The organism is Streptomyces sp. LaBMicrA B280, assembly GCF_049222185.1.
GTDB classification, from domain to species: domain Bacteria; phylum Actinomycetota; class Actinomycetes; order Streptomycetales; family Streptomycetaceae; genus Streptomyces; species Streptomyces murinus.
Genome location: NZ_JBMJCT010000044.1, coordinates 168,228 through 225,898, shown reverse-complemented (window position 1 = coordinate 225,898; position 57,671 = coordinate 168,228). Strand labels below are relative to the sequence as shown.

Below are 57,671 nucleotides of genomic sequence, written 5' to 3'. Positions count from 1 at the left end.
GCCTCGTGCAGCTTGCGGAGGCCGTCCGGGGTGGCGTGCCGGAGGTTGTGCGCCACGGCCGACTTCACGATGGAGGCCACATGGGCGCGGCGGGCGAAGTTCTCCAGCGTGATCTGGTGCCTGCCGTCCTCGCTGCCGAGCACCACGGCGGCGAAGTGGTAGCCGAAGTGGCTGTGGTCCCGCTCGCCGGGCTTGGCGTAGTTGTGCGCTAGGCTCGGCAGGCCGTCCGCGTCGAGGGCGTTGATCGAGTGCACCAGATACGCCTCGCCGACCTTCGCCCAGGCGTGCTCGTTGATGCCGATCTCGCGCGCGGCGGCCGACAGGTTGTCGCGGCGCGGATTGTCCAGCGGGTCGTAACTCAGCGCGCTGCCGTAGGACCTGCCCGGGGTGGGCCCGTCGCTCTCGGCGATGAACCGGTCGTCCCGGCGCACCTGCTGGGCCGCCCACGAGGGATCCAGCGCCTCGGGCCGCTGCCCGTCGGCCACCAGGGTGAGGGACTCGGCGAGGTGGTGGATGCCGGTGACCTCGGTACGGCCCAGGGCGTTGATCGGCGCCTTGGCGAGCCCGGTGCCGTCGGGGCCCCGGAAGACCACGTGCGAGGCGGCGACGTTGCCGGAGACCATCTGGGCGAAGTCCCGGCAGATCTCCTCCTCCGACTTCCCGGACCGGGTGAGGAACTGCGGGGTGACCCGCACCAGTTCGCGACGGCCGCCCTGGCCGTCGCCGACCCGCAGCTTGATCCCGTCGGGTTTCAGCCGCACCAGGCTGCCCGCGAGGGCGAGTCGGTGGTTGGCCGACTCGATCGCCTTCGGGGAGGCGAACACCTGCTGCCCGTAACCGCCTTGGCGGTGCGCCAGCGAGAGGTCGCCCGACACATGGAGCGGTGGATGCTGGCTCACCGGGGTCTGCCGGTGTCCCTGCGTCGGCACGATCAGCCGCGGTACGTCACCGGAGCCCCGGTCGTAGTCGAAGCCGGTCTGCTGCATGGCGGTCGGCTCTTCGAACAGCGTCGTGTCCGGTTCGGCGCCGATCACCTCGTAGTCGCTGGTGGTCAGCGGGCGGGCGCGCAGCCGGTCCAGCAGGTTCGCCGGGGTCAGGGGCGATGTGTGCTCGCCCGGGTGCGGGAGCAGCTTGGCCGCGTAGTCGGGGCCGCCGGGGTCGGGGCCGCCGTGGTCGGGCTCCGGGGTGGCGGAGTCGAACAGGTCCAGCGGGCCGTGCGCACTGCCCAGGTGGAGCGACCAGTCGCCGCTGCCGCCGTTCAGGTCGAGCCGTTCGGTGCCGGTGCGCCAGTCGAGCGTGGGGCGCACCTCGGCGTCGGTCGACCACACCGCCGTACCGGACCGGTCCGCCACCAGCTGCGCGAGCCCCCGGTCCTGCGCGTGCGAGACCAGCAGCAGGATGTCCTGGCCGGGGCCGCGCAGCGGGTCGCGGGCGACGAGCTCGGCGAACTCCGCCGGGCCGGACACCTGGATCGTACGGCCGTCCAGCCGCAAGGACAGGCCGTCCCTCGGCGAGCCGAGGGCGGTGACCACGTACGGCTGCCGCCACGGCGCCGCGTGCTCGGTGGCGGTCCCGTCCGGGCCGGACACCGTGTAGCTCGCCAGGTCCGGCGGTACCGCCCGCGCGCCCGTCCAGTCGCGGCCCGTGACGTGCCCCGAGGCGTCGACCAGCGCGGTGTGGCGGTCGTGGGCGCCGTGCTCGGTGGCCAGGTAGTGCGCGGCGAGCGCGCCGGCGTCCCGCGTCGCCTCGGGTCCGGCGTGCGCGGTGAGGGCCAGCAGATACCGGTAGTCGCCCGCGCTCGGCGCCCCGTCCAGATGGAGCACCTGTTCGGTCAGCAGCTCCAGATGCGGCCGGTGCTCCGTGTCGGACACCGGGTGCGCCAGATCCATCGACCGGAGGGTGAGCAGGGCGTCATGGGCACGGTCGTACGACTCCTGGTCGAGCGTCTCGCCGTACAGCCCGTCCAGCCAGTCGTACTCGCGCCGGCGCTCCAGCGTGTACTCCTGGAGGATCTCCGACCAGTCCCGATCCTCCTCGTCGTCGCGGTGCGCCCCGGAGTTCTCGGACTGCGGCATGCGCGGGTCCTGGGCGGTGTGCTCCTCCTCGGAGCCCCGGTCGGGGTCGGTCACCGGGTCGACCCAGACGTGCCGCCGGGTCACGGGCTCGGCGTCCGTACGGGCCTGCTGCCAGCGCGGGTCCCGCTCCGGCGCGGCGGTGTGCGACTGCTCCCCGCCGGTGTGCACGACGGACTCGGGTACGTCGCCGACGAGCGCCCCGAGCAGCTGGAGGTGGCGGCCGCGCAGCCCGCCCTGGGCGAGGCCGTGCGGCGCGGGCTGGTGGAAGTCGCCGAGCAGGCTGCCCGCCACCTGTGCCCGGCCCGGGCCCTCGCCGTCCTCGCGGTACTCGTCGCGCAGCCCGAGCTGATGGCCCAACTCATGGGCGTAGGCGACCGGTTCGGCGTCCGGCCACCAGGTGCGCTGGTCCATCGGACGGTCGTGGTCCGCGAGGTCGACCACCAAGTGCGGGTCGGAGCCCACGGGCACCCGCTCCACCGTCACATGCAACAGGCTCCCGTCGGGGAGGTGGTGGCCTGGGCGGTTGTAGAACTCCTCGGCGCCCTGTTGGAGTCGGTCCCAGGCGGTGTCCGGATCGTGGCCCGAGCCGTCCCGGAAGGCGACCCGCACGGTCAGATCGGTGACCTTGGCGTCGCCGACGCGGAACGCGCGGGCGTCGAAGGCGGAGCGGACCACGAAGCGGGGGGCGCGGTCGAGGGGGCGGCGCGGGGCGGTGGTCGTGGACGCGGTCGCCGTGGGCGCCTTCGGGGCCTTCGGCGCGGCCTCGTCGGTCAGCGGCGGCTTGGCCTTCGGCGGCGCGGTCGTGGTGTTCTGGTCGGCCGGGTGCGTCGGGACGCGGCTGGCGTCGTAGTGGTTGTGGCCGTTGTAGTACACGTCGACCGTACGGTTGCCGCCCCGCGGCCCGACCGCGCTCAGATGGGCCGTGCCGCCGCCGTCGGTCGACTGGAACGTGCGCAGCCGGATGCCGAGGGTATGGGCGACGAGCCCGGGGAACATCTCGCCCGCGTCGGTGTTCCAGGCGCCGTTGCCCGGCACCCAGTTCTGCACGGCCCGGATCAGCGTCCGGTGTTCGGCGGAGGTGAGCGGCTGGTGCAGCGCGGTGTCCACGACGGCGCCGACCAGGAGGTCGTGATGGTCGACGTAGTCCAGGTCGAGCGGGCCGTTGCGGGTGGTGACGTACGCGAACTGGGCGCGCGGGGCGAGGGCGGTGTCGCCCAGCGTCCAGCGGCCCTGCTCATCGAGTGTCTCGGGCACCTCGGTGGCCGCGAGATCGGCCGCGTCCTGCGGGGAGAGCTGGTGGGGAGGGCTCGTCAACTCCTGGGCGCGGGCGTCGATATAGAGGGTGCGCAGCGCCTGCGGGCTGAGCCAGTCGTGCGCGGCGACATGGTCCACACCGGCGTCGCGCAGCCGCTGCTGCAACTGCTCGAAGGACTCCGTCCGGAGTGTCTCCCGCAGCTGGTTCTCCTGGCTGCGGCGGTACAACTCCGTGACATCGAACGGCAGATCCTGCGGACGGGAGTTCCGCACCCGGTCCAGCACCATCTGGTGCAGATTGCGCGCGGCCCGGCCCAGCGGGCTGTCGGCGCCGACGCTGCCCCGCTGGGTGCGGATCTGGTGGACGACGGCCCCGTGCTGGGCGCGCGCGTGATCGGTCGTACCGCCGTGCAGGGCGCTCGGCCAGTGCTCGGGCGGGGTGCTCGCGAGCACGGAGTACAGCAGGCAGCGGCCGTCACCGGGGACGGGGACACGGGCCTTGGGCGGGGCCTGGGCGGTGTGGTCCTCGTCGGTGTGGTCCAGCTGGGTGTGGTCCTGCTGGGTGTGGTCCTTGGCGGTCTGGTCCTGCTGGGTGTGGTCCTTCGGCGCGGGGGGCTTGAGGGTCTGGGCCGGCTCCTTGGTGGTGGGCCTGGGGGCCCCGGACTTCTCCTGGGCGGGCTTGGTGGACTCGTGCGAGACGGCCGGTTTGTGCGTCTCGGCGGGCTTCTGGGTCCCGGCCGGTTTGTGCGTCGTGCCCTGCTGCTGCTTGGTCTCCTCGGGCGCCTTCACCGGCTTGGTGACGGTGGTCGTGGTCGCGTCCGTGGTCGTCGTGCCGTCCTTGGACGGGGCGGTGACCTTGGACGTGTGGGTGTCCTTGGGCGTCGTGGTGTCCGTGGACGTGGACGTGGACGTGGTCGTGGTCGTGGTCGTGGACGTCGTGGTGGTCGCGTCCTCGGTCTTCTTCGCCGTCCAGTAGTAGACGTGCCCGTCCGTGTGGGCCGTGTTCCCGTACGTGCCGCTCTCGTCGTACTTCTGTGTGCTCACCCGGACCGGCTGGCGCATCAGCACCTGGGCGCCCTTGACCGTGGCCTTGCCCGGCTCGGTGGCGGTCTTGCCGTGCGGCAGGACCGGGGGCGCGAGGGTACGGGTCGGCACGCCCGGGGCGCGGGTCACCGGGGAGCCGCTCTCGAAGGTCTGGTCGCGATCCAGCTTCAGGGCGTTGGTGGGGACCGGGACGACGACGCTCGGGTTCTTGGTGGTCACGGGCACGGCCAGCGGCGTCAGGCTCGCGTTGAGGGCGTTGCTCGCGGTCGTGGCCGACTCGTGCTCGGTGGCGACGGTGATCTCGTCGCTGCCGTTGTCCCGGGTGGAGATCTCCACCGCGTCCCCGGTCGGCTCGAGACGGACCTCGACACCGGTCTTGCCGTCGCTGCCGAGCGGCACCGTGCGATAGCCGCTCGCGGGGTCCTTCAGCTGGTGGAAGACCGTGGGCAGGGTGCCCGAGCCCAGCGCCCGGCGCAGCGAGAACTGCTGCTCCAGCGGCAGGCGTTGCTCGCTGACCAGGGGGTGGGAGGCGTCGAGACGGGGATCGGACACGAAGGAGCCGAGCAGCTTGGTCGCCGCCTCGGGCGTCATGGCCCCGGCCCAGTGGCCGAGCGTGGTCGCGGCGGAGCCCAGGCCCCAGGAGAGGGCCGCACCCGTCTTGCCCAGCATCCCGTCGCCCCACGGCCGGGGCGTGGTGAGCACCGTCTGCGCCTGGTCGTACAGCCCGCTGTGGTTGTCGAAGCCCACCAGGTCATGGGCCGAGTCCAGCGACGCCTGCCAGCGCTCCCGGTCCGCCTTGGGGACGACGGGCCGCATCTCGACGGTGGCGCCGCCGTCCAGGACCTGCTGCTGCGCCTTCGGCGGCTGCTGCTTCTGCTGTTCCCGCTGGTGGGCGGCCGCCTGCTCGGCGGTCTCCGTCAGGGACTTGGGTACGTCGACGTGCACCCGCCAGGTCGGGTCCACGGGGCGCGGCTTGACGAGGTTGACGAAGCGCCCGTACTCGGTACGCCGGGTCACGGTGACCTCGAAGCGCATGCGGTTGCCGAACCGCACCGTGTCGCCGAACTTCGACGTCTTGTGCTCGACCTTGGTGGTGACCCCGGTCTCGGCGCTCTTGCTCCGGGTGCCCTCGGCGCCCCCGGACGGCGCCCAGGCCACGCTGCTCAGGCCGGACTTGTTCTCCTCGGCCTTGACGGCGGCGGCGTCCTCGCCGGGCTTGGGCTTGACCACCGGGGCGTAGGAGATACGGAAGTTGCCGTCGGCGCCCAGCGACCAGTTGTGTCCCGCGCTGCCCTTGACGGTCTCGGTGAGACCGACCTTGCGGGTGGTGTCCCCGGTGGAGTGGTCGCCCTCGTCGGTCCACTTGTCCCGCGGGACGCCCCGCACCAGGACCTCGGTGATCACCCGCTGGGTGCGGGACTCCTGCACGTGGTAGTCGAGGACGCCCCGGCCCACCAGGTCCTCGTAGTTGGCCGAGAGGTTCTCCGGGGAGAAGGTGTCGGCGAACGGCAGCGCGCTCTCGGGCACGTCGGACACCGTGTCGAGGCCGCGGATCTGCCGGTCGATCTCGCCGAGGATCTCGTCGGAGCGGGGGATCTCGGCGGTGGCGCCGCCCAGCAACCCCTTGGCGAGCAGCGGGGCTTGGCGGGTCCCGGTGGTGTCCGGCGCCTTCGAGGCGTCCGCGCCGAGCTGTCGTACGTCGTCGTCGGAGAGCAGCACCAGCACCCGGTGCTTGCTCTGCTGCGGGTCCCCGAGGGTGATGTTGCCCTTGGCGTCGGTGACCCGGCCCTGGACGGTGACGTCGGCGTCGGCCTCGTACAGGTGCCAGGTGCCCTTGTACGCGGCCTTGCGCGAGGTCGTCATCTTCTGCTTGATGTTCTCGCCGCTGTTCTGCCCGGCGCCGCCCTTGCCCTTGAAGCCGCCGCGCACCTGGAGGGAGGCGTCGGGGCTGTCCTTGGACGGGAAGCGGCCGGCGTCGAAGCCCAGGCCCGCCTTGAACGCCCGGGTGTTCTTGTCGGCGACCGCCGTGGACACGCTGGACTTGGTCTCGATCTCCAGCTTGCCCTCACCGGGCAGCGTCTCGCGGAAGCGGAGATTGCTCAGCTCGGTGCGGGTCGACAGCCCGATGGTGTCGCGGTTGCGGCCCGAACCGACCTGCTCGTCACCGCTGTTGGCCCAGCCGCTGTGCGAGGCGGAGACCAGGGACCGCAGATGGTCCTCGTCGGTGAGCCCGTCCAGCGCGTCCTTCAGCTCGGGCACCCGGGCGTACGCCGACGCCGTGCCCTTCTTCTGGAAGGCGCTGGTCAGCGACTGCCGCGCGGTGTCGCGGAAGCCGTCGGAGGCGGTGACACGGCGGATCGCGTGCCGCTGCGGCAGCACCTCCACCTTGGGAATGGAGGCCGGCGGCGGGTTCTTGGCGGTCCCCTCCGGCTCGCGCGCGACCTCGACCCTGAGGTGGCCGTCGGGCTTCACCTGCTTGATGTGCTGCATGTGCGGGGACGGCGCGACCGTGGACAGGTGCGTGGTCGGCTGCTTCGGGTCCTCGACGCCGACCATGACGTGGTACGTCACCGGGTGGCCGTAGGTGTCGGTGTCCGCCTCCAGGGAGAACTGCCGTTTCACCTCGGTCTCGGTGCCCATGGTGAGCCCGTGCGAGGGGTTGTGGGCGGTGATGTCCAGGCTGCCGATGGTGAAGCCCCGGGTCACGTCCGGGTGGTCGAGCGAACTGCGCACGTTTCCGGCGAGGTTGACGACGTGCTTGGTGCTGCGGGTGACGGACTTGTCGGCCCCGGTGGTCCGGGTGGTCACGGCCTTCGTGGTCGACTTCCCGGAGCCCAGGTGGTCGCCCTTGCCGGGCTCGGCCTTGATGAGGATCTCGTGCGTCGTGCCCGAACGCCCCGGCAGGTGGGGGCTCTTGAGGGTGATCCGGTAGCTGCCGTCCAGCAGCTCGGAGCCGCCGCCGCGCAGCCGGGAGGGCGCGAGCTGCTGCCGCAGCGAGCGCAGGTTCTCCCATGCGTCGGGGGTGACACGGGGACCGTTCCCGGTGCGGATCGCCTCCGGGGGCGGCAGCACACCGGGATGGTCCTGGTGCATCTCCCGCACGATGTGGTCCTCCAGCTCCGTCGAGCCGGGGACGTCGAGGATCGTGGTGCGCGGGGCGGCGACCGGGTCGGTGAGCCGGGCGGGCTCCAGCTGCGGATGGTCACCGGTGGTGACCTTGGGCAGCTCGTGCGGGACGGCGCGCAGCACCTCGCCGTTCTGCGGATCGATGGTGAGGACGACGTCGCCGGGCGCGGGCTTCGGCTGCTGCACGGACGGCGGCGGGCTGTGGTCGCCGATCTTCGTGGTGGTGGTGGAGCGCAGCCCGTCGGGCCCCGGCCCGAAGTGGTGCCGGATGAGCTGGACGCGCAGCCGCACGTTCGTGGCGACCAGGTCGGCCTTGCCGGTGTGTTCACGGCTGGACTCGGTGCCGATGGTGTTCTTGCCCTTGACGCCGTGGGCGAGGTTGCTGGAACCGGTGTAGCCGGCCGTGCCGGTCAGCCAGGTGGACTCCTTGCTGCCGTCCGTCGCCTTCCAGACCTCACCCGTGGCACCGCCGCTGAGCCCCAGTGACCAGGAGCTGTTCTCGGTACGGCTCTGGCCGTGCTCGCCCGACGACTTCGAACCGAGCGTCGCCTTGTCGTCCACGGTGTGCAGGGCCCGGGAGTCGTCCGGTTCGACCGTCAGCAGCAGATGGGCCTTGCCGCCGTCGCTCAGGGTCAGCGGCTTCGACAGCAGGCCGGCGCCCGAGGCGTGCTCGAACTCGTTGATGACGTTGGACGGTTGGAAGAAGTCCTCGATGTCCTGGTGCGCGGTGCCGTCGGGGCGCGCCTCGCGTGGCAGTGCCTCGAAGACGGCGTCACGGGCCGTGTCGAGGCCGGTGACGGAGACCGGATGCCCGGAGGCCGGCCGGGCGGCGTGGTTCTTGGCCTGGTCGGATTCCCAGCCCTGCCAGGCATGTGGCCGGTCCTTGTCCAGCTCCTGCGGCCGGGGCACGTCGGCACGGACCTGGCCCTTGATCTCGCCCGTCGCGCCGGGGGCGGTCAGCCGGGTGCCCTCGTGGTCCGTGACCTTCACCTGGTAGGTGAAGTCGGAGGTGTAGCTGTCGGTCTTGCCGGTGAAGGCGAACTGGTTCGCCGTCTGCGCGGAGGACTTGACCGTGGTCTCGCGGCCGTGCGTGGCGCCGCCCAACTTGCCGGACGGCGTGATCAGGACGGACAGCTGGGGGTTGACGGGCCGTACGACGGTCGGCCCGAATTCGAGGCCCGCCTCGGAGGAGGTCATCTCCGTCTTGCGCGGGGCGGTCTCGTGCGTCGACTCCACGGGCACGTCGAAGCCGTCCCCGTCGTTGTCCTTCGCCGCGTCCTTCGTCGGGTCCAGCTGCCAGGCGGAGGCGGTCGCCTTCACCTCGACCTCGTACGGCTTCCCGTCCACCCGCATGGTGAAGCGCCAGCCGCCGTTGACCATCTGCCCGTGCTGCTTGCGGAAGTTGGCGGGATCGAGGGCCGCGTCCAGGCGCTGGGTGACGGAGGTGTCCCCGGAGTGGCCGCCGAGCAGGGTCTCGACCCGGGTACGCACGGCGTTCGGACCCGGGTCCTCGGTGATCTTCTTCCCGGCGAGGCCCTGGACGTGCCGCCCGTCCAGGACGGCGTCCGGCTGCTTCTCCTCGGGCTTGGGCTGCTCCTCAGGCTTGGGCTGCTCCTCGGCCTTCGGCTGCTCCTCGGCCTTCGGCTCCTCCTCGGTCTTGGTCTCCTCCTGGGTCTTGGACTCCTCCTGGGTCTTCGGCTCTTCCTGGGCCTTCGGCTGCTCCTGCGGCTTCTCCGTCCAGGTGAGTTCGGCGTTCTCATGGCCGGGGCGGAAGCGCAGCAACGGCTCGCCGTCCGGGCCGTGATGGGCGCCGACGATCTTGTCGAAGACGGACTTGCTGAAGGGGGAGGGCGGGTCCCAGAACATATGGGCGCCGTGCATCACGGCGATGTCCTTGGCCTGCATCTCCTTGATCAGCGCGTCGTGCTCCTCCAGCGGGATCCGGGTGCCGCCCGGGGTGGAGATGTCGTACAGGTCGTGGTCCCCGGTGATGGGCCGCCGGGTACCGTCCTCCCCCACGCCGTGCACCACGCCGTCGACCACCACGAACTTGTTCTTCTTCGCCAACAGCTGCATCTTGGCGTTCAGTTCGCGGTATTCGGTGGAGCGCTGGTTGTGGCGGGAGAGGATCTGCTCCCAGTCCTTCCCGGGAACGGCGCTCCGCTCCGGCAGCGTGGGCTTGAAGTAGCCGACGAGTCCGATGTTCTTGGGGTCGGCGCCGAGGTGGACGTCCACCTCGCTGATCGTCTTCGCCTTGATGTCCTGCGGTTTGGCCATGGCTCCGGCTTCGAGCCACTTCGGTGCGGTCGGGTTGGTGGGGCGGACGTCGACGACGAGGTTCTTCTCGCGGGCGATCTGCCGGAACCCCTTGAAGTTCTTCTCCGGTATGCCGTAAGTGTGCCGCGCCGTATAGGAGTTGACCTCACCCTCCTTGAGCGGCGCGGTCCAGGTGAGTTCGGCGTGCTTGTTCTCGGGCCGGAACCGCAGCAGCGGTTCGCCGTCGGGACCCTGGTGCGAACCCACGATCTTGTCGAAGACGGTCTTGCTGAAGGGGGAGGGCGGGTCCCAGAACATATGGGCGCCGTGCATCACGGCGATGTCCTTGGCCTGCATCTCCTTGATGAGCTCGTCGTGCTGGGGATGCGGGATGCGGGTGCCGCCCGGGGTGGAGATGTCGTACAGGTCGTGGTCGCCGGTGATGGGCCGCTGCTTGCCCTCGCCGTCGACGCCGTAGACCACACCGTCCTTGACGGTGAACCTGTGCTCCGCCTCGTACACCGCCATCTTGGCGTTGAGTTCGCGGTATTCGGTGGAGCGCTGGTTGTAGCGGGACAGGACCGTGTCCCAGTCCCCGTCGGGGACGGTGGCCCGGTCGGGGGTCTTGGGCTTGAAGTAGCCGACGAGTCCGATCTTCTTGGGGTCGGCGCCGAGGTGGACGTCGGCCTCGTTGATGGTCTTCGCCTTGATGTCCTGCGGTTTGGCCATGGCTCCGGCTTCGAGCCACTTCGGTGCGGTCGGGTTGGTGGGGCGGACGTCGACGACGAGGTTCTTCTCGCGGGCGATCTGCCGGAACCCCTTGAAGTTCTTCTCCGGCATGCCGTACGTCTCCCGCGCGGTGTGCGCGTCGACCTCGCCGGGCTTGGGCTCGGGCTGCCGCGTCGGGTCGGACACCGGGTCCACCCAGGCGTGCTGCCGGGGCACCGGCGGCGCCTCGGCCCGCGCCCGCTGCCAGGCCGTACCGTCCCCGGTGTCCTCGTGCCGGGGGTGGTGCCCCCCGCCCTGCTGGACGAGCAGGTCGTCGTGGCCCGTGGTCAGGGCGCCCAGGAGCTGGATGTGGCGGTCGCGCAGCCCGCCGTGCGGGAGGCCCTCGTGCTCCGGGGCCCGGTGGACGTCGCCCGGCAGGCTGCCGAGGATGTGCGGGCGCTGCGGCGCGGTCTCGTCGGCGTACTCGTCGCGCATCCCCAGCTGGTGGGAGATCTCGTGCGCGTACTCGACGGGCCGGGCACCCGGCGCCCAGTTGCGCTGGTCCATGTCATGGCCCGCGCCCACCAGGTCCACGGTCAGATGCGGCTTGTCGTCGGGGCCGACGCGCTCCAGGGTGACGTGCAGGCGGTCGCCGTTGGGCAGCGTGTGACGGGGGTCGTTGAAGTACGTCTCCACGCCCTCCTGCGCCCGGCTCCAGGTGTCGTCGGCGTCATGCGCGCCCGAACCGTCGTCCCGCAGCGCCACGCGCACGGTGAGATCGGTGTACGACGTGTCGCCCACGGTGAAGCGCCGCTGGTCGAAGCCGGACCGCACCACATAGCGCGGGGTGCGGTCGAGCCGCATCCGGGGCGGCGGCCCCGAGGGGCTGCTGGTGTCGGCCTGCCGGCGCAGGTCGTCCAGACCCTCGGCGCTGGGGACGGGATGCCGGGAAGGATGGGTCGGGTCCTCCTGGGGCAGCTCCCTCTGCGCCTGGAGCTGCTGGTCCTCCTGCGGCTGGTGCTGCTGGTCCTCCTGCGGCTGGTGCGGTGGCTGCTCGTGCGGCTGCTGACGGGCCTGATGAGCGGGCTGCTGCGGCTCGGGGGCGGGCCTCGCCTGGTGGACGGTCGAACCGGTCGCGCCGGTCGCACCGTCGGAGTCGGTGTTCGGGATGTGGTCCGCGGGGACCTTGAGGGCGTCGCCGCCGTCCGAGGTGGGCGTGGTGTCCTCGGTGATCCTCGTGTGCTCGTCGGTCCCGGTGGTGATCCGGTCGAGGTGGCCGGGGGACTCGGGGGCGACGGTCGGCCGGGTCAGCTCCTGCCGCAGCGCGCCGGTGCGTTCGTCGTACGTCAGATGGGAGGACAACTCCGTGCGGATGTCCTCGATCTGGCGTGACGTGTCCTCCGGGGCGCCCTCGCGCACACCGAGCAGCTGCTCGGTGTGCTGCTCCCGCAACCGCTCCAGCCGGTCGCCGAGTTCGCGCACCTTGTCCTGGCGGTCCAGTTCGCGCTGGCGCAGATGCTGGTCGAGCTTGTCGAGGGCCGCCCTGGACTCGGGCTCGGTCGCCGCTTCCTGGGCGCGGCGGCGCAGCTCGGCGGCGCGGGGATCGTCCTCGCCGTCGTGCAGGGCATCGAGGCGCTCGCGCAGTTCGCGCTCGGAGGGGCGGTCGGGGGTGTCCGACTTCAGCCGGTCCAGGCGCTGTTGGAGCCGCTGGTCCGCCCGGTACTCGTGGAGGGCGTGCAGCGCCTGGTCGGCCTCCTGCGGGGTGGCCGCGCGGTCCACCTGCTCGCGCAGCTCGCGCTCATGCTCGTCCGCGCCGTCGTTGAGGGCGTCCAGACGGCGGCGGAGATCGGCGTCGCTGCCCGGCGTCGGGGGCCGGTCGGGTGTGGGCTCGTCCGACTTGAGGTGATCGAGGCGCTGTTGGAGCCGCTGGTCCTCGCGGTGCTGCTCCAGATCGTGCAGGGCCTGGTCCGCCTCGTCCGAGGTGCGGGCGTTGTCGAGGCGTTCGTGGAGCGCGGTGGTCTCGGGGTCGGAGGTGGACCGCAACTGGACCAGCCGGTCGTGCAGTTCGGCATCCTGGCGCGTCGAGTCCAGCTGTTCGCGCAGCCGGTCGGCGGTCGGCTGGTCGGTGGTCAGGGCGAGCCGCTGCCGCAGGTCCTCGACGTCCTGGTGGAAGGGGCGCGGAGCGTCGTCGCCGGTCAGCGACTCGGCGGGGACATGGCTCTCGACGTACGACGAGTACTCGTTGAGCCTGCTGTCCAGCAGCTCGGAGTCCCCGGAGCGGTGGGCCTGTTCGACCGCGTCGACCCTGCTCTGCCACTCCTGCCTGGAACCGGTGAAGTTGGTCAGCCGGTCGAAGCCGCCCTGCGTGTGCGCGTGGAACGCGTCGTAGCGCTGATGCGCGGTACGCGTCTCGACATGGGCGCGGAAGTCCGCCAGGTGCTCCCCGGCGCGCTGCCAGTCGCCCGACGCGACGGCCTTGTGCACGGCACCGGTGTACGCCGCGCGGTCGGCCTCGGACATCCCGGCGGTCCGTGCGGCACGGTCCAGGTCCGACACCCGCTGCCGGATGCCGGCGTCGGGTGCGACGGGCCGGGTCGTCGGGGGCTCCGGCGCCTGATGGAGCGGGTTCGGGTCATGGGTGGGCACGACGACGGAGTCCAGCTGGTGCAGCTGCTCGGTGACATGCGCGTCGGGGGCCGTGGACTCGGTGTCCACATGCGGGGTCGTACCGGGCTCGTGCCGGGGGACGTCCGGGAAGGAGGGCGTGTGCTCGGTCGTCGGGGACAGGTGCGGTGCGGTGGTGGTGGGGGACTGGTGCTGCTCGGTGGTCGTCGGCGACTGGTTCTGGCCGCCGGTGGCCGGGGAGTGGTTCTGCCCGCCCGTCGTGGGGGACGCGTTCTGGCCGCCGGTCGTCGGGGCCTGGTTCTGACCGGTGGGCGACGGGGCACGGGGTGCCCGGGGGGCGACCTCGTCCTGACCGTAGTCCGTCGTGGGGGAGCGGTGGGACGCGGTGGAGTCGGTCGAGCGGGTGGGTCCGGTGGAGGTGGTGGAGGTGGTGGTCCGGGTGGGGCCGGTGGTGGTCGCGGAGTCGGTGGACCGGGTGGGGCCGGTCGACGTGGTGGAGCTGGTGGACCGGGTGGGGCCGGTCGACGTGGTGGAGCTGGTGGACCGGGTGGGTCCGGTGGCGCCGGTAGAGGTAGAGGTGGTGGAGGTGGCGGAGCCGGTTGACCGAGTGGGCTCCGTGGACTCGGTGGATTCCGTGGAGACGTGCGGGGTCGTGGCCGTCTTCTGGGTGGCGCCGGTGACCGGGCCCTCGGACTCGGTGACCGTGGCGTGCGGGGCGCTGTGCGCCGTACTATCGCCGGTCTCCTCTCCGGTACGACTGCCGCCCTTGTCCAGCGACTTGCCGGAACCGGAGCCGCCCCCGGTGCCCACGCCCTTGTCGCCAAGCCCCTTGGTGCCGAAGTCCGCCATGCCGGGCAGATGCGGGCCGTCACCGTCGAAGGAGACCTTCGGCAGGTGGAGGTCGGGCTCGGAGGGGAGGTGGATGTCGGGCGTGTGGACCTCGGTGTGCTCGCCCCCGCCGAACCGGCGCTTGCCCCCGCCGCCGCCCATCGCGCCGATGATGCCCGAGGTCAGCGCCGAGCCCATGTCGTTCTCGCCGCCGAAGATCTCGGACATCACCTCGGTGGTGACGATGCTGGACGCACCGCCGATGAGGCCCTTGCCGATCAGCGAGGACGCGAACTTCGGCGCGAAGGCCGAGCCCACCCCGGAGAAGACCCCGCCGATCGCGCCGCCGATCGCACCGCCCTCCAGGGCCTGGAGCGTGGCGGCGGTGTCCCACTTGGTGCGGTCGCCCTTGAGGAACTGGATCCCCTGGATCACCGCGTCCATGCCCACCATGAACCCGACACCGGTGGCGATCGAGATCAGCAGCCGCTTCAGCAGCATCTTGACGATCGCCCGCACACCGGTGACCAGGACCGGGATCGCCTCTGGCGCCCAGAAGGCGAGTTCGGCGATCTCCACCGCCAGCCACACCAACTGGGCGATGATCATGTACTTGGCGTACTCGACCTGCAACCCCGTGTTCCGGCCCAGCTCGCCCAACTGCCCGGCCGCGTCGGCCATGTCGGGGATGTTGGACTTCAACTGCTGGGTGAAGGCCGTGAACTCGTCGGCGACCTGGCCGCCGACGCTGTGCAGCACACCGCTGGTCGCCGGGTCTATCTCCCGGCTGATGGCGGTCAGTTGGCGCGCGGCGTCGTCCCACGCCGCGCCCAGGCTGCGCAGTTTGTCCTCGTCACCCTTGGGCCAGTCCTGTCCGACGGCCAGCTTGGCGACCCAGTCCAGTTCCGGGGGCAGTTCGATGCTCATGACTTGGTGTTCTTCACCCGTGTCTCGGTGGGCGGGACGTCGGAGGTGTGCAACCGCCGGGTCGCCTCGACGTTCTGGTCCTCCATGCGTTCGAGATTGACGGCCATCGTGCGGATGCCGTCGTGCATGCTGTCGACCAGCTGGCCCATCTGCCCGGTGCTGTCGATGATCTGCTTGCGGGGCGTGGCGTACTGCTCGTAGAACTGCCGCCCGGTCGCGTCCTCGCCCCAGCACTCGCCCAGTTCGGACAGCCGTCCCTCCAGGCCCTTGCCGATGTCCCGGAACCGCGCCGCCAGCTGCTGCACGTACGGCAGCTGGTTGCGCAGCCCGGCGGTGTCGACGTAGAACTCGCCGTCAGCCATGTGTTCCTCCCTGGATCCCGTGGTCGTGGTCGTGGTCGTGGTCATGGTGGGGTGCGGTGCCCGGCGTCATCGGCCGCCACCGCGTCGTACGTCCGGCCGGCCCTCGGCGATGTACTCGCGCACCTCGTCGGGCATGGCCGGTTCCTCCGCGAGCAGTTCCGTGGCGTCGATCTTGCCCTCGATGAGGTCGGTGAGCCGCACCCCGGCCGGCAGCCCGTGCGAGCCGACCTCCGAGACGGCCTCCAGCGCGTTGGCGCGGGCCTGGCGGATGGTGGACAGCAGCGCCTCGGAGAGTTCCTTCGGCGCCATCCGGTGGTAGGCGCCGGTGGGAAACTCGATCGCGGTGACCTCGCCCTGCGCGTTCACGGTCGCCTTGACGGTCTGCCGGGGCGCGGTCGCCGTACCGGTCACCTCATTGATCCGGCGCCGCGTCTCCACGGCCTCCGTGCGCTGCTTGCGGTACAGCGCCAGCAGGTCTTCTATCTCCTGGTCGTAGGGGCTGCTCATCCGAGTCTCCTTGCGTCGTGCGATGGTGCGGCGGCGGGGCGGCGCCGGGTGGCGGGCGGGCGGCGAGGGCCGGGCAGGTGGCGGGAGCCGGGGGTGGTCACAGCACCGCCCCCGAGCCGTCGGAGGCCGCCGTGCCCCAGGTGTCGCCCTCCTGGACCAGCAGGTCCGCGATGCCCCGGGACGGCTGCGCGAGCTCCTCCTCGGCCTCCGTGTCGTCCAACGCCGGGTCCTGCGGCGGCAGTTCGGCGGTGAGTTCCGAGGGGTCACCGGCGAACGAGCGCAGCCGTACGGCCGGGACGACCATCTCGCCGGGGCCGGTGGGGCCGGTCCGGTTGGGGCGCCAGGTGGAGAGCCGGGGGCCGTCCGTCTCCTCCGCCGCGACACCGGCCTCGCCGGACCAGGTGCTTGCCTCCTCCGTCGCGTAGCCGGGCGCGAGGACCTCCTCCTCGTCCTCGGTCGGCACGGACCACAGCAGCGGCACGAACGCGGCCCCCGCGCTGTCCCAGGCCGCAGTGTCCTCCGCCTCGGCCCCGGCGGCGGGCGCCAACGCCACATGGTCGTCGGGGAGTTCGGGCTGGTCCGGCTCGTCGGGGTGGTCCTCGTCGAGCTGTTGCGCGGTGTCCTCGCCGGCCACCGGCAGCACGATCAGCGCGGCCGCGTCGTCCTCGTGCCGACGCCGGTGCCGTCGTTCGGCGGACTCCTCCTCGGGTCCCGCCGTACCCGTGCCGAGGCCGGACCCGGCCACCGCGGCGGCGGTCGCCGCCGCCCCGAGCAGCGCGGCGGGCAACGCGCCCTCGCCCACGCCCTCGTGAGCCGCGACGACCGGACGCTCGCCGTCGGGCTCCGCCTCCGGCGTCCACACCTGCTCGTCCGGATCCAGCAGACCGGAGGCGTCCGACCGCTCGTCCCGCGCACCGGCGGAAGGGGCGCCCGCGCCGGGCATCATGCCGGGCATCGCGGGCGCGGCCTCGCCCGCCACGGCGGCACCCGCCTCCGCCGCCTCGGCCTCGCCCGCGACAGCGGCACCCATCTCCTCGCCGTCCGCGAGGGGCGCCACGGGAGCCGCCGTGGGCCCCGGCGCGATGGGCAGCCCGTCCGAGCCGATCATCACACCCTCGGTGGGCTCGGGCAGTGCGAGTCCCTCGCCACCCGCTCCGGCGCCCCCGGTGATCTCCTCGGGCACCCCGGGCTCACCGGTCCACGGCTCGCCCTCGGGCTCCAGCAGCCCCGAGGCGTCGCTCGGGTCGGTCGTGCCCTGCGCGGCCGGGCCGCCCCCGCCCATGCCGGGCATCATGGGCATGCCGTTCATGCCGCCCATGCCCAGGGCCGAGCCCTGCTCGGCCTCCTCGGCGGCGAGCGCGCCCGGCAGTGCCCGCGCCTCCTCGTCCAGCGGCAGCCCCAGCCCCTCGCCGCCCGCCCGGGCCCCGGCACCGCCGATCTCCTCGCCCACCTCGGGGTCGCCGACCCAGGGCTCGGCCTCGCTGTCGAGCAGTCCGCTGGAGTCGCTGGGGTCCAGGGCGCCGGTCTGCGGCATGCCGCCCCCGCCCATGCCCGGCATCATGGGCATGCCGCCCGCGCCGGTACCGGTGCCGGTGAGACCCTCCTCGGTGGAGAGCCCGCCGGGGTAGCCCGCGGCCTCCGCCTCGTCCAGCGGCAGCCCGAGGCCGTCGCCGCCCGCGTCGGCGCCCCTGCCGCCGATCTCGTCGGCCACGCTCGGGTCACCGCTCCAGGGCTCGGCCTCGCTGTCGAGCAGTCCGCTGGAGTCGCTGGGGTCGAGGGCGCCGGTCTGCGGCATGCCGCTCCCGCCCATGCCCGGCATCATCGGCATCCCGCCCGTGCCGAGGCCCTGTTCGCCCTGCGACAGGCCGTCGATGGCCGGTGACTCCAGCGCGTTGTCCAGGAGGGACGGCGAGGCGAGCCCCTCCGGCAGTCCGGACTCCGTGCCGAGGCCGCCCGGGAACTGCTCGGGGGCGACATCGCCGAGCCCTGCCCCCGCGTTCAGGCCGCCGGTGCCGCCGACCCCCGTGTCGCCGGGGAAGTCCTCGGGAAGCCCGCCGGTGTCCGACCAACTGGCCGGATCCTCGGCGAGGTTGTCGGCCAGCGAGGGGAACTTCCCGTCGCCGGTACCCGTGTTCAGGCCGCCCGGGAAGGAGGTGGGCGAGAACGTCGGAAGACCGTCGTCCAGGTTGGAACCGCCGGGGAACGCCGACGGGTTGAGCGCCTGGTCGAGGGCGCTCGGATCGAGGGTGTCGTTGCCGAGCGCGTCCTTGGGAAGCCCGTCCAGACCGGGCGCGTTGCCGTCCACACTGGTGTCGCCGGAGTACGGCGAGGGCGTGGCGAGCGTGCTCATCGGGTCGATGCCGGGCATTTGCGGGTCCGGCAGGCCCGAGGTGTCGGGCGACGAGAACGCCTGCGGATCCGGCGCGTTGACATCGGGCAGGTTCGGGTCGGTCAGATTGGGGTCGGAGACGTCCGGGACGTCGTCCGGCACATCCGGGCTGTCCGTGGGGCTGGTCACGGGCGGCGGGGTGTGCACCGAGTCGATGGTGACCTGGTACTCGCCCGCCAGGCTCTTGAGGACCGCCCGCATGTCGCTGGTCATCATGTCGACCAGCTGCGGCTTCTCGTGGATCGGGATCAGGCCGTTGCTCATCGGCTTGACGCCCATCTTCACGGCCTGGTCGGCGTACCAGGCGTCGATGTCGGCGATCTTGACCCGGGCGTTGTACAGATTGACCGAGTTGTCGGCGAGCTGCTGCGGCACCGAGTTGCCCGCCTCGCCGCCGGAGAGCACGTCCGCGGTCGCCTTCACCTGGCGCGAGAACGTGTTGATCATGTCGCAGAAGGCGTCCGCCGCGGCCCCCTTCCACGGGCCGTTCTCCCCGGCCAGCGCGTTCGCCTGGTCGGCGAGGCTCTTGGCGATACCGGCGAGCACCACCTCGGCGTTCAGGAAGTGGCCCGCCGCGTCCATCAGGGACTGGGGGTCGGAGATGCCCTTGGCACGCTCCTCGTTGGAGTCGGAACCGGTGCCGGCGGACATGCCATTGATGGCCGCCATGATCTGTTTCCAGTCCCACGAGTTGTAGTCGTCGATCGACCCCGGATCGTTCCCGGGATCGGCGAAGATGCCGTCACCGCTGTCGCTGAACCCGCCGGTGTTGTAGTCCGGGCTGCCCATCTTTGCCCCAGTCTCCCGCTTGCGCCCCTGTCAGGGTCCCCGCCGCCCCCGGTCACCGTCGTACGGCACCGGGGGCGGCGGGGACCACCCGTCAACTTGCTCCACCGCCGCCGGACCCGCCGGCGTCGGTCACCAGGCTGGTGAAGTCGCTGCTCGTGCTCTGCATGGCGTTCTGCAGATCCGTGGCCTTCATCCGCCCGGCGTCTTCCAGAGTGGTGTAGTGCTGCGCCAACTGCTTGACGCCGTCGCGCAGATCACCGAGGCCCTGGGCCAGGTCCTGGAACACCTTGATGTACGACTCCTTGAGCCCGGAGTCGGCGTTCGGACCGTTGACCTTCGTCCGGATCTGGTTCGCGTGATAGAACGCGCCCGGCTCGGCCTGCACCTTCCCCAGCTCGGTCGCGGCGTCCCGCGTGGGCTGGATCAGCTTGTCGATGTTGTCGGCGAACAACAGCATCGACGGGGTGTCCACACTGGTACCGCTGCCCGGATTACCCGAACCGCCCGGTACGTTGGGCGGGTTGAAGGTGGTGGACGCGGTCACGGTGCCGTGCCCGGAATCGAGTGTCGTGCCGCCGTCGTAGTGCTGCGGGTCCGGAGTCGGCGTCGACGTGTGCGGTTCCGGGATCGGTAGAGGTTGGTCAGCCATCGGTCACCCCCAGAGCCGAACGCCCTGGCGCTCGCCACTGGAGTAGTACTCGTTGATCTCACCGAGCATCTGCGTGGCGGAGGCGGCCTTCTGGGTCATGTCCGCGGCGGCCGCGTCCCACTGCGCCTTGACCTGCTGGTAGGTCTGCTGGGCGTCACTGGTCCACTCGCTGAGGTGCATCTTCGCCGCGTTGTCCAGCTCGGTGAGAGTCTGGTTGATGCGCTGCGTGATGGAGTTCATCTCGCCGACGATGTAGTCGACCTGCTCCATCTGAACGGTGTACGTGGTCATCTGCTGTCCGGCTCCTTGGGAACGGATGCGAGTACGAAGGTGTGCGTCGGTCGGGGACCGGTCAGGAGGGGAAGCCGGGCAGACCGACGCTGCCCGAGCCGATCTGCTGCGCGACCTGCTGCGCCTGCTGCTGGGTGTTCTCGTGGGTGTTGGCGTAGATGTGGGTGTTCTGCGCCAGCTTCTCCAGCATGGTGCGCAGCGCCTGGTTGACCTTGTCGAAGTCGGTCAGCCAGTCCTGCATGGCCGTGTGGTAGATGTTCGCGGCCTCGCCGCTCCAGCTCGCCCGCAGGCCCTCGATCTGGCCGTCCATCTGCGAGTACGAGCCGGTCGTCTCGTCCAGGGCGGTCTGGAAGCTGCCCTGGGCGGCGGTCATTCCCTGTAGTTCGACTGACGTCAGTGCCATCGTATGGTCCTCTCTCGAACTGCGGCGCCCGGCCTGGGCCGTTGACAGTGACGCGGCACCCGCGGGGGGTGTGCGTCGGCGCCGGATGGTGGGGGGTTCACCCGCCGTCCGGCGCCGCGCACGAGGTCGTGCGCGGCGCCGGGGCGGACGTCTCTCATGTCTGCACCAGGGGCCTCGCCTGCGGCGGCGGCTCTGTGCTGCCCGGCAGTCCGGCCCCCGGGTGCGGGGCGTTCACCGGCCGCGGCCACATCGCCGGGCGGGCCCTGGTGGACCACCCCGACGTGGCCAAGATCGTGTTCACCTGGTCCACCCGCACCGGCCGCGAGATCAGCCGCCGCGCCCGCGGGGCCGGACCCCGGAGTCGCGTCGGGCGCCGAAGGGCCGGGCAGGTCGGTCGCGGACACCGTACGGGTACGGGCCGACGCGGCGAGCCGTTCCGCCAGCCGGTGTGCCTCCCAGGCACCCCCGGGCGGCGGCGCGGCACGGAAGGCGGCGGCCAGCATCTCCACCGCGTCGTCGGCCAGTTGGAAGCCGAAGGCCCACAACCGGCGCCGTACCAGCTCGATGGCCTGCTCCACGGTGTACGGGTCGAGCCGCAGGTACTCGGCGAACTCCTCGGCGACATCGGCCCGTTCGCCCACCAGCGCACGCAGCTCGGCGGGCGAGCCGCACAGCGCGAGCACCGTGTCGCAGGGCGTACCGGCCAGCCGGGCCAGCCCGTCAAGGACCGCCGCGCGCTCGGCGGGCGAACGGCGGCCGAGGGCGTCGTCGAGACGCAGCACCAGCAGCCCGCCCTCCGCCTCCTCCAGGGCCGCCGCCAGCCGGTGGGCGGGCTGCTTCGGGAAGCGGGCCGGGAGCGCGGATAGCCGTACCTCGTGCACGGTGCCCGAGCTGAGCAGCCCCGCCTCGGTCAGACACCGCGCGTACGCCCGGGCCAGCGCCCGCCGACCACTGCCCTGCGGCCCTTCCAGCACGATGTTGGCCTGCGCGGACACCGCCCGCCCGGGCTCCCGCGGGGCACCGGCGAGCGCCGCGACGCGGGTGGCCAGGGCGGCGCGGGCCGTGTCGAGGCCGGTCATCGCGGCCAGCTTGCGCAGGCCCGCCGGTTGTGCGGACGCCGAGGAGGGGGCGGGGGCCGGGCTCGCGGGCCGCGGGGTGCCGGATCCTGCGTCGGCCCGCTGCTCGGCCCGGCCGCTCGCCGGGGCCGCCGGGCCGCCCTGCGCCTCCGCCGCGCCGCCCGGCACCGTGATGACGTCCGCGCCGTCCAGACGGGACAACTCCGTGTCATCGCCCGGGGGTTCGGCGGCGAGCCGGGAGGCCTGCCGGCTGATCATCTCCTCGAAGACCTGGCGGGCGACGCGGCCGTTGCCGAAGGTGGCGCTCTTGGGCACGTCCTGGAAGTAGCGGTCCAGGGCCTCCAGCGCCGAGCCCGACAGCTCGTAGTAGTGCTTGGCGCACAGGCCCCGCACGATGGTGACCAGTTCCTCGGCGCTGTAGTTGGGGAACTCCACGGTGCGGGCGAAGCGGGAGGCCATGCCCGGGTTGGAGGCGAGGAACTGCTCCATCTGCGCCGAATACCCGGCCACGATCACCACGACCTCGTCGCGGTGGTCCTCCATCAGCTTCATCAGCGTGTCGACGGCCTCCTGCCCGAAGTCGGGGCCGTTGCCGCGGGACTGGTTGGTGAGGGTGTACGCCTCGTCGATGAACAGCACACCGCCGAGCGCCTTGTTGAAGACCTCCGTGGTCTTGATGGCCGTACCGCCGATGATCTGCGCCACCAGGTCGGCGCGGGCCACCTCGACGATATGGCCCTGGCTGAGGATGCCCAGTTCGGCGAGGACCGCACCGTAGAGCCGGGCCACCGTGGTCTTGCCGGTGCCGGGCGGCCCCGCGAAGACCAGGTGCCGGCTCATGGGCGGCATCGGCAGGCCCATCTCCTGGCGGCGCTGCGCCATCTTGTTGAGGTTGATCAGCCCGGTGACCTCCAGCTTCACGCTCTCCAGGCCGACCAGCCCCTCCAGCTCCGCGAGGGGTCCGGTGCCGGTGTGCGCGGCCGCCCGGGTCGCCGCCTCGGCGTCCAGCGCGCCGGAGCCGCCGGTGCCGGTGGTGGCGGTCGTACGGCCGCCCGGGTCGCCGCCGGTGTCGACGCGCTCCACCGAGACCCGGCCCGTCTTGAGCTGGCGCACCGGGACGCCGCCGTTGTCGCGGATCTCGCAGTCGTGCACCCGCACCGGTTCGTCGGTGTTGCAGCGCACGCCGTCGCCGCCGTTGTCGAAGACGGTGCAGTTGGTCAGTTCGGCCCGCGAGGACGCCTGCACGTTCACGCCGTGGCCGCGCGCGCCGTTGACCCGGCAGCCGACCGCGGTGAGGGCACCGCCCGCGCTGATCCGGATGCCGTCGCCGTCCGCCCCGGTGAACTCGCTGTCCTGGGCGCTCAGTTCGGCCTCGGCGCCGACGAGTGTCGAGCAGCCGGTGAACGCCGAGCCGGTCACCTCGGCGCGGGCACCCGAGGCGAGGGCGAGGCCGCTGCCGCCGCCGGAGCGCAGCCGCAGCGCGGACAGCGTCGCCGAGGCGCCCTCGGACAGCTCGACCGCCGTCACCAACTCGGCTTCGCGCACGGTCAGTTGCGCGTGGGAGCCGACGCCGCGCAACGCGGTGCCGCCCGCGTCGGCCGTCAGCCGGTCCAGCACCACCGTGCCGTCCGCCACGTGCACGGCCGCCGTGCCCGCGCCCTCGACGGTCAGCCCCGCGCCCTCGGCGTGCCCGCCCGCCTCCACCAGCAGACCGGTCGGGGTGCCGGTGATCCGGCAGTCCTCGAGGCGGGGCCGCGCACCGGCCGAGACATGGATGCCCTCCCGCCGGGCCCCGGCGACCAGGCACTCGCGCAGCACCGGCGCGCTGCCCTCGCCGACCCGGATCGCCTGGCCACCGGAGCCGGTGAACGAGCAGCGGTTCAGGACGACTTCGGCCGCGCTGGTGAGATACGCGTCCAGGGCCGCGCTGCCGCTCACCTCGACGCCGGTCAGCGTGGCGCGCGCGTTCTGCTCCACGGCGAGCGCGGGCTTGCCGCTGCCGCTGATCCGGGTGCCCTCCACCACCGCCGTGGCCTGTCCGTTGACGCAGACGCCGTTGCCCCGGGCCCGGTCGAGCCGGCAGTCGCGCAGGGTCAGCCGGCCGTGCTCGGCCACCACGACCGCCGACGAGCCGACCTCCTGGATGTGGGTGCCCTCCACGGCGTTGGCGCCGCCGGAGGTGATCACGATGCCGGCGCCCTGCGCGTTGGTGACCTGGCAGTCCCGCAGCGCGACCACGCCGTCCTGCCAGGCCAGCACGGCCGCCCACGCCTCACCGGAGATCCGGCAGCCGTCCAGCGCGGCCTGTCCCCGGCGCACGTCGAGCACCGGGGCCTCGCGGTCGGTGCCGGACAGCTGGAGGCCGGTGAGCCGGACCGCCTCCGCGTCCAGGACTAGGGTGCTGCCCGAGGCCGCCGCGATCTCCACCGTGCCACCGGCGCCCTCGGCGGCCACCGTCACCGCGCGGTTGATGTACAGGCTCTCCTCGTAACGCCCCGGCGCGACGGTGATCAGCGCACCGTCGGTGGCGTCCACCAGGGCGTCGGCGATGGCGCGGTAGGCCCCGGGGCGGTCCGGCGACACCAGTAGTACGGGCCGGGTCACAGTTTCGCTCCCTCGTCAGGCGCACTCACGTCGCCGCTGTTGCCGTTGCCGTCCCCGGCGCCGCGCGGGCGCTGCCGGGGTGCCGGTGCCCCGCCGATCAGACCCGGGGGCGTCCCGAGGTCGTCCGGGCCGCCCCGCTCGTCCCGGTCCGCCGCGTCGTCGGCGCGCAGCGCGGCGGCCGCGCGCTCGAGTCCGTCCAGCGCGATCTCGTCCAGCGGCACCCGCTGGACGTCCACCTTGCCGTCGGAGGCGATCTCCGACGGCGACAACTCCCGCAGCAGCACCGGGCCTTCGCCCTCGGCGGGGCGCAGCACCTTGAACGTGGTGCCGGGCAGGAACACCACGCGGTCCGGCTCGGCGGGGTCGATCAGATTGGTACGGCGGGCGGTGATCGACCAGATCAGGAAGTCGGTGGCGTCGTGCGGGCCGGGGCGCGGGGCGCCGTACGCCGTGCAGAACGCCCACTCCGTCACCAGCCGGCCCTCCCGGAACCACGCCCGCTCCGCCGCGCTCGCCCGGGCCCGCAGCAGCGCGGCACCCCGGTACGAGGGCAGCCTGCGCAGCCCGGCCGCCACACAGCGGGCGAGCGGCACGTGCGGACCGACCGCCGCGGCGCGTACGGCCGCGTTGACCTGCGCGCCGTCCCCGGACAGGAACAGCCGTACGGCCACCAGGTCGGTGAGCGCGTCCGCCGCCTCGCCGCGCGCGCCGCCGCGCAGTCCCGGCGACTCCGACATCACCCGGGACACCGTGCCCGCGACCGCGTTGTACTGCGTGCTCAGCGTCCGCCGCACCCAGTCCCGCTCCTTCTCGGTGCCGCGCTCGGGCGGCACGGCGCAGGCGGACGCCTTGGGAGTGGGCTGGACACGGACACCGGGGACGGCCGCGGGGGCGGCCGCCGGGGGCTTGGGACCCTCGGGGGCGCCGGGTGCGGGTGCGGGGGCAGGCGGCGTCGGCCCGTCGGCCCCGCCGGTGTCGGCGGGCTCCACGGGAGCGGCGGCCGGGGAGTCGGACTCCAGCCGGATCAACGGCGCGGGCCGTGCGGCGGGGGCGGGTGCCGGGGGAGCGGCGGGTGCCGTCGGCGGCACCGTGGGCTGCGGCTGCGGCTGCGGCTGCGGCTCCGGCTTCTCGGCGGCAGGGGCGGGCGGCACCGACGGACCGGCGCCCGGCGAACCGGGCGCGTGCGCAGCCGACTTCACCGGCTCCGGCGCGGGTCCATGCTCCGCCTCCGGGGCGGACGGTTGCGCGGGTATGCCGGTCCGCGCCGGGAGGTCCGTCTCCCGGCTCTCGGGATCGTCCGCCCGATCGTCCGCCTGGCGCGGGTTCTCCCTCGGCGGCTCGCCGGGGCTTCCCGGCTCGGACACGGCCGGAAGGTCGGGCAGCGGAAGGCGTGCGGGCGCGGCGGGACGAGGCGGCGCGGGCACCGGCGGCACCGGCCCCTGGACCACGGGCGTCGGCGCCGGACCGTCGGTGCGCGGCGCGTCGGGTATCGGCTCCGGCCCGGGGCGCGGGTCCGCCCGCACCGGCTCGGGCACGGGTACGGGCACGGGGCCCTCGGCCGTCGTAGCGGCCGACGAGGTGGCGACCGTCTCAGGACGCCCGGCCGTGCCCGCGTCCCCGGGCTCGCCGGTCACATGGACGTCGTCGCCCGACTCGACCCGCGGCAGCCCGGCCGCCGGTGCCTCGGACTCGGTCCTGGCCGCGGGGGGCGCCACCACGGGCGGCGTCGCCGGTGCCGCGTTCCCCCGTACCCGTACGGTCGTCTCGTCGACGTCCAGATGCGCCAGCGCCGAAGCCGCGCCGGGGCCCTCACCTCGTACAACTTCGTGCTCTGCCACCGGAGTCGCGGCCGGGGTTCCCGAACCCCAGGGCGCCGCCTCCGCCGCCCGGGCCTGTCCCCGGGACGCGGTCGGGGCGATCGCCTGCGGACCCGTCGCCGTGGCGTCCGGTGCCGACCACAGCTCGGTGTCGTCCGAGGTCACCACCACATGGCCCGGCTCGTCGGCCGGGGCGATCGTGAAGCCCTCGCGGCGCTCGGGGTCCAGCCGCCACAGCATGTCCTCGGCGAGCGAGCGCATACGGTCGGCCGCGCCAGGTGTGCTGCGGTCGTAGAGGATGGCGGCGTAGCCGGGCGCGGCCGGAATGCGGCGTACCGCGTCACCGTCCGCGGGCTCGGCCAGCGGGCGCATCCACAGCCCGCTCTGCACCACTTCGAGTACGGCGTCGGCGGCGTACTCGTACACACCGGTGGTGATCTCCGGCACCCCGAACAGGGGTCGGCGCAGCCCGAAGAGGGCGGGCGGCGCGGGGGCGCTCCCGGTGCGCGGGAAGTACATCAGCTCGCTGACGAAGGGGTGGTGGCCCAGCGTGCCGTCCGGCCGTACCGCCGCCACCTCGGGCGAGGCGAGCCCGGCGCGCGACTCGACGGGGACGCCCGCGTACAGCACCACCTGCTGGCCGAGCGCGTCGGCGAGTTCCTGGCCCAGCGCCTCGGCGCCCTCGGGCAGCGCGACGGGACCGAGGTGCAGGAAGCGCACCCAGGAGCGCGCGGACGGCAGGACCGTCTCCCACAGCCGGGTCACGTCCGCCAGGGTCACCGGCGGGCCCCCGGGGCTGCCGAGGACCACGGTGAGGATGTCGGGATGGCTCGGCAGCCGGTCCACCAGGCGCCGGCCGCTCTCGGCGGCGGGATGGTCGTGCGGGCTGCGCACCCACACCCCGCAGGGCGCCGGCTCGGCGACGCCGTGGCCGCTGGTCGTCCAGGGGCGGTCGAAGGTGGAGAACTCCCAGCGTGGCTTGGGGAATCGGCGCGAGTCGCGCTCCGCCGAACGGCCGGGCCGGAACCGCAGCCAGCCCGCGCCGTGGTCGCTCGGGATGAACAGGCCGCCGCCGTCGGTCGGCAGCACCGCGCCGTCCGGGGCGAGCACCAGTCGGTCCAGCCGGTCCGCGATCCGCTGCGCGGCACGCCGCGACTCCTGTGGTGTGCCGCGGCCGAAGACCAGGCGCAGGCTTTCGCCCCGGCCCGCCAGCAGCCGTGCCACCGCGTCCGCCGAGCCCTCCAGCGACCCGTAGGGGAGATCCACCACGGCCAGGGTGTGCTGCGGGTCGGCGGCCAGCCCCGCGGCGAACGCCGCGGCCTGCGGGTCGGGTTCGCCCTTGGGGTGCACCAGCAGGGCCCGGCCCTCGGCCCGGCACTGCAACGCCGTCCCGCCCGCCCGGGCGGTGCCCAGTCCTCTGCGCATCCGCTCACCCCACCCGATCGGCGGAGCCGGTGGGGGACGGATCGGCGGACACCGCCGGGACCGGGGCCTTGCCCGAGGCCCGGCCGACGCCCGAAGTGCCCTGCGGCTGGAGGGAGTCGGCCGAGGGGGATGCCGCCGCCCCGTCCTGTCCCGCCTTCACCGTCAGCGCGGCCACCGAGCGGTCGAGGACCGGCCCGTGGGGCAGCGCCACCAGCAGGCTCTCCGGCAGCGCGGCCGGGGTGCCGCCGCCGATGCCGAGGGACTGCGCGGCAGAGGAGCCCAGCGGGTAGACGATGCCCTGGTCGGTGATCAGGAAGGTGTGCGGGCTGGCCACCTGCGCCGCCACCTCCCGCTGGTCCACCGCGTACACACCGTGCGACGGCGGCACCAGCACCCCCTGCTTCCCCGTCGCCGCCGGACCGCTCTGAACGACCACGGCCGCGCTGAGCCGGGCGCCCTGGGTGCTCTCGCGCAGGCACACCGCCTGCCCGGAGGTGTCGACCGCCGGGGCGCCGAGCACATCCGGCACCCCGCTGTCCAGGGAGTGGTGGGCGGAGACCCGGGCGGAGGCGATGTCGGTCACCGATACCTGGCGGGTGGCCGGCGCGCCGGGCCGGGCCGCGAGCAACGCGGCCTCGGTGGCGCTTACTTGGGCCACCCCACCGGCGGTCATGACGTAGGTGTGCCGTGCGCCCGCCGCGTTCATGGTGAACAACTGGCCCACGGCGGCGGGCCGTCCGGCGATCTGCCCGGCCGCGTCGCCCATCCGGTCGAGCTTGGCGGGGGCGAGCGCGGACCCGGTCGGTACGGCGGCCAGCCACGCGGCGGACGCGGCCACCGGACGGTCGCCGTCGAGGCCGAGCGCGATCAGCGCGGACTGCGCGGGCACCGGGTACTTGGTGCCCCGCCACAGCAGGAAGCGCTGACCGCTCGCGGACTTCAGCAGCAGCTGCCGCCCGGCGGGAAAGGCGCCCGCGTGGCCGCCCGGCGCGAAGTCGACCACATGGCCGGACGGCAGGTCCGGGCGCAGGCAGTCGGTCCAGGCCCCCGCCAGCAGGGTGGCCTGGGTGGGCAGGGAGTCGGGCGCGCCGTCGATACCGATCGGCGCGCCGTGCGGTACGTCGCTCAGCGCCTTGGCCGCCACGGTGCGTACGGCGGCGCCCTTGCCCGTCAGCAGCAGCGCGGAGGCGTAGTTGCGCACCGGGCGCAGCCTGCCGTCGAGGAAGAGATAGCGGGTGCCGGTCTCCTTCTCCACGACGATCGAGCCGGGCTCGCGCCAGGCCGCCGTGGTCACCGGCGACAGCTTGCCGTAGACCAGGAAGCCCAGGGAGAGCAGGACGACGAGTCCCGCGCCGAAGAAACTGCCCAGCGCGGCCCGCTTGGTGGGGCTGTCGCCGCGGCCGGGGTCGCCGGTGACGAGGGCGGTCGCAAGGCGGCCCATGGCGAACTGGTACGCCTGCATGTGATCGCGTCGGGTCTGCACGATGCGCCTCCTCTCAGCTCGTCAGGGCGCGGAAGTAGGCGTACGCGTGCAGGACTTGGAGCAGCAGTGGCAGCAGCGCGATGGCGGTGACCGTCTCCAGCAGGTCGCCGCTGTGCCCCCACACCGGCAGCAGCCGGCCGGTCGGCAGCCGCCACGCGGCCACCAGCAGGGCGAGGACCGCGACGAGCAGCACGGCCACCACGATCACCCGGGCGCCGTCGCCCGCCGCGGCGAACCGGGTGAGCGCCACCGTGGCCAGACCGGCGGCACCGGCGAGCACGGTCGGCACGCGCTGCGCGGACCGGTTCAGGCCGCGCGCCCGCAGCAGCACCGCGCCCGCGAAGACCAGCGGCAGCAGCCAGCCGATCCAGCCGCCCTCGCGGGTCATGTACCAGAACCCGGCCGCGTAGACGAACGCGGAGGACACACTGAGGGTGTCCAGGAAGGAGCTGGCCGCCTTGACCCTGCGCTCCACCCGCTCCTGCGGCTCCGGGTCGATGTCCTCCTGCAACTCGGCCGCGTTGTGCGGGAGTCGGGGCACCCGCAGCCGGGCGGTGCGCAGCGCGAGCCGGGGGCCGAAGTGGCCGAGCACGAACATGGCGACCGCGACCACGGCGACCGCCTGCGCGCCGTGCCAGTGGGTGGCGCGCATCAGGCCGGTCCCCACGGCGGCGGCGAGCGCGGTGCCCAGCGCGGTGCCGGGCACCACCAGCGGCAGCGGGCGCAGTGCCAGCAGCGCGACGGCCACCACCACGACACCGCCCGCCGCGGCCAGCATCCCGGGCAGCCCCGGCGCGAACCCGCCGTGCGGCCCCTGGCGGAAGGTCAGCCCGGCCAGCGCGCCGAACGCGAGCGCGCCGAGACCGGCGACCAGCACACTGCCCTCGTCGGCGGAGAGCCGGTCGGCGGCCACGCATCCGGCGGCCAGCAGTACGGCGATCACCCCGGCGCCGATCGAGGCCCCGGGCCCCGGTCCGAACCCCAGCAGCGCCCACGCCACCGCGGGCAGCGCCAGCACCGCCAGGGTGAGCGCCAGGCCCCGGGTCAGCGCCGGGCGCCAGCCGCCTGGCAACGCTGTCACGACATGCGCGACCCCGTCGGAGACATCGTCGAAGTGCAGGGCGGGCAACGGCTCGTCGGCGGGCCGCAGATGGAGCACCTCGCCGTGGCGCAGCTGCACGGTGGCGGGGGTGGCGTCGGCGTCGAACGGGTCCTCGCCGAGCCGTTGCAGCACCCAGGGCGTGCCGCGCTCGGCCGTCTCCGTCGTCACATGGCGCACCAGTACGGGCAGCAGCGCGGAGACCGGTGTGGTGAGCGGGATCGCCAGGTCGGCCTGGCCGGTGGGGCCCACCACCGTGACCCGGCAGACCTCCGAGGCGGGTGCGGTGACCGCGGGGGCTGTGGTCATCGGACTGCTCCTGGAGAGGGGGAGAGGGAGGGGGACGTGGGGAGGGTGCGCATGCCGCTCGTGCCGTTCATGCCGTTCATGCTGTTCATGAGGACACCAGCCCGGTCTGTACGAGGCGTACCGAACGCCGGGTGACCAGCTGGGCCCGGCCCGCGGGCAGCGTGCGCGGCTTGGCCTCGCCGAGGAACTTGCCCTCCTCCTTGGGGTAGGAGAAGAGCAGGCCGGGGTTGCCCAGTTCCCACAGGCGGCGCAGCACCGGGTCCATCATGGCGCGGATCGATCCCGAGGTGCTGCGGGCGACGACCAGGTGCATGCCGATGTGCAGGCCCTGCGCGAGCAGCGGCACCAGCGGCGCCATCGGGGAGGGCGCGCCCGGGGCTCCGGAGAACAGGTCGTAGTCGTCGATGAGGACGAACAGCAGCGGCCCCTCCCACCAGTCGCGGCGGGCGAGCTGCTCCGGGCTGATGTCCGGGCCCGGCACCCGCTTGCCCACCGACACCGAGGCGCTGGTGGCCAGTTGGGCGAGCGCGTCGCTGTCCACCACGTACCCGACCCGGTACGCCTCGGGCACCGAGTTGAGGAGCCCGCGCCCCGGGTCGGCGACCATGATGCGCGCCTCCTCGGGGGTGTAGCGGGCGGTGATGGCGCGGATCATCAGGCGCAGCGCGTTGGTCTTGCCGGTCTCGCCGTCGCCGAACACCATCAGGTGCGGGTTGGTGGTGAAGTCGTGCCAGACCGGTTCGAGACGCTGCTCGTCCCAGCCGAGGCAGACCTTGAAGTCGTCCTCGGACACCGGGAGTTCGGTCACCGGAAGGCGGGTCGGCAGCAGCCGGACGCCGGGGGCCGGGCGGCCCGTCCAGAAGGTGTCGATCTCCGCCACGGCCGACTTGGTGGCCGTCGTGAGGTCGCCGGTCTCGCCCGAGCCGTCCAGGCGGGGCAGCGCGGACAGGAAGTGGTGGCCGGCCGCGGTCAGACCGCGACCGGGCTGGTGCGGTACGGCCGCCGCGATCCGGGAGCCGACCTCGGACTCCATCGAATCGCCGAGCCGCAGCTCGAACTTGGTGCCCAGCAGGTCCCGCAGCCGGGGCCGGAACTCCGACCAGCGCACCGCGGAACCGATCACATGCAGACCGAACGACAGCCCGCGCGCGGCCATCTCGATGACCCGCGGCTCCAGCTCCTCGTAGTCCTGGCGCAGCGTGCCCCAGCCGTCGACCACCAGGAACACATCGCCGTAGGGGTCGTCGATCTCGCCCGTGGCCCGCAGCCTGCGGTAGGCGGACATCGACTCCAGACCCCGCGAGGTGAACTCCTCCTCGCGCTTCTCGAGGAGCTGGCTCAGCTCGGCGACCGTACGCAGCACGCGGTCGCGTTCGAGGCGGGTGGCGACCGAACCGACATGCGGCAGACCGGCCGTGGAGACCAGACCGCCACCGCCGAAGTCCAGGCAGTAGAACTGGACTTCCTCGGGGGTGTGGGTCAGCGCGAGGGACAGCATCAGGGCGCGCAGCAGGGTCGACTTGCCGGTCTGCGGGGCGCCGGCCACCCCGATGTGACCGTCGGCGCCGGAGAGATCGGCGACCAGCAGCTCGCGCAGCTGCTCGAAGGGCCGGTCCACGATGCCGAGCGGCACCCGCAGCGAGCTGAGCGAGGGGTGGTCCGCCGCGCTCATGCCGCGCGCCGGGTCCGGCACGATGCCCGGCAGCAGCTGGTCCAGGCTCGGCGACTCGGTCAGCGGCGGCAGCCACACCTGCCGGGCCGGCGGCCCGCTCTCCGCGAGGCGCCCGATCAGCACCTCCAGGAGACTCTCCTCGTTCTGCTCGCCGCCCAACGCCTGTGCGGCGGCCTTGCGTTCGGCGGCGGCCGACGCCTCCCGGGCGGCCTCCAGCGCCTGCTGCTCGGCGATCCGCTCGGACATCAGCGTGCCCTGCTGCTCCAGCCCGAACAGGGTGATCTCCTGCCCGGCGGCGGCCAGTTGCGCGGAGTGCTCGGCCTCGCCCACCGGCTCCGGCGCGGCGCCGGAGACGTAAGCGGCCTTGAAGCGGACCAGATTGGTGGTGTCCACCTTCAGATAGCCGTTGCCCGGCGCCGACGGCAGCTCATAGGCGTGCGAGACGCCGATGACGCTGCGCGACTCCATCGCGGAGAACGTCCGCAGGGCGATCCGGTACGACAGATGCCCCTCGACCTTGTGGATACGGCTCTCGTCCAGCCGCTGGGAGGCCAGCAGCAGATGCACCCCGAGGCTGCGCCCGAGGCGGCCGATGGAGACGAACAGATCCACGAACTCCGGCTTGCTGGCGAGCAGTTCGGAGAACTCGTCCACGATGACCAGCAGCGACGGCAGCGGCGTCAGGTTCGCCCCGGCGCCCCGCGCCTTCTCGTAGTCGAACAGCGAGGAGTACCCGGACTCGCGCAGCAGCTCCTGGCGGCGGATCATCTCGCCGTTGATGGAGTCGCGCATGCGGTCCACGAGATGGATCTCGTCGGCCAGGTTGGTGATGACCGCCGAGGTGTGCGGCAGCCGGTCCATGCCGAGGAAGGTCGCGCCGCCCTTGAAGTCGACCAGCACCAGGTTGAGGATCTCCGAGGAGTGCGTGGCGACCAGGCCCATCACCAGGGTGCGCAGCAGCTCGCTCTTGCCGGAGCCGGTGGCACCGATGAGCAGACCGTGCGGGCCCATGCCGCCCTGTGCCGACTCCTTGATGTCCAGCTCGACGACCTCGCCCTCCTCCGTGACGCCCAACGGCACCAGGAGACGGGCGGACTGGGTGATGCGGGGCCGCCACTTGGCGGCCACGTCGAAGCCGCGCGGGTCCCGGATGCCCAGCAGCGCCGTGAGGTCGAAGTCCGATTCCAGCGGCCGGTCCACCAGGTCCACGCTGCCGCTGGTGCGCATCGGCGCGAGCAGCCGGGCCAGGGTGTCCGCCTCGGTGCGGCTCAGCGCGTCGGCCTCGGCGGTCACGGTGTCGTCACCGGCCGGGAACTCGACACCGGTGCCCCGGGTGGTCAGCCGCAGCACCTTCGGACCGCCGGTCATCGCGCCCGTCGCGTCCAGCAGCACGACATTGCGCAGCCCGCCGTGCGTCAGCCGCGAGGTCTCCGGCAGCCGTACGCCCTGCGCCACGACCACCACGAACGGCTCGGCCACGCTCGGCGAGGCGTCCGGGTCGTGGTCGGGCCGGTCCCGTACCTCGGTGCCGAGCAGGTCCATCAGCGCGTCGTGGTCCTCGGCGGCGAGCCGCACCTGACCGGCGTCGTCCTCCTCGTGCGGATGCGCGTTGTGCGGCAGCCACTTGAGCCAGTCCCACTCGGCCCGCGCCGACGCCCCGCCGAGCAGGGCGATCCGCAGCTCGTCGGGGGAGTGGAACGCGGCGAGCTGCGCGACCATCGCCCGCAGCAGCCCGAGCGCGGGCTCGGGCTCACCGGCCAGCTCCACGCTGGTGAACCGCCGTAGCGCGACCGGGATCGGCAGCCGGGGCACCGTCTGGTGCGCCTTGGTGAACCGGCGCAGCGAGATCGCGGTCAGCGGCTCCAGGTCCTCCACCGGCTTGGTCTGCGGCGGCAGGAACTCCAACGCGGCGCGGCGGATGCCCTGTCCGATGCGGACCCGGCCGAAGTCCTCGTGCGCCGGGCGGCGTTCCCACAGCCGGGTGCCCAGCGCCAGCGCCCACAGCTGCCCCGGCTCGGGGTTGTCCCACAGCAGGGCGGCCCGCTGCTGCTCGGCGGCCTGCCGGGCCTGGCGGCGCTTCTGCGCGAGATAGCGCAGATAGTCACGCCGCTCGGCCCGCATCCTGCGCCGGCGCTCGGCACCGGCCCGGCCTATCTGGGTCAGCGTCATGCTGACCATGGCGACGCCCATCATCCCGGACATCATGTACGTCGTCGGTCCGGCGCTGCGCATGGAGAACATCAGCACCATGGCGCCACTGCCCAGCGCCATGGGCAGATACATCAGCGCCGATCCGAAATCGGCGCTCGCCGGCTCCCCCAGAACCGGCGGCTCCGCCAGCTCGACCTGTCCCTCGGGGAGCTGCGGACCCTCGGCGCGCGGTGAACGTTTGGCCACCACGGTGCTCAATGGCAGGGACCTTTCTGAAGCGCTCACGCGGGCATGGCTGGTCAACCACTTGCGCGTGGGTGCGGATTGATGCTTGGCGATGTGGAGGGAAGTGATCCACTACTGGGCAGATGATAAGCGCGGGAAGGCTGAGACGGGTGAACACATCTCGACCCTGGGGCGCCAACTCGGAAATTTTGCTTGGCTTTTGAAATAGTGGATTGGCTCGTTTCGCGATATCCACCGCTCACCACCCCGAGATCCAGGGGTTGTTGATGATCGCTTGAGGTTCATTCGGGTGCTGCCGAGGAAGGTGAACCTCTGGTTACGGGGATATGGACATGCGGTGCGGCCGCCGTGATCGTCGCTGTACGCGACGCATCGGCCACGCACCGTGGCGTCGCTTCGGGGCGTGCGCGCGGGGAACTCGGGGAGACGGATGCCGCCGACCGCGCAGGAGGTGCCTCGCCGTGGACGACTGGGAGATGTGGGACGGGCGCGAGAAGACCCGGCTGTCACCGCGCGAGCGGCTGGCGCTGCTGGAGATCGAGGCGCATCTTCGGGAGGACCGGGGCTTCGCCCGCCGGATGGGCGGCGGGGCCCACCGGGAACGGGCGGACCGGGCACACCGGCGGATCTGGCTGCCGACGGGCGTCCTGCTGCTGGCCCTCGCCGCCGCGCTCTGCGCGGTCATGGGCATCCGCACCGGGGACCCCGGGCCGCTGTGGTGCTTCGCGGTGCTGTGGCCGCTCACCCTCTTCCAGGCGTTCCGGCTGCTGTGCCGGCTGGCCCGTCGGCGGGGGCGGGTGGGGGAGCGGGCGAGTTCCTGGCTCTGAGCCCCCTGCGGCGGCCTCGCGGTCGGGGCCGCACGGGCCGACCGCGCCGGGACGGAGGTCTCCGCACCCCTGACGGCCGTATCCTCCGCCCCTCCGTCGCGTCCGGTTGAGAGCGGGGCGTCCGCCGTGCATGGTGGGTGGTCCAAGGTCGGGTTCATGGTCGGGACATGGCCGCACCGGCCCCTGCCCGACCTGCCCGGGTGATGCCATGAAAGCCTTCTCGCCACGGCCGGGCGCACCGGCCCCCCTGGTGATCGAGTCCTCCGTCGTGGAGGGCCTGCCCGCCGAGGGCGCGCTGCTGCTGCGCATGTCCGGCACCCTGGACGCGCACGGCGCCCACGCCTGGTCGCAGGAGCTGCGCGGCCATCTGGAGCGGGCGGACCGCGCCGGGCTGCGGCCCGTCCTCGACATGGCCCACGTACAGCTCGGCGGCGCCGCCGTGCTGCGCACCCTCAGCGAGGCCACGCGGGTCCGCGCCGGGCGCCCCGATCTGATCATCGTGCGGGCCCGGCCGGGCGTCCGCGAGGCCGTGCACCTGGCCCGCCTGGACGGCGTCCAGCTGTACGCCACCCTGGACGAGGCCGTGCGCGAACTGGCCCGCGCCGCCGCCAAGGCGGAGGAGCTGCCCGCCTGGCGCTCGCCGATGGCCGACCCGCTGCGGCCGTCCTACGAGGACCTGCACCAGGAGGTCCGCGCCCTGCGCGCCCGGGTCCGCACCGCCCCGGTGATCGGCATGGCCCAGGGCATGCTCATGGCCCGTTACGCCCTGCCCGAGGGCGGCGGCGCCTTCCGGGTGCTGCGGGAGACCTCCCAGCGGTTCAACGTGCCGCTGCGGGTCCTCGCCTCCGCCGTCGTGGTGGCCCGCCCGCCCGACGGCGCGACCTGGTTCCCGGCCCGCCGCCCGCTGCCCGTGCCCCCGCTGCGCGTCCTCGCCCGCACCGACCGCGACCCCCGCTGCCGCGGGCGGATGATCGACGCCGTACTCCGCGAGGCGCTCGCCATCTCCCACGCCCCGGCCGGTCACGTCCTGTCCGTCGACCCCGCCGTGAACGCGCTCGCCCTGGAGGCCCGGCACGGCGGCACGGACCCCTACCTGGATCACCTGGGACGCGGCCGCGACGACGGTACGGCCGAGGCGGTCGCCCGTGCCCGCGGGCGGCGCGTGAGCATGCCCGACGTGGCCACCGAAGCGCTGCTCTCCGAGGACGGCCGACGCGCCCTGCTCGCGGCGGGCGCGCGGTCCCTCCAATGCGTCCCGGTCCTGTCCGCCGCCGGCTGCTGCGCCGCTCTGATCACCGTGCACTGGCCCGACGCCGGACACCTGCCGACCTCCACCCGGGCCGAGGCCCTCGGCCTGCTCGCCACCGACACGGCGGCCTGGCTGGCCTGGTACCACCGCACGGTCCTCCTCGACGCCCTCGACCATCTGCATCACCGGCTGACCCGCAGGCCCTGAGCCACGGCCGGGCCCCGCGGGAACCCGGACATACGAGACGTGGCCCGCGTCGGTCGACGCGGGCCACGGTCACCGCTCGTCAGTGGATGCCGAGCCGTCAGTGAGCGCCGAGCCCCCCGCCTCCGAAGGACCCGCTGGACCCGCTGCTCCAGCGCGGACGCTTCTGGTCCTCGCTGGTCTTGGAGTCCATGTTGCTCAGCTCGTAGGGGGTGAGCGGACGGCCGCCCTCGGGTGTCTTGGGAACCTCCTGGTAGTCCCGGTTCTCCCGGATCTCGTGCACCGCGCCCTCCGGTGGCAGCTTGGGCTGCTCCTCGGGACGTGGGCGAGCGGGCTCGCGGGACTTGACGCGAGAGGTCAGCCAGAAGCCGCCGCCGAGCACTGCCAGCAGTCCGACGGCCACGACGAAGAGTACGAGGCTCATCAGGCCGCTCGTCGCGGCCAGCTGCATCGATGCGGTGTTCATGGAACAGGGATACCCGTCCTATAACCACATGAATCGAATAACCACATGAATCGAACAAATAAAATAAAGAGGACATAGGTGGTGCGAGGGCAGTTTTGTCCCGGGTCCGCGGCGGTTTGTCCCGGGTCCGCGGCGGGCGCGGGTTTGTCCCGATCCCTCGGGGCAACCCGCACCCTGTGACCCAGCAGGCTTCCCCACAGCAGCTCTACCGGTTCCTGGAGGACCGCTTCAGCTGCGCCCAGGCGTGCACGGAGTGTGCCCGCGCCTGCTCGGTACGGGTCAGCCTGGTCGATCCGGGCGGCTCCGAGCACCAGGAGCGGGTGCGCCGACTGGGGATCATGTGCGCGGAGGTGTGCGACGCCACCTGCCGGCTGCTGTGCGAGGAGAGCCGGCAGGGTGAGGAGGGGCTGCGCGGCCGGGTCGACTGGTGCCGCCGGACCTGCCTCGAATGCGCCCGCGCCTTCGAGGGGCACCCGGGCGCCGAATCGGCCGCGACGGCCTGCCGGGCCTGTGCCGACGCCTGCGTCGACTTCCTGGAGACGCTGGCCTGACGCTTCCCAATTTCTGTAACACGTTCTACGGTGTGCGCCGTCAGGACCGCCCTTGGGGAGCCTGGAGGCGCCGTGCACCTCGACCACACGCCCGAGCAGCAGCGACTGCGCGCCGAACTGCGCGCCTACTTCGCCCGCCTGGTCCCGGACAACGCCTACGCCCGGTACGCCGACCCGGCCGCCCGTAAACGCTTCTACCGCGACACGATCCGCACCCTCGGCACCGACGGCTGGCTCGGCGTCGGCTGGCCCGAGGAGTACGGCGGGCGGGGCATGTCGGCGATGGAGCAGTTCATCTTCTTCGACGAGGCCGCGCAGGCCGGCGTACCGCTGCCGCTGATGGCGCTGAACACGGTCGGGCCGACCCTCATGAAGTTCGGCACCGAGGAGCAGAAGGCGTACTTCCTGCCACGCGTCCTGTCCGGCGAGATCGACTTCGCGATCGGCTACAGCGAGCCCGAGGCGGGCACCGATCTCGCCGCACTGCGGACCAGGGCCGTGCGGGACGGGGACACGTACCTCGTCAACGGGCAGAAGATCTGGACGACGAACGGCGACACCGCGGACTGGGTCTGGCTCGCCGTGCGCACCGACCCGGACGCCCCGCCGCACCAGGGCATCACCATGCTGCTGGTGCCGACCTCCGACCCCGGCTACTCCTGCACCGTCATCAACACCCTGGCCTCCCACGACACCACGGCCAGCTACTACGAGAACATCCGCGTCCCCGTCTCCCGCCGCGTCGGCGCCGAGAACCAGGGCTGGCGGCTGATCACCAACCAGCTCAACCATGAACGCGTCACCCTCGCGGCGCACGGCACGATGGCCGTCCGCGCCCTGCACGACGTCCAGCACTGGGCCGCCCGCACCGAACTCGCCGACGGCCGCCGGGTGCTGGACCTCGGCTGGGTGCGCCGACTGCTCGCCCGCACCCACACCCGTCTTGAGGCCCTCAAGCTCCTCAACTGGCAGATGGTCACCGCCGTCGAGGACGGCACCCTCACCCCGCAGGACGCCTCCGCCGTCAAGGTCTACGGCTCCGAGGCCCGCCGCGACGCCTACGCCGCCCTCATGGAGATCACCGCCGCCGCCGGCCTCCTCAAAGAGGGCTCGTCGGGCGCCGTCCTCCACGGCGAACTCGAACGCGGCTACCGCTCAGCCGTCATCTTCACCTTCGGCGGCGGCAACAACGAGATCCAACGCGAGATCATCTCCTGGATCGGATTGGGGATGCCGAGGGTGCGGCGATAGGGTGGTGTGCCCAGCGTTCCCCGGTGATCTCGTACCGCACGCCCCCGTGCTCGGCACCCTCGACCAACTGCATGTCGGGGGGAGTGGGGATGTTGCCCTTGAGGGTCATGCCGAGCTTCTCCATGACCTTGCGCGAACCGCGGTTCACGGTCATCGTCTCGGCCCAGATCGTGCGCACTCCGAGTTCGGTGAAGCCCTTGTGCAGGAGGGCGCGCGAGCCCTCCGTGGCATAGCCCTTGCCCCAGGCTGCCTGTCGCAGCCGGTACCCCAGCTCGGCCTCGTCCCGCGGGCCGTCCCGTTCGGGACGCAGGCAGAACCAGCCGATGAACGCCCCGCCGCCCTTCTCGTGCGCGGCGAACAGCCCGAGACGGCCGTCCCATTTCTCGTAACCGGCGATGATGAAGGGCAGATGGCGTTCGCGGACGATTTCCGGCGCGGTCGCCTCGCCCCCGCTCAGATAACGCATCACGGCCGGGTCGCTGTCCAGCTCGATCAGCAGGTCGGCGTCATCGGCCGTGAAACGGCGCAGGGTCAGGCGATCGGTCTCCAGATATATGTCCACGGAACAGAGCGTGCCCGAACCGGACAGGACCGCCCAACGGCTTTTCCGCGCCCCCGAAACGCCGGTTCACGGAGTGAGCAGCCGGTCCTGTTCGATCGGCGGTACGCCCCCGTGCCAGTCCAGCGGCTTGCCGAAGCGGATCAACTCGCCGTACAGGGAGGGGTCGACGCGCTCGGCGAGGATGACGTCCAGTACGGCCGAGGCGGCCTCGGCGGGGGTCTGGGCCTGGCTGTAGTCGCTGAACCAGGGCCGTGAGGTCGCGGTGTCGACCATGCCGGGGCAGACCGCGGCGACCAGGGTGCCGGTCGTGCGGTCGCGGTCACGGCGCCGCGCGGCGACCGCGCGTACGGCGGCGACCTGGGCCACCTTCGAGGGCACGTTCAGCCAGCGCGGCCAGCCCGCGGCCTCGGCGGTGCCGGCGTGGACGGCGGCGCGCCAGGACTCGACGGCGCTCTCCACCTGGTCGAGGCTCGCGCCGTCGAACAGGTGATGCAGCCGTGGGTCCAGACGGCCCAGGGTGCCGAGGCTGCTCGCCACGACGAGCAGCCGGCCGCCCGGGCGCAGCACGGGGCCGAAGCGGCGCAGGATCGTGTGCGTGGCGGTGTTGGAGACGTCGATGAACTCGTCGGCCCGCGCGGACTGCGACTCCTCGGGCAGCAGCCGGGCCACCGCGTTGGACAGGACGATGTCGATGCCTCCGTGGCGGGCCCGCAGCTCCTCGGCGAGCCGGGCGATGGCGTCGGTGTCGGTGACGTCGAGGACGGTGCCCTGGACCCGGGCGCGGGTGCCGGGCAGCCGGGTCACCTCGTCGGCGGCGTCGGTCACGCGTCGCCGGTCGCGGCCGGTGAGAAGGACCAGGTCGGCCGGGTCCAGGCGGGCCGCCAGTCCTTCGACGAGCGCACGGCCGAGTCCTTGGTTGGCGCCGGTGACGAGGGCGATTCGGGGAGCGTTCACAGCTGTCACAGTAGGAATCGGATCACGGACATCAAACCAAAACGGGGTATAGGCAGTATGTGCGGTTTTCTTGGCACATCTGTGCGCTGTCCGGGTCAGTCGGCCGCGAGGTGTGCGCGTTTTGCCCCCCACGCGCTTCTACGCTTCGCCACGGCCCACCGTCCGGAGAGGCCGAGAGAGGACTCGCGCATGTCAGCTCCCGTGGTCGTCATCACCGGCGCGCTCAGCGGAATCGGGCGTGCCACCGCCTTGGCCTACGCCCGGCAGGGTGCCGACGTCGTGGTCTCGGGGCGGCACCCGGATCCCGGCAAGGAACTCACCGGAGAGCTCGAAGGTCTGGGCGGCCGTGCCCTGTTCGTCCAGGCCGATGTGCGACTGGAGGAGGATGTCCGCGACCTCGTCGACCAGGCCGTCGACCGCTTCGGCCGGATCGACGTCGCCCTCAACAACGCGGGCACCGAGGGACGGTCCGCCCCGATCACCGCCGTCACGGACGACGACTACGCGGCCACCTTCGACACCAACGTCAAGGGAACCCTGCTGAGCCTGAAGCACGAGTTCCGCGCCATGCGGGAACACGGCGGCGGCAGCATCGTCAATGTCAGCAGCGTGTACGGCCGGATGGGCTACCCGGAGGTCGCCGTGTACGCCGGCAGCAAGCACGCCGTCATCGGCATCACCAAGGCGGCCGCCCTCGAAGGCGCCGCGCACGGCATCCGGGTGAACGCGGTCGCCCCCGGATTCACCCGTACCGGGATGTACGAGCGGGTCACCGGGGACGACCGGACGCGCGAGGCGGTGAACTCCGTGCTGCCCCTGCACCGGCCGGGCACCCCGGAGGAGGTGGCCGACGCCGTGCTCTTCCTCGGTTCCGGCAGGGCGTCGTACATCACCGGACAGACCCTCACCCTGGACGGCGGCCTCATGGCGGGCGCGCCGCTGTTTCCCGGCGCCTGACCCGGCCCGGGAGCCGGGACCGGCGGCCCGTGGTCGGCCGGTTCAGCCGGTGGCCGTACCGCGTGACCTCAGCTCCGCGCCCCGGCGGCGCACGGCGTCCGGGGTGCGCAGCTCGTGGGCGAGGAGGCGGGCGGCGAGGCCCTCGCGGTCCCCGGGGGCGAGGGCGGTCACCGCGGCGATCAGCTTCTCCGCCGTCGCCTCGTCGACGGTGGCCGGGAGGGGGTCCTGGCCCAGGAGGCGGGCCGTCTGAGGGTCCAGCGGGGCCGGGGCCTCGGCGGGCGGGGCCTCGGTGGTCGAGGTGAGCGGCGCCCGGCGCAGGGGCTCGGCGGACTCCTGCGGCAACAGCTCGGCGTAGCGCGGGAGTTCGGCGTCCGGGGCGATCAGCAGCAGGTGCTTGGCGATGAGGTCGGCCTCCGGGAACGAGGTGCGCACGGCGAGCGGGGCCAGGGTCTCGGGGGACAGGCCGAGGACGCAGCCCGCGTGCAGCAGCACCTCGCGGACCCGGGTCGCGGCGGGGGCGTCGGGCAGCAGGGCGCCGGTGCGGGCGAGGAAGTCGGCGACGGTGTCCTTCGCGGCCGTGCCGTCGAGGTGTTCCGCGCCCCGGTAGTAGCGCGTCAAGTAGGCATACCACCAGGCGAGTTGGACCTCGTACAGCTCGGCGACCACCGACTCGTACGCCTCCTGCGGCAGCAGCTCGCGCAGGGCCGGGACCAGCTCGCGGTAGACGAGGCGGATCCAGGTGTGCGGGGAGCGCTGGATGCCCCAGCACTCGCCGTGCGCGTAGTCCCCGATCAGCTCGGCGACGCTCAGCTCCCCGGCGGCGAACTCGGAGCGCACCCCGGTGTCGCTGGTCTCGAAGCGGTAGAAGTGGTCGGCGGACTCCGGGGGCCGGGGCGTCGGCAGCACCTGGTCGATCAGATGCTCCAACTCCGAGTAACGGGCGTGGAGTCGGTCGAGGTCCAAGGGGAGGCGCGGGAACAGCGGATCGGTGAACTGCCGTTTGAACTTGGCGATCTCCTCCGACAGCGCCTGGTAGAGGAAGACCTTGTCGAAGCGGTGGCTGAACGACAGGCCGATGTACGGGAAGACGGTGCAGCTGCGGCACTCCGAGCGGTGGCCGACCTCCTCGTCCCGCACCCGCAGGAACTCCGGGTCCTCGACCAGTTCGCGCAGCGGGCGGTCCCAGGCGACCGAGTTGTCGAAGGCGTGGTAGCAGGGCAGGACGAGGCGTCCGTCGGGGCCGACGGTCAGGATCCGCTTGTTGGCGTAGCAGTCGGTGGGCGCGGTCGGGTCCAAAGTCTCCATGTACTTGCGGAAGTGCAGGTTGACCAGGGCGAACGGCTGATGCAGCAGCCGTATCAGCTGCTCGGCGATCGGTCCGCCGGTCGGCTCCGACTCGTCCATCCGTCCGGTGCGGCCCGCCGTGGTGTCCGCGAGCGGCTTGCCGTTCTGCTCGATCAGCTTCAGCTTGCGGGCCGTCCGGTTGGTGTCGCGGACGGTGTCCTGCTCGTCGAAGTACTCGAACATCCCGGAGAAGTAGACGGTGGTCCGGTTCTCGTGCGCGAAGCGCAGCAGGTCCGGTATCTCGTCCACGTTCTCCCGGGTCACCACGCAGATCAGCTTGAGGTTGCCGCTGCCGGTGGCGATGACCTTCTGGATGACGTCGAGGGCCCGGTCCAGGGTGGGCACCCCCCGGATCTGCCGGTAGCGGTCGGGCCGCAGGGTGTCCAGGGAGATGTTCATGGTGTCGACGTGGGGCACGATCGCCTCGATGTGCTGGGCGAAGCGGATGCCGTTGCTGGTGATCTCCACGGCCATGCCGAGCGACTTGGCGTGCTGCACGATGCCGTCGATGTGCGGGTGCAGCACCGGCTCGCCGCCGGTGAAGTCGACGTAGCGCACACCGAGTTCGTACAGCTCGTCCAGGATCTGGCGGCCCCGCTCCAGGGTGAGTTCCGCGTAGCCCTTGAACTTGTCGTCCTGCCAGACGTTGCAGTAGCCGCAGAGCGAGTTGCAGCGGAAGGTGATGTAGAAGCGGGCCGAGGTCAGCCGGCCCCGGTCGGTGGTGGTGCTCGCGGTCACGGTCGGTACTCCGTCGGTCGGTACGGCGGGGGAGAGCGGGCGGGGGGTCCCCGGCACGGGGAGTCGGCGTTCGTCAGGGCAGCGGGGTGCCCCGCGCCGTGATCCACAGCTCGTACCACTCCTCGTGCGTGAGGTCCGGTGCGCGCAGTGCCGCGTCCCGGCAGGCGCGGATCCGCTCGGGGCGGCTGGTGCCGATCACCGGGACGATGCCGGCGGGATGGCGGGCCAGCCACCACAGCAGGACCGTCTCGGGGGTGGTGTCCTTGCTCCGGGCCAGTCGGCGCAGCAGTTCGGCGGTGGGGGAGTCGGCGTCCCCGGTGTAGCGGCCATGGGCCAGCGCGCCCCACGCCTGGAGCTGGATGCCCCGCTCGGCGCACGCTTCGAGGGTCCCCTCGGGGAAACCGTTGGACGTGGCCGCCGGGGTGTTGAGCAGCACCCCCGCCTCGACCCAGTCGCGCCGGGCCAGGCTCATCTCCAACTGGTTCGCCACCAGCGGGAGTTCCAGCCGGGACTGGAGACGCGCGATCTGCGCGGCGCTCATGTTGGAGACGCCGAAGCGGCGCACCAGCCCCTGCCGGTGCAGTTCGCGCAGGGCGGCGGCGATCTCCTCGGGGCCGGTCAGCGGGTCGGGGCGGTGCAGCAGCAGGGTGTCGATCACCTCGGTGCGCAGCCGGGCGAGGCTCTCCTCGACCCGCCGGAGGATCGAGTCCCCGCGCAGGTCGTAGTGGCCCGGCCGGTCCCCCTCGGCGAGCCGGATCCCGCACTTGGTCTGCACGGTGATCCGCTCCCGCAGCCCCGGCGTCCGGGCCAGGACCTCGCCGAACACCGCCTCCGAGGTGCCGCACCGGTAGATGTCCGCGAGGTCGAACACGGTGATCCCGCACTCCAGCGCGGTCTCCACGGCCGTCTGTGCCCGGTCGACGTCCTCGGCGGTGTACGGCGTACGGTCCCAGCCGCCGCCGAGCCCCATGCAGCCATAGATCAGCCGCGCCTCGGGAGCGCGCCCGGCGGGATCGGTGGTCACGGTCGTCAACTGGCCGTCTCCTTCAGGGCGTCGGCGAGCAGCTCGGCCGCGGCGAGCACCGGGAACTGGGTGTTGGCCGCGGGGGCGGAGGGGAGCACGGAGGCGTCGGCGACGCGCAGATCGGGCACGCCGTGCACCCGGCCGGCGCCGTCGGTGACCGCCAGCGGGTCGGTCGCGGGGCCCATGGCGCAGGTGCCGACGGGGTGCCAGTAGGTGCCGAGCCGGGCGCGCAGTTCGGCGTCGGTCAGCTCGTACGAGGGCGCGCCGGAGGCGGCGGCCAGCGGGGCGAGTGCCGAGGTGGCGGCGAGCCGTTCGGCGATCTCCAGGCCCTCCCGCAGCACCGCCGCGTCCCGGCCGTCCGGGTCGGTGAGGAACCCGGGGTCGATGTCGAGGGGGTCGGCGGGGTCGGCCGAGCGCAGCCGGACCCGGCCCCGGGAGGCAGGCTTCATCAGGAACGCGGCGATCCCGGCCTCGTACTCGCCCGGCGGCAGGCCCCCGAAGAGCGGGTCCCCGGCGGAGGGCAGGATGTGCAGGTCCCAGCCGTCCGTCGGGCAGTGCGTGCTGGCCGCCCGGATCAGCATCCGGCTGACGTACAGCTCGCCCTCCTTCTCCCGCGCGGCCAGCGCCGCGTTGAGGCGGGGGGCCGGGGTGCGGGGGACGAACACACCGGGCTGGTCGGACAGGTTGGCGCCGACGCCCGGCAGGTCCACCTCGGTCCGTATGCCCCGCGCGCGCAGCTCGGCCGCGGGTCCGATGCCGCTGCGCAGCAGCAGCGCGGGCGAGCCGAAGGTGCCGCAGGCGAGGACGTAGGTGTCGGCGGTCAGCGTCTCGCGCCGCCCGTGTCTGACCACCTCGGCGCCGGTGATCCGGCCGCCGTCGAGGACCAGCCGGTCGGCCGCGGTGTCGCCGAGGATGGTGAGGTTGGCGCGGGAGCGGGCGGGGCCGAGATAGCCGAAGGCCGCGTTCCAGCGCAGCCCGTCGAGCGCGTTGAGCAGCGGGGTGCCGCAGCCGGGCGGGCCCTCGGCGCCCATGTCCACGTCCGGGTAACCGAGTTCACGGGCACCGGCGAGCGCCGCGCGCGCCCAGAGGCTGAACTCCCGCTCGGGTACGGGCCGTAGCCGCATGGCCGCCTCGGCCCGCTCCCGGTACGGCGCCATGGCGGCGGCTGACCAGCGGGGACCCCCGGCCCGGGTCCATTCCTCGTGATCGGCGGCCGAACCCCAGGTGTGCCAGCAGCCGTTGACGCAGGAGGAACCGCCGAGGACCCGGGCCCGCAGGCGGTGCACGGCGACCCCGCGCTCCCACATGTGGTCGCGGGGCAGGGCGTGCGCGTCGCGCAGCGAGCGCGGCCAGCCGCCCGGGTCGGTGCCGTGGTCGGGCCCGGCCTCCACCAGGCAGACCGTGCGGGCGGGGTCCTCGCTGAGCCGCGCGGCGAGCACACAGCCCGCCACGCCGCCGCCGAGCACCAGCACATCGTGGTGGCCCATGACAGGGCTCATCCGCTCACCTTGGCGGCCTGCTCGTCGGCGTCCGACTCGGCGACCCGGGCGAGGAGTTGCTCCCGTGAGATGGCGTCGGCGCGGGTCGAGGGCACGGTGCAGGCGTGGGCGCCCGCGATCGCGCCGTAGCGGGCGCAGCGCAGCGGGTCCAGGCCGTCCAGCCGGCCCAGCAGGAAGGCCGCGGCGAAGGCGTCGCCCGCGCCGTTGGAGTCCACGACGGGCTCCGGCGGGGCGACGGCGGGCACCTGGGTCAGCTCGCCGTCGACCAGCAGGTAGGCGCCCTCGGCACCCGCGGTGGCCACGACGATCCGGGCCCGGCCGCGCGCCGCGATGTCCCGCATGGTGTGCTCCGGGTCGGCCAGCGCCGTGGTGGACAGGAACACCAGGTCGGCGGCGAGCGCGAAGGGCTCGTGGTACGGGTTGGCGCCGTCCCAGTTGTGCAGGTCCGTCGAGATGGTGAGCCCGGCCTCGCGCAGCACCGGCAGGGCGTACGAGCAGGGGTGGGTGATGACCACGTGCGCGTGCCGGCTGCGCGCGGCGAGGGCGCGCAGGGTGTCCTCGGGCAGCCGGTCGGACTCCTGGCTGCGGGTGTCGTCGTACAGGGACAGCCGGCGTCCGTCCGGGCCGACCAGGTTGACCGCGCGCTTGGTGCCGGCGGCGGAGGGCACGTCGGTGAGCGGGATGCCCCGGTCCCGGTGCAGCGCGCGCACCAGGTCGCCCTCCGGGTCGGCGCCGACCAGGTCGATGTGGTGGGCGCGCAGGCCCAGGGCGCTGACCCCGAGCGCGACGAAGTCGCCGCTCTGCCCGGCGCGGGTCACGATGCCCGGCCGGATCATGTAGCTGTCGGCGTAGGGGACCGGCAGTTCCGGCACATGGACGACGGTGTCCACGCCCGCGCCGCCCAGGACGAGGACGTCGGTCTCGGTGGTCATGGCAGTCGGCTCGTTTCTCTCGCGTCGCTCGGGTTGGTGAGTCAAGCAGTCGCCCACCCGGCTGGCAAGAACTTGCTGCAATTTTCAGCAAGCTGCACCAGTGAGGGGGCTCAGCGCAGGGCGTGCGTTCAGGGGAACAGGCGTTCAAGGACGGCCGCGACGCCGTCCTCCTCGTTGCTGGGCGCGATCTCGTCGGCGTGGCGCTTGAGTTCGGGGTGGGCGTTGCCCATCGCGACGCCGTGCCCGGCCCAGGCGAGCATCGGGATGTCGTTGGGCATGTCCCCGAACGCGACCGTGCCGGCGGCGTCGAAGCCCAGTCGCCGCCCGGCCGCGGCGAGGCCGCTCGCCTTGTCCACCCCGTCGGGCAGCAGCTCGACCATGCCCTCACCGGAGTGCGTGACCCCGATCAGCCCGGCGCACACGGACAGCGCCAGCGCGGCGAGGGAGTCGTCGTCCAGCGTCCGGCTGCGGATGAGGACCTTCTCCACGGGCCGCGCCCACAGCCCCGCCGCGTCCTCGACCAGCCGCCAGCCGTGCCGCACCCGCTCGCCGAAGCCCGGCGTGACCAGGAACTCCCCGGTAAGCCCCGCGGTCACCACCCCGAGCGCCAGGGGGCCCGCCGCCTCGGCGATCCGCGCCACCAGCGCCCGTACGACACCCCGGTCGAGGGTCGCCGAGGACAGCAGCCGGTCGGCGCCGACGTCGTACAGCTGCGCCCCCTGTCCGCAGATCGCGAGCCCCCGGTAGCCGAGCGGGGCCAGCAGGCTCCGGCAGCCCGCGGCCGGACGGCCGGTCACCACCAGGTGCCGGGCGCCGCGGACGGCGGCGCGGGTGAGCGCGGCACGGGTGCGCGGGGAGACGGTGAGGTCGCCGCGCAGCAGGGTGCCGTCCAGGTCGGTGGCGACGACCGTGTACCGGGGCGTCATCCGGCCCCGCCCCGGTGCAGGCCCAGCAGGGTGTACGCGGCCAGGGTCGCCGCGTCCGTGATCCGCCCGGCGCGGACGAGGTCGCGCCATTCGTCCGGCGCCGCCCGGCGCCGGCGCATGTCGGCCTCGGTGGCCTCGCGTTCGGGCGGGCCCTGCGTCAACTCCTCGGCGAGGAAGACGTTGCAGCCCTGGCTGGCGTAGCCGTAGGCGACGTGCACCATGCCCAGGTACGTCATCCGGGCGGCCCGCAGCCCGGTCTCCTCGCGCAGTTCGGCGCGGGCCAGTTCGAGCGGCGGCGCGCCCGCGTGCCCGGCGGGCCAGGAGCCCTGCGGGAACTCCCAGTAGCGGCCCGCGACCGGGTAGCGGTACTGCTCGACCAGGTGCAGGGCGCCGTCCTCGTCCCGGGGGATCACCAGGGCGTAGTCCGGCTTGTCCACGACGCCGTAGACGCCCTCGCTGCCGTCGGGGCGCCGGATGTCGTCCTCCCGGACGCTCATCCACGCGTTGCGGTAGACCTCGCGTGAACGCACGGTACGGATCACGGCGCGGCCTCCAGCAGGGCGCGGACCCCCTCGGCGACACCGCGCACCCGCAGCCCGTGCCGGTCCAGAACCTCGTCCAGGAGGGTGCTGGTCAGGCAGGTGTGGGCGGGTCGGCTCGCGTAGCGTCCCGCGGCCCGGGGCACCGGGGTCACCCGTGTCCGGGGCACGCCAAGACCGTCGGCGATCGCCGCCGCCCACGCGGCCCGCGAGACCCGGTCGGGGCCGCCGAGATGCAGCAACCCGGGGGCGCCGGGCTCCAGTACGGCGGCGGTCACCGCGGCCACGTCCTCCACCAGGACCGGCGTGGTCCACTGGTCGTGGGGTGCCTCCACCCGCTCGCCCGCGCGCAGCCGGTGGGCGCAGGCGGCGAAGAAGTTCAGCCACTTGGCGCCGTCCGCGGACTCCCAGCCGTAGACCAGGCTCACCCGCAGCACGGTGGTGTCGGGGGCCGCGCCCACGATCCGCTCGGCCGCCAGCTTGGCCCGCCCGTAGGCGTTCGCGGGAGCCGTCACAGTGGCCTCGTCGTTGTCGGGGCCGCCGCCGTCGAAGACGTTGTCCGTGGAGATCAGCACGGTACGGCGGCCCCGCGCGGCCGCCGTCAGATGGCGGGCCGCCGCCGAGTGCAGCGCGAGCGCGCGCTCGGGGTGGGCCTCGCACCAGGTCACGTCGGAGGGGCCGTGCACCAGCACCAGCCGGTCCGGCCGCACCGCCCCGACCACCTGTGCGCAGGCGTCCGCGTCGGTGGCGTCGAGCCGCACCCAGGGCCCGGCCCCCTCGGGCGGCGGGGTGCGGGAGGCGAGCACGGGACGGTCGCCGCGGGCGGCCAGCCGCGCGGCCACGGCGCGCCCGACGAAGCCGCTGCCGACGATCAGCGTGGTCGTGCTCATACGGCCGTCACCGCCCCGAGCCCCACGCCCCGAGCCGCCAGCAGCCGCCCGGCGCCGAGCAGACCGTGGTCGTCGTCCGGGGCGCCGAGCGTCACCATGCCCCGGATGCCGCCCGCGTCCAGACCGAAGCAGCCGAGCCGCTCCAACTCCGCGGTGAGCAGCTGGACATAGCGGGGTCCGACGGCGAGCGCGAAGCCGCCCATCAGGATGTAGCGGCGGACGCCGATGGAGGTGAACACGGAGATGATCGCGGAGGCGAGATGGGGCAGGACCGAGCGCAGGACACCGGTCGCGAACGGGTCGCCGGACCGGATCGCGGCGACCAGCGCCGGGTTGCCCAGCCGGTCCGGATCGGGCGCGACGGCGGCAAGGGCCGAGCGGGCGTAGCCGAGGGGGTCGGCGTGGGCGGCGCGGCGCGCGGCGGCGAGGGTGCCGCGCCCGGAGGCGATGCCGCCGAGGTGGCCCCGGCCGCCGCAGTCGCAGCGGGGCGCGTCGGGGGCGGGATCGCAGGGCCAGTGGCCGAGTTCGCCGCCGTGGCCCTCCGCGTCGAGCAGCACCTCGCCCGCCCGGTACACCTTGCTGCCGATCCCGGAACTCACCGTGATCAGGCAAAAAGGCGGCTCGTCGGGGCCGTGCACATAGCGCCAGGCGGCGGCCGTCAGATCGTTGACGACCACCACGGGCAGGCCCAGGCGGTCCTCCAGCGACTGCCGCACCGGCAGCGGCTCGCCGGGCCCGCCCCAGATGGTGGGCGCGGCCAGCGCCCGGCCGTCGGCGGTGACGGGACCGGCGAAGGCCACGGCCAGCGCGCCGCTGCCGTGCCGCCGCACCGCCTCGGCGCACCGCGCGGCGAGCTGTTCGCGCACACGTTCCTGGAGGACCGCGACGGGCGCGCCGGGGTACCGGTCGAGGCCCTCGGTGGGGGTGCGGCGCACATCGGACAGGGCGCCGGTGGTGAGGTCGTAGCGGGCGGTGCGCAGGGTGGTGCCGCCCAGATCGACCACCGTGCAGGCGGGTTCAGACATGGGCTCCTCCTCGGGGGGAGGCGGGCGCGACGGACTGCACCGTGCCGTCCTCCAGGACGATCGCGGAATCGATGTCGGCGCCGTCCGGCACCTCGGCGCCCGGCAGCAGCACACTGCGCCGCACCCGTGCCCCGGCACCGATCCTGGCACCGGGGAAGGCGACGCTGTGCTCCAGCAGCCCGCCGTTGACGAGATCGGCCGGAACCAGACTGCGGGTCACCCCGGGAGCGGCGCCGACGACCTCGCGCGGCACCTCGGGCCGTACCGTGCACGGAAGTTGACTGACCGTCAGCGACGGGCGCTCCGCGACCAGCGCCAGATGGGCCCGGTGGTAGCGGTCGACGGTGCCGATGTCCTCCCAGTGCCCCGGCACCTCGTGCCCGAGGATCAGCTCACCGCCCGCCAGCATCGCCGGAATGACGTCCCGGCTGATGTCGTGCTGCCAGTCGGTGCCGTCCAGCAGCTCCAGACAACGGTGGAGGCGGGCCGCGTCGAAGACGCAGAACGCCGCGAACACCAGATCGCTGGTCGGCTCGGCGGGCTTCTCCACGAACGCCGTCAGCCGTCCGGCCGGATCGAAGTCGACCATCCCGAACAGATGGACGTAGTGGCGTTCGATCCGCTGGTAGGCGACGGTGAGCGCGGCGCCGGAGCGCCGGTGGGCGGCGATCAGCGGCCCGTAGTCGAAGCGGTACACATGGTCCGCGTGCAGCACCAGCACCTCGGAGGTGTCCGGTCCGAACAGGTACGGCGCCCTGCGGATCAGCGCGTCGGCGGTGCCCCGCTCGGGGGTGCCGCCGGGCGGCGGGGGCAGATAGCCGGTGCCCTCGCGGTACGCGCGGTCGTACGGCCCGAAGTGCACCCGGAACCCGGGCCGCCACCAGGTGCGGTACAGGTCGTCCATCAACTGCCGCTCCTCGTACTGGGACAGCAGCAACACCTCGCCGAGCCCGGACGCCTCGGCGTTGGCGAGCGAGAAGTCGATCAGCCGGGCGGCTCCCCCGAACGGCACCAGCGGCTTGAGCCGGCCGTGTCCGAGCGGCCCCATCCGGCGGCCCTCGCCACCCGCGAGCAGCGCGGCGCGCACCCCGTCAGCCACGGCGCACCACGTCCCAGGCGGAGCGCCCGTCGGCCAGGGTCAGCAGCAGGTTCAATTCCCCTCCGGTGTACGGCAATTCGTGCAGATCCAGGGTGAACTCGCCCGGTCCGGCCGGGACCGCCCGGTGCACCACCGTGCCCCGGCGCCCGGCACCGTCGGGCTCGGCCCACAGGACCGCCTCGACGCGGGCGGCATGCGGCAGCCGGTAGATCAGCCGGCCGTCCGCGAGCGAGTGGCGGGCGTCCAGGCGGGCCCGCAGCTCCGGGTCGTCACCGGCGGCGCGGGCAGATCGGAGCCCAGGCCGCGTCGAACAGGGCGCGGCGCGCCCCGGCGTCCAGGGGGCGGCAGCGGGCGTAGGCGTCGGCGTCCCCGAGCCGGGCGGCGGCCTCGGCGATCGCGTCCGCGTGCGAGCCGTACGCCTCCTCCGTCAGCAGGTCAAACCAGCCGTGCTTCAGCAGGAGTCGCACATCCCGCGCGGGCCGCTTCCCCTCCCACAGCGGGATGAAGGCGTCCAGATGCTGCCGTGCCGTGTTCGCCCAGGTGAACCGGCCTGCGTTCGCGATGGAGTTGGCGCGCAGCCGCGCGTACTCCTCGGGCCGCTCGCGCAGCAGGGCCCCGGCCTCCTGGATACGGCGGGCCAGCGCGTCCGCGAGCAGCGAGTCGTCCTCGGCGAAGGAGCGGTTGACGGCGAAGCCGGTGGCCCCGGGGGTGCCCAGCGGGTCGGCGACATGACCGAAGTGGGCCATGCCCAGCTGGGCCGTGGCGATCGGGACGGCGCCGACGGCCATCGCCTCGCCCTGCGCGATCAGGAACGTGTCCATCTCGAACTTGGACGGGAAGAGACAGAAGTCCGAGGAAGCCGCGTACGCCATGATCCGCTCCTCGGCGACCCGTTCGCACTCCAGGTGGATCCGGTCCTTGTGGCGCTCGACCACCTCGCGGATGTAGAGATCCCCGATGCCGTCGTCGCTGAGGCAGCGCAGCACGAAGTTGGCCGCCAGGCCCTCGGTGAGGACGCGGTCGACCGCGCGGAACAGCTCCAACTGCCCCTTGTGGTTGACCGCGTAGCGGGCGTTGTGGAAGAAGGTGGGCAGCGCCGGGTCCAGACCGAGGGCACCGAGGACGGCAGCGCGGTCCACGGCGGGCCGCTCCCGCGCGGTCCAGCGGGCGCCGATCGCGCAGCCGCCGACGAAACTCTTGTGCGCGTTGCGGCGCACCGTCTCGTAGCCGGGCAGCTCGCGGAACGGCTCTTCGAAGGGGGTCCCGGCGAAATCGGTGTAGAACTCCAGATGCCCCGGTGAGAGGAAGTCCACCAGGTCGGCGTGGTCGGCGACCAGGTCGTAGACGCCGATGTGCCCGGGGCCGTACTCGTAGTGCAGATGGGTGCGTTGCTGGTAGGCGCCGCGCACGGACGCGGGGGACGGCCGCTCGGCGGGCAGCGCGACCGGCGCGTCCAGGAACTCCAGGAGCCGTTCCACCTCGGGCCGGTACACCTTCTTGGTGATCGGCATATTGCTCTGCACCGTCCCGACGACCAGCTTCGAGGGGTCGGCCCGGAAGGCCGCCGGCATCAGATAGTGGTAGTACGGCTCATGGGCGTGCACGAGCGCCTTCTCGTCCCCGAACCGGGCGCGCACGAAGCGGATCGTGTCGACCTGGTAGGCGAGCGACTTGAAGAAGACCAGATCGTGGCCCTTGCTGTCGTACGGCGGGTAGAAGCGGTCGGGGAGCGCGTCCAGCAACTCGTTGGACAGGAAGTACAGATCGACGCCGTCCAGCCGCAGCCGGTGCGCGGTGGTGGTGAGCGGGATGCCCACCTCGGCCGGGAAGCGCTCGCCCCAGACGTCCGGGTCGAGGACGAGCGGCAGCTCGTAGGTGTCCTCGTATTCCAGGGTCTCCAGGTCGTAGGAGGCCCGCAGTTCGGCCAGGCGGCCGTGGGCCGGGGTGACGACCGAGACGCGGTGGCCCGCTTCGGCCAGCGACGTGGAGAGGTTCCAGAGGTAGACGGATATCCCGCCCTGGAGGAAGCGGTGGTCGAAGCCCCCGCACTCGAAGTAGGTCTCGATGACGTGCACGGGTGTCCTCATCCGCCGGCCGGGAGACCGGGGGCCTCCACGGCGTGCCGCAGGTTGATCGCCGCGTGGTAGGCGCGGTCGTGGGCGTAGGCGTAGTCCAGCTCATGGATCAGCCGACGCAGCCGCAGCAGCCGCCAGGCCGGGTGCGTGTCCCGGCTCGGGCCCGCGTCGGCCAGCAGGTTCCCGGCCCGCGCGGCCCACAGCCCCGCCGCCCGCCGCAGCCGGGCGAGACCGGCCAGCCGCTCCTCGCTCCAGCCGGGCGTGTCCGGGCGGGCGCCCGCCGCCTGGAGCAGCGCGGTACGGCAGGTGTCCGCCGGATCCATGCCGAGGACCCCGGCCGCGTGATCGGAGAACTCGTCGGCCGTGAAGATCTCCAGCCCCCGGGTGAGGGCGGCCAGATCCTGCCACGGCGACTGCGCGGTGGCCGGGTCGGCCGGGTCGGCGTGCGGGGTCGACAGGTCGATCACACACAACTCCCAGCCGCCGTCGGCGCGTTCGCCGCGCAGCACATGGGACAGATGCAGATCGCCGTGGCAGGGACCGGCGGGCCAGGGCCGCGCCGGGAGCCCGGATATCCGGGTCAGCTCGCGGGACAGGCCGGTCGCCGCCGCCTCGCGCACCGGCACCGGGTAGCGGGTGTCGGCGAGGATCTGCGGGGTGAGCCGGGCGAGCCGCTCACCGGTCTCGTCCCGCACCGCCCCGGCGGGGAACTCCGGGTGCGGGCCCAGCCGTTCGGCCAGCTCCCGGTGGAAGTCGCGCAGGAAGTGCCCGGTCTGGCGCAGCGGCGCGACCAGCTCCCGCTGGGAGGCGTCGACGGCCGCGCCCGGCTCGACCCCGTCCGCCAGCAGGGGCCACAGCGCCCGGATCCCCGCCCGCAGGGGCACATTGAGCCCCTCGCCCTCGGCGAACCGGTACAGCACCCCGAGCGGCTCCCGTACCCCGGTCGCCGTGTCCACGTAGGCGTAGTCGCCGACCGGCCGCTGGGTGCGCCCGCCGTCCGCCATCAGGCGCAGCAGCTCGGCCTCCCGGTTGCCGGTGCCGATGCGCCGGTAGCTCTTGTGGGTGTGCGCGATCCCGCCCAGGTCGATCAGGGACAGCGCGTTGGAGCACCAGCCCGGGTCGAAGGGCAGCGGGCCCCGGTAGGCGGCGGGCGCGCCCCGGAACTCGATCGCGTTGCCGCGCAGCGTGGGCAGCCGCAGCCCCGCGCGCAGCGCGTCCACCACGGCGCGGTCGAACGCCCCGGTACCGGCGGCCGGTTGCCCGGGGTCCGCGTCGAGCACCGGGACGAACCAGCGGGTGGCGCCCGCCTTGACCAGCAGCAGCCGGACCTCGCCGAGCACCGCCTGGTCGTACAGCTCGAAGGGGCCCCGGCGCACGCCCTCGTCCAGCCAGGGGGCCGCGCGCAGCAGGCCGGCGGTCGCGGGCGCGGGGGCGCCGGGCAACAGGGTGTCCAAGGGTCAGCTCCCGGTCATCTCGTAACGGTCGACGCCCCGGTGCCAGACGACCAGGGCGAGCGTCACCGTGCCCGCGGTCACCAGGAACAGCCAGGGCAGCATCCCGGTGCGCCCGAAGAGCAGACAGGTCGCGGGGACGTAGGCGGTGAAGGCGTACGGCAGCAGCCAGGTCAGCAGCCACCGCAGGGAGGGGTGGTACAGATCGAGGGGGTAACCGGAGAAGTCGCCCAGCTGGTTGGCCACGTACAGGGCCGGGAAGCTGTTCGTCGTCCAGAACGCCAGGGACGCGAACAGCGTCTTGATCGAGGCGAGGACCAGCGTCCCGCACAGCACGAGCAGCGGCAGCAGCAGCCACTGCACGGCACTGAGGCGCAGATCGAGCCGGTCGGCCGCGTACCAGGTCAGGGCGGCGCCGGTGAACAGCTCGCCGAAGCCGTCCGGGTACAGGAACCGCTCGGACAGCAGCGAGAACAGCGGATGCACCGGGCGGATCAGATAGCGGAAGAAGTCGCCGTTCTGCACCAGCTTGCGGGCCATCACCCACAGCTGGTCGGTGAACATCCGGTCCAGGCCGCGTGGCAGCAGCGAGAAGCCGAGCAGGAACAGCACCTCGTGGTAGTCCCAGCCGGCGATCCGGGGGGTCTGCCGGAACACCATGCCGACCACGGCCACCTGGCACACCACCCGCAGCACCAGGCCGCCCGCGCCGAGCAGGAAGTCCATCCGGTACTCGGTCAGCCGGTGCACGCTGACGGCGCTGAGGTGCCAGGTCAGCCGGGCGTAGCGGGCGGCCGTCGTGAGGGGGCCGGGTGCGGTCATCCGCCCAGCACCTCCACCCGTCGTACGGCACCGCGCCAGGCCAGCGCGGCCAGCGCGCACAGGGCCAGCGCCCAGCCGAGCTGCACCGCGAGGATCCCGGCCGCGCCCGCCGCCCCGTCGTAGCGGCCGAGCAGCAGCCGCAGCGGGCCGTCGACCATGCCCTGGAACGGCAGCACCCGGGCCACCGCCGCGAGCGGCCCCGGCAGCAGCGCGAGCGGCACCACCTGCCCGGCGAAGAACGCGACCACGCTGTCCTTGACGACGCGCACGCCCCAGATGTTGGTGGTGACGAACCCGGCGAGCCCGACCAGCAGATTCACCCCGAAGCCGATCACCAGGGACAGCGCGGCGGAGACGGCGAAGAGCAGCAGGCCGCCCCAGGTCGGCGTGGTCAGCGGCAGCAGCAGCGCGTACAGCGCGACCACGGGTACGGCGACCAGCGTGGCGTTGGTGAGCGAGACCGGCAGCCCGGTGGCGAACCGGGACAGCGGATAGCTGACCGGGCGCAGCAGCGAGACGGCGATGTCCCCGCGCTGGACCTCCCCGGAGACCTCCTCGTCCACCCGGCTGGCCTGCATCAGGCCGAGCACCTGGGCCAGCAGCACGTACGTCGTCAGGCGCGGCAGGTCGTAGCCGCCGGGCAGCCCGCCCGGCTGCCCGCCGTACACCGCGCGCCACAGGAAGACCTGGACGCCGACGGCCGTGGTCGCGGTCAGGGCGTTGATCAGGAAGGTGGAGCGGTACTGGAGCAGCGACTGGAGGCTGGAGGCCGCGAACGGGGTGTAGCGGCGCAGGGCGAGGGCGTTCACCCGGCCGCCCGCCCCGCGTAGATGCGGCGCAGCACCATCTCCACGTCGGGTTCGGGGGCGACGCAGTCGGTGACGTCGAAGTGGTCGAGCAGGAAGCCCATCACCTGGCGGGCGGTCCAACGGGCCACCGGATACTCGACCTTGACCCGCCCGTCCTCGGTCAGCGTGGCCGACGCCCCGTCAAGTCCCTTCTCGATCAGGCCGATCGCCTCGTCGGCGGCGCCGTGGTGCTCGAAGACCACCGCCCTGGTGTCGGCGGTGCGCAGCAGTTCGTGCATGGTCCCGCGGTGCACGACCTCGCCGTGGTTGACGACCAGCACCCGGTCGCAGATGGCGGTGATGTCGCCCATGTCGTGGCTGGTGAGCAGCACGGTGGTGCCGAGTTCGGCGTTGACGTGGTTGACCAGCCTGCGCACGGCCTCCTTCAGCACCAGGTCGAGGCCGACCGTCGGCTCGTCCAGGAACACCACCTTGGGGTCGTGCACCAGGCTCGCCGCGACCTCGGCCCGCATCCGCTGGCCCAGACTGAGCTGCCGCACCGGGGTGTTGCCGAGCGCGTCGAGGTCCAGCAGCTCCTGGAACAGGGCCATGTTGCGCCGGTAGACGGCGTCCGGGATGTCATGGATGCGGCGCAGGATGCGGAACGAGTCCGGCACCGGCAGGTCCCACCACAGCTGGCTGCGCTGCCCGAACACCACCCCGATGTTGGCCGCGTTGCGCCGCCGCTCCCGGTACGGCTCCAGGCCCGCGACCAGGGCACGGCCCGAGGTCGGGGTCATGATCCCGGTGAGCATCTTCACCGTGGTCGACTTGCCCGCGCCGTTCGCCCCGATGTACGCGGCCTTCGTCCCGGCCGGGATCTCGAAGGACACCCCGGACACGGCCCGCACCAGCCGGTGCTCCCGGCTGAACAGCGTGCTCAGGCTGCCCATCAGACCGGGCCTGCGCTCCGCGACCTTGAACTCCTTGACCAGGTTCTCCGCGACGATCACCGGACGTCCCCCGTGGCCCGCTCCAGGGCGCGGTCGAGCAGCGTCACGCCCTCTTCGAGGAGCCCGCGGTCGATGGTGAACGGCGGTGCCAGGCGCAGCACATGGCCGCCGATCGCGGTGCGCAGCCCGAGGTCCAGCGCGTGCCGGTACACGGCCTGAGCGATCTCCGGCGCGGGCGCCCGGCTCGTACGGTCGCGCACGAACTCCAGCCCGTGGAGCAGCCCGAGCCCGCGCACCTCGCCCAACACCTCGTACTTGGCGTGCAGTTCGGCCAGCCGCTCGTCCAGTACGGCACCCAGCTCGGTCACCCGGGCGAGCAGCGTGTCCCGCCGTACGACCTCCAGCGTGGCCTTCGCCGCGGCGATGCCCA

At 73.1% G+C, this 57,671-nt stretch carries 36 protein-coding genes and 1 pseudogene (2 of these 37 cut by a window edge); 6 read left to right on the top strand and 31 right to left on the bottom strand.

Annotated elements, in window-relative coordinates; translation table 11 throughout:
* From ACLF5H_RS29345 to ACLF5H_RS29315, 7 genes are all read right to left on the bottom strand, one after another.
* A protein-coding gene (locus ACLF5H_RS29345) for a hypothetical protein (RefSeq protein ID WP_421679006.1) crosses the window boundary here: on the bottom strand, positions 1–14,843 show its 5' portion. The gene continues 1,441 nt to the left of window position 1, outside the view; only the first 14,843 of its 16,284 coding nucleotides appear in the window; its start codon is at positions 14,841–14,843; the stop codon falls past the left edge of the window.
* Entirely contained in the window at positions 14,840–15,205 is a 366-nt protein-coding gene (locus tag ACLF5H_RS29340; protein ID WP_421679005.1) for a WXG100 family type VII secretion target, read from the bottom strand. The genes ACLF5H_RS29345 and ACLF5H_RS29340 overlap by 4 nt, the downstream gene beginning before the upstream one ends.
* 66 nt (positions 15,206–15,271) lie before the next feature.
* Complete coding sequence (locus ACLF5H_RS29335) at positions 15,272–15,712, bottom strand: YbaB/EbfC family nucleoid-associated protein (protein WP_421679004.1); 441 nt, start codon at positions 15,710–15,712, stop codon at positions 15,272–15,274.
* 97 nt (positions 15,713–15,809) lie between these two features.
* Positions 15,810–18,890 (bottom strand): WXG100 family type VII secretion target, encoded by a 3,081-nt coding sequence (locus tag ACLF5H_RS29330; protein ID WP_421679003.1) that lies wholly within the window; start codon positions 18,888–18,890, stop codon positions 15,810–15,812.
* Positions 18,891–18,981: 91 nt separating this feature from the next.
* The gene (locus tag ACLF5H_RS29325) at positions 18,982–19,539 is read right to left on the bottom strand and encodes a hypothetical protein (protein ID WP_421679002.1); all 558 of its coding nucleotides are present in this window, start codon (positions 19,537–19,539) and stop codon (positions 18,982–18,984) included.
* Positions 19,540–19,542: 3 nt separating this feature from the next.
* Positions 19,543–19,830, bottom strand: a complete 288-nt coding sequence (locus ACLF5H_RS29320) for a WXG100 family type VII secretion target (RefSeq protein ID WP_037655754.1) — start codon at positions 19,828–19,830, stop codon at positions 19,543–19,545.
* A gap of 61 nt (positions 19,831–19,891) precedes the next feature.
* On the bottom strand, positions 19,892–20,233 hold the full coding sequence (locus tag ACLF5H_RS29315; RefSeq protein WP_421679001.1) for a WXG100 family type VII secretion target: 342 nt from the start codon (positions 20,231–20,233) through the stop codon (positions 19,892–19,894).
* Here ACLF5H_RS29315 and ACLF5H_RS29310 point away from each other — a divergent pair.
* On the top strand, positions 20,227–21,099 hold the full coding sequence (locus ACLF5H_RS29310) for an aldehyde dehydrogenase family protein (protein ID WP_421679153.1): 873 nt from the start codon (positions 20,227–20,229) through the stop codon (positions 21,097–21,099). The genes ACLF5H_RS29315 and ACLF5H_RS29310 overlap by 7 nt on opposite strands.
* 444 nt (positions 21,100–21,543) lie before the next feature.
* Here the strand turns inward: ACLF5H_RS29310 and ACLF5H_RS29305 are convergent.
* From ACLF5H_RS29305 to eccCa, 5 genes and pseudogenes are all read right to left on the bottom strand, one after another.
* Positions 21,544–23,628 (bottom strand): annotated as a pseudogene (locus tag ACLF5H_RS29305) (right-handed parallel beta-helix repeat-containing protein); the annotation flags it as partial.
* 281 nt (positions 23,629–23,909) lie between these two features.
* Positions 23,910–27,155 carry a hypothetical protein gene (locus ACLF5H_RS29300; RefSeq protein WP_421679000.1) on the bottom strand — a complete coding sequence of 1,082 codons (3,246 nt, stop codon included), beginning with the start codon at positions 27,153–27,155 and terminating at the stop codon, positions 23,910–23,912.
* Positions 27,156–27,159: 4 nt separating this feature from the next.
* A complete protein-coding gene (eccB, locus tag ACLF5H_RS29295; RefSeq protein WP_421678999.1) occupies positions 27,160–28,638 on the bottom strand; it encodes a type VII secretion protein EccB in 1,479 nt (492 codons plus the stop codon).
* 13 nt (positions 28,639–28,651) lie between these two features.
* Positions 28,652–30,046, bottom strand: a complete 1,395-nt coding sequence (gene eccD / locus ACLF5H_RS29290; protein WP_421678998.1) for a type VII secretion integral membrane protein EccD — start codon at positions 30,044–30,046, stop codon at positions 28,652–28,654.
* Positions 30,047–30,131: 85 nt separating this feature from the next.
* A complete protein-coding gene (gene eccCa / locus ACLF5H_RS29285; protein WP_421679152.1) occupies positions 30,132–34,118 on the bottom strand; it encodes a type VII secretion protein EccCa in 3,987 nt (1,328 codons plus the stop codon).
* A gap of 458 nt (positions 34,119–34,576) precedes the next feature.
* Here eccCa and ACLF5H_RS29280 point away from each other — a divergent pair, with 458 nt between their 5' ends.
* Together ACLF5H_RS29280 and ACLF5H_RS29275 are read left to right on the top strand one after the other, a co-directional pair.
* Positions 34,577–34,942, top strand: a complete 366-nt coding sequence (locus ACLF5H_RS29280; RefSeq protein ID WP_421678997.1) for a DUF3040 domain-containing protein — start codon at positions 34,577–34,579, stop codon at positions 34,940–34,942.
* Between the two features lie 208 nt (positions 34,943–35,150).
* Positions 35,151–36,398, top strand: coding sequence for an ANTAR domain-containing protein (locus ACLF5H_RS29275; RefSeq protein ID WP_421678996.1), 1,248 nt, complete (start codon positions 35,151–35,153; stop codon positions 36,396–36,398).
* A 97-nt stretch (positions 36,399–36,495) separates the two neighbouring features.
* On the opposite strand, the gene ACLF5H_RS29270 is transcribed toward ACLF5H_RS29275, so the two are convergent.
* Positions 36,496–36,861 (bottom strand): DUF6479 family protein, encoded by a 366-nt coding sequence (locus ACLF5H_RS29270; RefSeq protein ID WP_421678995.1) that lies wholly within the window; start codon positions 36,859–36,861, stop codon positions 36,496–36,498.
* 176 nt (positions 36,862–37,037) lie between these two features.
* On the opposite strand from ACLF5H_RS29270, the gene ACLF5H_RS29265 reads away from it, so the two are divergent.
* Positions 37,038–37,412: a ferredoxin gene (locus tag ACLF5H_RS29265; RefSeq protein ID WP_421678994.1), complete on the top strand. Its 375-nt coding sequence runs from the start codon at positions 37,038–37,040 to the stop codon at positions 37,410–37,412.
* 72 nt (positions 37,413–37,484) lie between these two features.
* Positions 37,485–38,663 carry an acyl-CoA dehydrogenase family protein gene (locus tag ACLF5H_RS29260; RefSeq protein ID WP_421678993.1) on the top strand — a complete coding sequence of 393 codons (1,179 nt, stop codon included), beginning with the start codon at positions 37,485–37,487 and terminating at the stop codon, positions 38,661–38,663.
* Here the strand turns inward: ACLF5H_RS29260 and ACLF5H_RS29255 are convergent.
* Together ACLF5H_RS29255 and ACLF5H_RS29250 are read right to left on the bottom strand one after the other, a co-directional pair.
* Positions 38,620–39,225 (bottom strand): GNAT family N-acetyltransferase, encoded by a 606-nt coding sequence (locus tag ACLF5H_RS29255; protein ID WP_421678992.1) that lies wholly within the window; start codon positions 39,223–39,225, stop codon positions 38,620–38,622. The two genes, ACLF5H_RS29260 and ACLF5H_RS29255, sit on opposite strands and share 44 nt — an antisense overlap.
* Before the next feature lie 66 nt (positions 39,226–39,291).
* A complete protein-coding gene (locus ACLF5H_RS29250) occupies positions 39,292–40,179 on the bottom strand; it encodes an SDR family NAD(P)-dependent oxidoreductase (RefSeq protein ID WP_421678991.1) in 888 nt (295 codons plus the stop codon).
* A gap of 189 nt (positions 40,180–40,368) precedes the next feature.
* On the opposite strand from ACLF5H_RS29250, the gene ACLF5H_RS29245 reads away from it, so the two are divergent.
* Positions 40,369–41,136 carry an SDR family NAD(P)-dependent oxidoreductase gene (locus ACLF5H_RS29245; protein ID WP_421678990.1) on the top strand — a complete coding sequence of 256 codons (768 nt, stop codon included), beginning with the start codon at positions 40,369–40,371 and terminating at the stop codon, positions 41,134–41,136.
* Between the two features lie 42 nt (positions 41,137–41,178).
* Here the strand turns inward: ACLF5H_RS29245 and ACLF5H_RS29240 are convergent, their stop codons facing one another.
* From ACLF5H_RS29240 to ACLF5H_RS29165, 16 genes are all read right to left on the bottom strand, one after another.
* A complete protein-coding gene (locus ACLF5H_RS29240; RefSeq protein ID WP_421678989.1) occupies positions 41,179–43,218 on the bottom strand; it encodes a radical SAM protein in 2,040 nt (679 codons plus the stop codon).
* A 73-nt stretch (positions 43,219–43,291) separates the two neighbouring features.
* A complete protein-coding gene (locus tag ACLF5H_RS29235) occupies positions 43,292–44,242 on the bottom strand; it encodes an aldo/keto reductase (RefSeq protein WP_421679151.1) in 951 nt (316 codons plus the stop codon).
* Positions 44,243–44,247: 5 nt separating this feature from the next.
* Complete coding sequence (locus tag ACLF5H_RS29230; RefSeq protein ID WP_421678988.1) at positions 44,248–45,741, bottom strand: GMC family oxidoreductase; 1,494 nt, start codon at positions 45,739–45,741, stop codon at positions 44,248–44,250.
* Positions 45,738–46,673: an adenosine kinase gene (locus ACLF5H_RS29225; RefSeq protein WP_421678987.1), complete on the bottom strand. Its 936-nt coding sequence runs from the start codon at positions 46,671–46,673 to the stop codon at positions 45,738–45,740. The genes ACLF5H_RS29230 and ACLF5H_RS29225 overlap by 4 nt, the downstream gene beginning before the upstream one ends.
* 128 nt (positions 46,674–46,801) lie before the next feature.
* On the bottom strand, positions 46,802–47,599 hold the full coding sequence (locus tag ACLF5H_RS29220; RefSeq protein ID WP_421678986.1) for an HAD family hydrolase: 798 nt from the start codon (positions 47,597–47,599) through the stop codon (positions 46,802–46,804).
* Positions 47,596–48,141, bottom strand: a complete 546-nt coding sequence (locus ACLF5H_RS29215) for an NUDIX domain-containing protein (RefSeq protein ID WP_421678985.1) — start codon at positions 48,139–48,141, stop codon at positions 47,596–47,598. Before ACLF5H_RS29215 ends, ACLF5H_RS29220 begins: the two co-directional genes overlap by 4 nt.
* The gene (locus tag ACLF5H_RS29210; protein WP_421678984.1) at positions 48,138–49,028 is read right to left on the bottom strand and encodes an SDR family oxidoreductase; all 891 of its coding nucleotides are present in this window, start codon (positions 49,026–49,028) and stop codon (positions 48,138–48,140) included. The genes ACLF5H_RS29215 and ACLF5H_RS29210 overlap by 4 nt, the downstream gene beginning before the upstream one ends.
* Complete coding sequence (locus tag ACLF5H_RS29205; protein WP_421678983.1) at positions 49,025–50,053, bottom strand: ROK family protein; 1,029 nt, start codon at positions 50,051–50,053, stop codon at positions 49,025–49,027. Before ACLF5H_RS29205 ends, ACLF5H_RS29210 begins: the two co-directional genes overlap by 4 nt.
* The gene (locus ACLF5H_RS29200) at positions 50,046–51,152 is read right to left on the bottom strand and encodes a sugar phosphate nucleotidyltransferase (protein ID WP_421678982.1); all 1,107 of its coding nucleotides are present in this window, start codon (positions 51,150–51,152) and stop codon (positions 50,046–50,048) included. Before ACLF5H_RS29200 ends, ACLF5H_RS29205 begins: the two co-directional genes overlap by 8 nt.
* Entirely contained in the window at positions 51,145–51,285 is a 141-nt protein-coding gene (locus tag ACLF5H_RS29195; protein WP_421678981.1) for a hypothetical protein, read from the bottom strand. The genes ACLF5H_RS29200 and ACLF5H_RS29195 overlap by 8 nt, the downstream gene beginning before the upstream one ends.
* 136 nt (positions 51,286–51,421) lie before the next feature.
* Positions 51,422–53,227 (bottom strand): glycogen/starch synthase, encoded by a 1,806-nt coding sequence (locus ACLF5H_RS29190; protein WP_421678980.1) that lies wholly within the window; start codon positions 53,225–53,227, stop codon positions 51,422–51,424.
* An 8-nt stretch (positions 53,228–53,235) separates the two neighbouring features.
* Positions 53,236–54,681, bottom strand: a complete 1,446-nt coding sequence (locus tag ACLF5H_RS29185) for a hypothetical protein (protein ID WP_421678979.1) — start codon at positions 54,679–54,681, stop codon at positions 53,236–53,238.
* A 3-nt stretch (positions 54,682–54,684) separates the two neighbouring features.
* Positions 54,685–55,500 carry an ABC transporter permease gene (locus ACLF5H_RS29180; protein ID WP_421678978.1) on the bottom strand — a complete coding sequence of 272 codons (816 nt, stop codon included), beginning with the start codon at positions 55,498–55,500 and terminating at the stop codon, positions 54,685–54,687.
* Positions 55,497–56,309 (bottom strand): ABC transporter permease, encoded by an 813-nt coding sequence (locus ACLF5H_RS29175; protein ID WP_421678977.1) that lies wholly within the window; start codon positions 56,307–56,309, stop codon positions 55,497–55,499. The genes ACLF5H_RS29180 and ACLF5H_RS29175 overlap by 4 nt, the downstream gene beginning before the upstream one ends.
* Positions 56,306–57,301, bottom strand: coding sequence for an ABC transporter ATP-binding protein (locus ACLF5H_RS29170; protein WP_421678976.1), 996 nt, complete (start codon positions 57,299–57,301; stop codon positions 56,306–56,308). The genes ACLF5H_RS29175 and ACLF5H_RS29170 overlap by 4 nt, the downstream gene beginning before the upstream one ends.
* On the bottom strand, positions 57,298–57,671 hold the 3' end of the coding sequence (locus ACLF5H_RS29165; RefSeq protein ID WP_421678975.1) for an aspartate aminotransferase family protein. It continues 928 nt past the right edge of the window; the window shows 374 of its 1,302 coding nt (coding positions 929–1,302); its start codon lies beyond the right edge, outside the window; it ends in the stop codon at positions 57,298–57,300. The genes ACLF5H_RS29170 and ACLF5H_RS29165 overlap by 4 nt, the downstream gene beginning before the upstream one ends.

Bases quoted from the DNA above. Each gene is read 5' to 3' on its own strand.
- ACLF5H_RS29220 (WP_421678986.1), bottom strand. From the start codon at position 47,599: ATGACGCCCCGGTACACGGTCGTCGCCACCGACCTGGACGGCACCCTG.
- ACLF5H_RS29205 (WP_421678983.1), bottom strand. From the start codon at position 50,053: ATGTCTGAACCCGCCTGCACGGTGGTCGATCTGGGCGGCACCACCCTG.
- ACLF5H_RS29225 (WP_421678987.1), bottom strand. From the start codon at position 46,673: ATGACCACCGAGACCGACGTCCTCGTCCTGGGCGGCGCGGGCGTGGAC.
- ACLF5H_RS29275 (WP_421678996.1), top strand. From the start codon at position 35,151: ATGAAAGCCTTCTCGCCACGGCCGGGCGCACCGGCCCCCCTGGTGATC.
- ACLF5H_RS29330 (WP_421679003.1), bottom strand. From the start codon at position 18,890: ATGGGCAGCCCGGACTACAACACCGGCGGGTTCAGCGACAGCGGTGAC.
- ACLF5H_RS29320 (WP_037655754.1), bottom strand. From the start codon at position 19,830: ATGACCACGTACACCGTTCAGATGGAGCAGGTCGACTACATCGTCGGC.
- eccD (WP_421678998.1), bottom strand. From the start codon at position 30,046: ATGACCACAGCCCCCGCGGTCACCGCACCCGCCTCGGAGGTCTGCCGG.
- ACLF5H_RS29325 (WP_421679002.1), bottom strand. From the start codon at position 19,539: ATGGCTGACCAACCTCTACCGATCCCGGAACCGCACACGTCGACGCCG.
- ACLF5H_RS29340 (WP_421679005.1), bottom strand. From the start codon at position 15,205: ATGGCTGACGGCGAGTTCTACGTCGACACCGCCGGGCTGCGCAACCAG.
- ACLF5H_RS29210 (WP_421678984.1), bottom strand. From the start codon at position 49,028: ATGAGCACGACCACGCTGATCGTCGGCAGCGGCTTCGTCGGGCGCGCC.
- ACLF5H_RS29230 (WP_421678988.1), bottom strand. From the start codon at position 45,741: ATGAGCCCTGTCATGGGCCACCACGATGTGCTGGTGCTCGGCGGCGGC.
- ACLF5H_RS29315 (WP_421679001.1), bottom strand. From the start codon at position 20,233: ATGGCACTGACGTCAGTCGAACTACAGGGAATGACCGCCGCCCAGGGC.
- ACLF5H_RS29300 (WP_421679000.1), bottom strand. From the start codon at position 27,155: ATGCGCAGAGGACTGGGCACCGCCCGGGCGGGCGGGACGGCGTTGCAG.
- ACLF5H_RS29270 (WP_421678995.1), bottom strand. From the start codon at position 36,861: ATGAACACCGCATCGATGCAGCTGGCCGCGACGAGCGGCCTGATGAGC.
- ACLF5H_RS29180 (WP_421678978.1), bottom strand. From the start codon at position 55,500: ATGACCGCACCCGGCCCCCTCACGACGGCCGCCCGCTACGCCCGGCTG.
- ACLF5H_RS29335 (WP_421679004.1), bottom strand. From the start codon at position 15,712: ATGAGCAGCCCCTACGACCAGGAGATAGAAGACCTGCTGGCGCTGTAC.
- ACLF5H_RS29245 (WP_421678990.1), top strand. From the start codon at position 40,369: ATGTCAGCTCCCGTGGTCGTCATCACCGGCGCGCTCAGCGGAATCGGG.